The following is a 55119-nucleotide window of genomic DNA, read 5'->3' on the forward strand; positions in this document are numbered from 1 at the left end:
TCGCCTGGCGCGCCCACATAGCCGCGTAAAGGCCGTCTGCCCGGACCAGATCGCCATGCCGCCCGCGCTCGACCACGCGGCCCTTTTCCATGACGATGATCTCATCGGCATCGACCACGGTGGACAGGCGGTGCGCGACGATCAGCGTCGTGCGCTTGCGCGAAATGCTGCGCAGCACGTCCTGGATTTCCGTCTCGGTCCGGCTGTCGAGCGCACTGGTCGCCTCGTCCAGCACCAGCACAGGCGGGTCTTTCAGCAGCGTGCGGGCGATCGCGACCCTCTGCTTTTCACCGCCGGAGAGCTTCAGTCCCCGCTCGCCGACCCGCGTGGCATAACCCAGTGGCAGGCCCATGATGAAATCATGGATCGACGCCGCCCTCGCCGCCGCCTCGATCTCCTCCTGCGTCGCGCCCTCGCGCCCATAGCCGATATTATAGCCGACCGTGTCGTTGAACAGCACCATGTCCTGCGGCACGATGCCGATCGACGCGCGCAGCGACTGCTGCGTCACCGCCGCTATGTCCTGCCCGTCGATGCTGATCCGGCCGCCCTGAATGTCGTAGAAACGGAACAGCAGCCGCGCGATGGTCGATTTGCCCGCGCCGGACGGGCCAACAATGGCCAGCGTCCTGCCAGCCGGCACGGTGAAGCTCACGCCGTGCAATATCTCCCGTTCGGGATCATAGCCGAAATGCACATGGTCGAAGCGCACCTCGCCTGCCTCCACATGCAGCATCGGCGCGCCGGGCGCATCGCTGATCTCGGCCTGCGTGTCGATCAGCTTGTACATCGCCTCCATGTCGATCAGCCCCTGGCGGATCGTCCGGTAGACCATCCCCAGCAGGTCGAGCGGCCGGAAAAGCTGGCTCAGCAGCGTATTCACCAGCACCACGTCGCCGGTCGAGAACTGCCCATGGCTCCATCCCCAGACGGTATAGCCCATGGCCCCCGCCATCATCAGGTTGGTGATCAGCGACTGGCCGATATTGAGCCAGGCCAGGCTGTTCTCCGACTTTACCGCCGCTTCGGCGTAACGCCGCATCGCCTTGCCGTATCGGGTGGCTTCGCGCTCCTCGGCGCCGAAATATTTGACCGTCTCGAAATTGAGCAGGCTGTCCACGGCATGGGCCACCGCATTGGTGTCCATATCCACCATGTCGCGGCGAAGCTGGTTGCGCCATTCGGTGATCGTCCGGGTGAACCAGATATAGAGCGCCACCATCACCAGCGTCGCCGCGACCAGGCCGGCGCCGAATTTCACGAAGAAGATGACGCAGACCGCCGCCAGTTCCAGCACCGTCGGCGCGATGTTGAAGAGGAGGAAATACAGCATCGTGTCGATGCTTTTCGTGCCGCGTTCCACGATCTTGGTAACCGCGCCGGTCCGCCGGTCGAGATGGAAGCGCAGCGACAGGCGGTGCAGGTGGACGAACACATCGTCGGCCAGCCGCCGTCCTGCTTCCTGCCCGACCCGCTCGAAAATGGCGTTGCGCAGATTATCGAACAGCACGCTGCCGAAGCGCGCGCCCGCATAGGCGACGACCAGCGCGATGGCGAGGCCCGCGCCGGATTCCATGCCCGGCGCCATGCGGTCGACCGCGCCCTTGTAGGCGAAGGGCATGGCCAGGCTGACGACCTTCGCCACCAGCACCAGCAGCATGGCGATGGCGACGCGCCGCCGCAGCGCGGGGGCGTCGGCGGGCCAGAGATAGGGAAAGAAACGCCGCATCGTCGCCCATATGGGCGGGAGCGGGGAGTTATCGGGCGTCGAGGGCGGCATGACACTCATTTAGGAAGTCATGCCGCTTTGATCTAGAGACGTCGAAGGTGCGTCGCCATTTCGTTCACGCTTCGCAGGCCCGCATGGGCGGAATGGCGGCGTGCCTTCAATCGCGCAGCAGTTCGTTGATCCCGGTCTTCGACCGCGTCTGCGCGTCGACGCGCTTCACGATCACGGCGCAATAGAGGCTCGGCCCCGGCGTCCCGTCGGGCAGCGGCTTGCCGGGCAGGCTGCCGGGCACGACCACCGAATAGGGCGGCACTTCGCCGATGAACACTTCGCCCGTGGCGCGATCGATGATCTTGGTGGACATGCCGATGAACACGCCCATCGACAGCACCGATCCCTTGCCGATGCGCACGCCTTCCACGACTTCGGACCGCGCGCCGATGAAGCAGTCGTCCTCGATGATCACCGGATCGGCCTGCAACGGCTCCAGCACGCCGCCAATGCCCACGCCGCCGGAAAGGTGCACATTCTTGCCGATCTGCGCGCAGCTTCCCACCGTCACCCAGGTGTCGACCATCGTGCCTTCATCGACGAAGGCGCCGATATTGACGAAGCTTGGCATCAGGATGACGTTCCTGGCAATGTGCGAACCAGCGCGGGCAAAGCTGCCCGGCACGGCCCGGAAACCGGCGGCGCGGAAGGCCGCCTCGTCCCAGCCGGCAAATTTGCTCGGCACCTTGTCCCACCAATGGCCGGCGCCGGGCCCGTTGTCGATCATGACATTGTCGTTCAGGCGGAAGGAGAGCAGCACCGCCTTCTTCGCCCACTGGTTGACCTGCCATCCTTCCGCGGTCGGCTCCGCCACGCGCAGTGCGCCCTTGTCCAGCAGGGCCAGCGCCTTGTCGACCGCCTGGCGGACCTCGCCCTGCGTCTGGAGGTTGATGTTGGCCCGGTCCTCCCAGGCGGCGTCGATGATGGCGATCAGTTCGTTGCTCATGGCTTTTCCCCAAAAATATCCGCCAGGAACGGCGTCAGATGGTCGGTTTCGAAATCGATGAAGTCGGGATGATGGCCATGATCGCCGGCTTCGGAGCCGTTATTGACCCAGATGGTGGTCATGCCGATCGCCTTGGCCGGGCGCAGATTGCGCGCCATATCCTCGAAAAAGGCGGCGCGGGTCGGATCGACATTGTGAACACGGCACAATTCCGCATAGCCCGACGGATCGGGCTTGGGCACATATTGGCAGGCGTGGATGTCGTGGATCAGCTCGAACGCGCCGGAAAGGCCCAGCCGGTCCAGCACCCGCGTCGCATAGGCCCCATCGCCGTTGGTGAAGATCAGCCGCCGCCCCGGCAGCGCCGCGATATGGGCGTTCAGCGCCTCGTCCACCTCCAGCCGGTCCATGGAAATGTCGTGGACATAGTCCAGGAACGCCTGCGGCTCTATGCCATGATGGTGCATCAGGCCGGAGAGCGTCGTGCCATGTTCCAGGAAATAGCGCTTCTGCGTTTCCCTCGCCACGACCGGATCGCAGCCGAGCAGGCCCTGGATGAATTCGCCCATCTTGACGTCGATCAGGGCAAACAGGTCCGCCTTCGCCGGGTAGAGCGTATTGTCCAGATCGAAGATCCAGGTGTCGACATGGGCGAGGTCGGGACGCATGGCCGGGCCCTAGTCCCGTGCGGGGAAGAGGGCAAGGCGGAAGAGGGAGTCCATGCTCCTGCCTTCGCATGAGCATCAGGCGCGTTACCCGCAGTCCTGCGCTTCGCTGTCCTGATAGAAGCTCTGCACGGCGTGCCACGCTTCCTCCGCCGTCTCGACCCAGGTCAGCAGGTTGAGGTCCGAAGGCGAGATCACGCCTTCGTCGGCCAGCGCCTCGAAATCCACCACCCGCGTCCAGAACTCGCGCCCGAACAGCAGCACCGGGATCGGCTTCATCTTGCCGGTCTGGATCAGCGTCAGCAGTTCGAACATCTCGTCGAACGTGCCGAAGCCGCCGGGAAATACCGCCAGCGCCCGTGCCCGAAGCAGGAAATGCATCTTGCGCAGGGCAAAATAATGGAACTGGAAGCTCAATTCCGGCGTGACGAAGCGGTTGGGCGCCTGCTCATGGGGCAGCACGATGTTCATGCCGATGGTGGTGGCGCCCACATCGTCGGCGCCGCGATTGGCCGCCTCCATGATCGAGGGGCCGCCGCCCGAACAGACGACGAAATGGCGGCATCCCGCTTCGTTCACCGGATATTGCGCCGCGATCCGCGCCAGCTTGCGCGCCTCGTCATAATAGCGCGCCTTTCGACCCAGATTTTCAGCGATGCGCTTCTGTTCGGGCGTGGTCGCGGCGTCGATGCGCGCCCGCACCTGCTCCGGTTCGGGGATGCGCGCCGATCCGTAGAAGACGAAGGTCGATTCGATCTTCGCCTCGTCCATCAGCAGTTGCGGCTTCAGCAATTCGAGCTGGAACCGCACCGGCCGCAGGTCCTCCCGCAGCAGGAATTCGGTGTCCTGGAAGGCCAGGCGATAGGCGGCGCTGCTGGTCTGCGGTGTTTCCACCCCCTTGCGGGCGTCGGCGGCTTCCTGACGGGCGGGGCGGAATTTGCGTTCTTCGATTTCTTTTCTGGTCATTTTCACCAAGGTAGGCGGCCAAGGTGACAAAGCCAAGGCGGTTAAGATTAAATGCCGTTAAGTTCGGCCCGCTTCATGGGCTCGCCAAGCGGCAGGAGCCGCCATGTTCCTGTTTCCGCTCAGCGGCAAAAGCCGCCGCGTTCCCGTTTCCGCTCAGCGACAAAAGCCGCCGCGTTCCCGTTTCCGCTTAGCGGCAAAAGCCGCCGCGTTCCCGTTTCCGCTTAGCGGCAAAAGCCGCCGCGGCCGCCCATGTCGAAATGAAAATGATCGTGATGGGCGGCGTTGTAATCGGGGCTCAGCACGGTGCTGAACCGCTTGCAGGCGCTGGCGTGGATGATCTCCAGAAACTGCCTGACGCGCTTGTCGCCGTTCCAGTCCTTCTCGATGGTGATGTGTCGCCCGTCGCTCAGCACGAAGCCCGACACGTCGACCGCATTGCTGTGCGCATGTTCGCTCAGCTTCCCGCTTCCCGCGATCGGCCGGCAATTATAGGTGCCGAAGGTTTCGATCTTCTCGACCTCCGCCCCCAGGATCAACCGCGCGGCAGGCTGCACGCCGAAACGGGCCCAGGCCGCGAAATTGGCCGCGAGGTTGCAGGTCATCGCGCCCAGATTGGTCGCGGGCACGCCGATATCGAGCAGCTTGACGCTGCCATAAGCATTACACCCGCCCCCGAAATTCTGGTCGGGAAGGGGCGTGAACAGGACGGATTGCGATTGCAGCTTCGCCATGCATTGCCGGACCTCCATGGTTGGCGGAGCGGCCGGCCGGGTGGCCCTTGGCGGCTTTGCCGGGCGTTCCACCCGGCCGCGCGGGACCAGGTCGCCGCCGCAGCCTGCCAGCGTCAGCATGGCGGCCGCGACAGCCGCCAGTCCCAGGCCGCGAAAAATCGCTTTCCCCCTAACCCGCTCAATCATGACACAATCCTTTACCACGTCCCGCTGGCTGAGGGGTTAACGGCTGGCTCGGCTCATCGCGTCCAGACATTCAACTTGACTCTTTGGCCGGACACTTTAGGGCGGCCAGCGGGCCACGCGGTCCCAACGCCGCGCGTGCTCTCTGTAAGGAGAAGCATTACATGACTGATCTGACTGCCGTTGACGCCACCCTTGCGCCTGCTGAAAAGCCCGCCAACCGTCCGGCCCGCCCCTATTTCTCTTCCGGTCCCTGCGCCAAGCCTCCAGGCTGGAGCGCCGACAAGCTGAGCGCTGACTCCCTCGGCCGCTCGCATCGCGCCAAGATTGGCAAGACCCGCCTCGCTTATTGCATCGATCTGATGCGCGAACTGCTCAACCTGCCCGAAACCCATCGCATCGGCATCGTGCCGGGCTCCGACACGGGCGCCTTCGAAATGGCGATGTGGACCATGCTGGGCGCCCGCCCGGTGACGACGCTCGCCTGGGAAAGCTTCGGCGAAGGCTGGGTGACGGACGCCGCCAAGCAGTTGAAGCTCGACCCCACGATCATCCGCGCCGACTATGGCCAGTTGCCCGACCTGAACGGTGTGAACTTCGCCCATGACGTGCTGTTCACCTGGAACGGCACCACCTCGGGCGTGCGCGTGCCGAACGCCGACTGGATTCCGGCCGACCGCGAAGGCCTGACCTTCGCCGACGCGACCAGCGCCGTGTTCGCCTATGAGATCGACTGGACCAAGATCGACGTCGCCACCTTCTCCTGGCAGAAGGTGCTGGGCGGCGAGGGCGGCCATGGCGTGCTGATCCTCGGCCCCCGCGCCGTGGAGCGTCTGGAAACCCACACGCCGTCCTGGCCGCTGCCCAAGGTCTTCCGCCTGATGGCGAAGGGGAAGCTCGCCGAAGGCATCTTCAAGGGCGAGACGATCAACACCCCGTCCATGCTGGCGGTCGAGGATGCGATCTTCGCGCTGGAATGGGGCAAGTCCCTGGGCGGCCTTTCCGGTCTGATCGCGCGCAGCAACGCCAATGCGGCGGCGCTGAACAGGATCGTCGAGGAACGCGACTGGCTTGGTCATCTCGCCGCCGATCCGGCGACCCGTTCGACCACCAGCGTCTGCCTGACCGTCGAGGGTGCGGACGAAGCCTTCATCAAGAGCATGGCCGGCCTGCTCGAGAAGGAAGGTGCCGCCTATGACGTCGCGGGCTATCGCGACGCCCCGGCGGGCCTGCGCATCTGGTGCGGCGCTACGGTCGAGACCGCCGATATCGAGGCGCTGGGGCCGTGGCTCGACTGGGCCTATGCGACGGCCAAGGCTGCTTAACAAACCTCTCCCAAATCCCCGTCATCCGGCGAAGACCGGATCTCAGGCCTCCAGGTACGACTGCACCGCCTGAGATCCTGACTTTCGTCAGGATGATGAATTGAAAGGCAATTCGTCATGCCCAAGGTACTTATTTCCGACAAGATGGACCCCCGCGCCGCCGCGATCTTCCGTGAGCGCGGCGTCGAGGTCGACGAGATCACCGGCAAGACCCCGGATGAACTGAAGGCGATCATCGGCCAATATGATGGCCTCGCCATCCGCAGCTCGACCAAGGTCACCAAGGATATTCTCGACCACGCGACCAACCTGAAGGTTATCGGCCGCGCCGGCATCGGCGTGGACAATGTCGACATTCCGGCGGCGTCGGCCAAGGGCGTGATCGTCATGAACACGCCGTTCGGCAATTCGATCACCACCGCGGAACATGCCATCGCGCTCATGTTCGCGCTGGCCCGCCAGTTGCCGGAAGCCAACACCCAGACGCAGCAGGGCCTGTGGCCGAAGAACGGCTTCATGGGCGTGGAAGTCACCGGCAAGACGCTGGGCCTGATCGGCGCCGGCAATATCGGTTCGATCGTCGCCAGCCGCGCGCTGGGCCTCAAGATGAAGGTCGTCGCCTTCGACCCCTTCCTGACGCCCGAACGCGCCGTCGAAATGGGCGTGGAAAAGGCGGACCTTGACACGCTGCTGGCGAAGGCCGACTTCATCACGCTGCACACGCCGCTGACCGACCAGACGCGCAATATCCTGAGCAAGGAAAATCTGGCCAAGACGAAGAAGGGCGTGCGCATCATCAACTGCGCGCGCGGCGGGCTGATCGACGAGGCCGCGCTCAAGGAAGCGATGGATTCGGGCCATGTCGCGGGTGCCGCACTCGACGTGTTCGTGACCGAACCGGCCAAGGAATCGCCACTGTTCGGCACGCCCAACTTCATCTGCACGCCGCATCTGGGCGCATCGACCGACGAGGCGCAGGTCAATGTCGCGCTCCAGGTCGCGGAACAGCTCAGCGATTATCTGCTCGACGGCGGCATCACCAATGCCCTCAACGTGCCGTCGCTGTCGGCGGAGGAAGCCCCGAAGCTCAAGCCCTATATGGCGCTGGCGGAGGAGCTGGGCAGCCTGGTCGGCCAGCTTGAGGGCGACCGCATCCAGAGCGTCGCGGTGGAGGTCGAGGGCCATGCCGCCGAACTCAACCAGAAGCCGATCACGGCGGCGGTGCTGGCCGGCTTGATGCGCGTCTATTCGGACACGGTGAACATGGTCAACGCGCCCTTCCTGGCGAAGGAACGCGGCCTCGACGTCCGGGAAGTCCGGCATGACCGCGAGGGTGACTATCAGACGCTGGTCCGTGTGACCGTGAAGACGGAAAACGGCGACAAGTCCGTCGCGGGCACGCTGTTCGGCAATGCGCAGGCGCGCCTGGTCGAACTGTTCGGCATCAAGGTCGAGGCCGACCTTGCAGGACACATGCTCTACATCGTCAACCAGGACGCGCCGGGCTTCATCGGCCGCCTGGGTTCGACGCTGGGCGAAGCGAACGTCAATATCGGCACCTTCCACCTTGGCCGGCGCAACCAGGGCGGCGAAGCCGTGCTGCTGCTGTCGGTCGACGGCGTGGTCAACGAAACCGTCCTCAACGACATCTGCAAGCTGGCAGGCGTCAAGACGGTGAAGCTTCTCCGCTTCGTCTGATATGGTTCGGGCTGGCCTTGCGCGCATAATTCGCTAAAGGCCAGCCCCATGACCATGACGAGCGCCACGATCCCGCCCGGCCTCCTTCCCGAGGGACTTTCCGATCGCCTGCCGCCGCAGGCCGAGGCGTCGGCGCGCCTTGCGCGCCGCGTGCTCGATACCGCCTCCGCCCATGGCTATGAGCGGGTGATGCCGCCGATCGCGGAGTTCGAGGATTCGCTGGTCGGTCGCCTTAAATCCATGCGCGCGCAGGATCTCGTCCGCGCCATCGACCCGGTTTCGCAGCGCAGCCTGGCCCTGCGGCCGGACATGACCGCGCAGGTCGGCCGCATCGCCGCCACGCGCCTGGCTTCCGCCCCGCGTCCGCTCCGCCTGTCCTATGCAGGCCCGGTCATCCGTCTGCGCGCGAATCAGCTCCGCCCCGAGCGGGAGCGCTTCCAGGTCGGCGCCGAGCTGATCGGCAGCGACAGCGTCGCGGCAGCCGTGGAGATCGTGAACGTCGCTATAGAGGCGCTGCAGGCGGCCGGGGTCACAGGCATAACGATCGACTTCACCCTGCCGGATCTGATCGACATGCTCGCCGCCGGCCCTCTGCCGCTTGCGCCGGAAGAGATCGAAGCCGTGCGCGCCGAACTCGACGCCAAGGATGCGGGCGCGCTCGCGGCGATCAGCCCGGCCGCTGCCGCCTATCTGCCGTTGATCGAGGGCACCGGCCCGTTCCACGCGGCGATGGAGCGGCTGGAAGCGCTGAATGCCGAACTGGGCGGCGCCATCGACAGCCGGATCGCGGGCCTGCGCGCCATCGCCAGGCCGATCGGCTGGGACATCACGCTGACGCTCGATCCCACCGAACGGCACGGCTTCGAATATCAGAACTGGTTCGGCTTCTCGATCTTCGCGGAAGGGTTCACCGGAGAGATCGGCCGGGGCGGCAGCTATGCGATCATGCGCGCCGACGGCTCGGATGAACCGGCGATGGGCTTTTCCCTCTATCCCGATCCGTTGATCGATGCGGGCTTTGGCGGCGAAGCGCCCAGGCGGCTGTTCCTGCCGCTGCGCCATGACACGGCACGCGCCGCGCAATTGCGGGGTGAGGGCTGGCAGACCATCGCCGCGTTGACGGGGGAGGAGGATGGCAAGGCGCTGCGCTGCTCCCACTGGCTCGACGGCGACGAACCGCGCGCCTACTGACCGAAGATGCGGCGTAGATAATGATCGACGATGGCGGTCCCCGGATAATCGGGATCGCCCATGGAACGGTTGACTTGCATATGCCCGCGAAGGCCCTGGCCCTCCAGCGCCGCGATCTCCACCGGCGTTCCCGCCTGGCGCAGCGCCGCCGCCAGCGCCTCGGACTGCGCCGCGCCGTCCGCGCGGTCGACATGCAGGATCAGAAAGCTTGGCGCATCGGGTTTTTCGGCATGAAATGTTGGTGACAGCGCCCTCTGTCGCGCCGGATCGGTACCGAATGCCTGCGCATAGGTGCCGGCCATGAAGCGCCCGCCCTCTGCCATCTGGCGACCGACATCATAGGCTGCGCCATCCAGCAGGATCACCCCACGCACGGCATCGGGCGTCAACCCCGCCTGGGCCAAATAGCGCATGTCGGTGCCCACCAGCGCCACCAGATGCGCGCCTGCGCTATGTCCCATCAGCGCGATCCGGCTGGACTCGAAACCCAGGTCTTGCGCCTTGCTCCGCAGAAAGGCCAGAGCGTCCGCGACATCCTGCGCCTGCTGCTCCACCGTCGCATCAGGCACCAGCCGATAATTGACGGAGGCGAAGGCATAGCCGAGTTCGTGATAATGCCTGACCTTGGTGACCCCGGTGGCGTTGTCCTTGCTTCCCCGTTTCCATCCACCGCCATGGACGAAGACGACCAGCGGCGCCTTTTTCGATTCGGCCGGCCAATAGTCCAGCACCTGCAGGCCATCCTTGCCATAGGCCATGGTCTGACCGCCGGGCGCGCTTTGCTGCCCCTCCGTCATCCGCGTTCGCCAGCGTTCGCGCAGGCCCTGCGCCTCGCTGCCCGATGCGACCAGCGTCAGGGCCAGCCCCAGCCCGAGCAATGCTCCCTTCATGAATCGCCGCATGGGCTCGTCCTTTCTTATCCGGACCGGGAGCTTGCCGAACCGGCCGGTCGCGTAAAGCCCTCCCGCTGTATCAAAGTGTAACGCCTTCGCCTTGACGCGTCCGCCATGCCCGGCTAACGCGCGCCCCGCAGGATGCCCCGGCATCCACCCTATCCCACCGGCATGCCGAGTCCCGTCGAAGGGCATGGCCGGTCCGCGCGGCGGGCGGAGGACTGTATCTGTGGCAAATGTGACCGTGATCGGCGCCCAGTGGGGCGACGAAGGCAAGGGCAAGATCGTCGACTGGCTGTCGGAACGCGCCGACGTCGTCGCCCGCTTCCAGGGCGGCCATAATGCCGGTCACACGCTGGTCGTGGGCGAGAAGGTCTACAAGCTCTCCCTGCTCCCGTCGGGCATCGTGCGCGGTACGTTGTCGGTGATCGGCAATGGCGTGGTGCTGGATCCCTGGCACTTCCGCGATGAAGTCGCGAAGCTGAAGGGGCAGGGAGTGGAGATCACCCCGGACAATCTCCAGATCGCCGAAACCTGCCCGCTGATCCTGCCCTTCCACCGCGATCTCGACGGTTTGCGGGAAGATGCGAGCGGCGCGGGCAAGATCGGCACCACCCGCCGCGGCATTGGGCCGGCCTATGAGGACAAGGTCGGTCGCCGCGCCATCCGCGTCTGCGACCTTGCCCATCTCGACGATCTCGGTCCGCAACTCGACCGGCTGACCGCGCATCATGACGCGCTGCGCGTCGGGTTCAACGAGGCGCCGATCGACCGCGACGCGCTGATGGCCGAACTGCGCGACATCGCCGGCTTCATCCTGCCTTTCGTCAAGCCTGTCTGGCTGACGCTCAACAAGGCCAAGGCCGAAGGCAGGCGCATCCTGTTCGAAGGCGCGCAGGGTACGTTGCTCGACATCGATCATGGCACCTATCCCTTCGTCACCTCCTCCAACACGGTGGCGGGCACGGCGGCGAGCGGCACGGGCCTTGGTCCCAATGGCGCCGGCTTCGTGCTGGGCATCGTCAAGGCCTACACCACCCGCGTCGGCTCCGGCCCTTTCCCGACCGAGCAGGAGAATGAGGTCGGCCAGCGCCTGGGCGAACGTGGCCATGAATTCGGCACCGTCACCGGGCGCAAGCGCCGCTGCGGCTGGTTCGACGCCGTGCTGGTGCGCCAGTCGGTCGCCGTGTCGGGCGTCACCGGAATCGCGCTTACCAAGCTTGACGTGCTGGATGGTTTCGACACGCTCAAGATCTGCGTCGGCTACCGGATTGGCGACCAGACTTATGATTATCTCCCCGCCCATGCTCAGGATCAGGCCAAGGCCGAGCCGATCTACGAGGATATCGAAGGCTGGCAGGATACGACGGCGGGTGCCCGCAGCTGGGCGGATCTTCCGGCGCAGGCGGTCAAATATATCCGCCGGATCGAGGAACTGATCGGTTGCCCGGTCACCCTCGTCTCCACCAGCCCCGAGCGCGAGGACACCATCCTCGTGCGCGATCCCTTCGCGGATTGATAGAGATGGCAGGCGAACGCTTCGAGCGCCACAAGCAGCCCTGGACGGCGGATGAGCTGCAAAAGCTCCACACGCTGGCCAGGAAGGGCATGGCGCTCAAGGCGATCGCCAAGGCCCTTACGCGCAGCGAGGAATCGGTAAAGGCTCGTGCCAAGCAGGACGGGCTCAACATTGCCAAATTGCGCTGATTTCGGCGCAACGGATGTACAGGACCGGGCCGGCCGCATGACGTCTGGACGACATCTGTCGCCGGTGCGACACTTCCCCTGAACCACCAAGGGAGTCTTTCATGGCGCTCGACATCCTCGTCCTTTACGGCTCCTACCGTCGGGGCCGGCTGGGCATACGCCTTGCCGATTATCTGATCCACGGCTTCCAGGCGCTCGGTCACAAGGCGGAACTGGTCGATGCGATGGCGGTCGGCCTGCCCATGCTCGATATGCGCTACAGCGACTATCCGCCGGGCGAGGCACCCCCCGCCATGGAGGCCCTGGCGCAACGCCTTGCCGCCGCCGATGCCTTCGTCTTCGTCGCAGGCGAATATAATCGCGGCGTGCAGCCGGGTCTCAAGAACCTCACGGACCATTTCCTCAAGGAATTCGACCGCCGCCCTGCCGGCATCGCCAGCTATTCAATGGGGCGCTATGCCGGGGTCAACAGCCACGCCGCCTGGACGGTAACGCTGAACGCCATGGGCATGGCGGTGCTTCCGGAGCGCCTCAGCGTCGGCCAGATCGGGGATACGCTGGATGCCGAGGGCCGTCCGCATGGTGAAAGCGGCGCCGCGCTGGAGCGCGGCTTCGCAGGCTTTGCGCGCAGCCTGGCCTATTGGGCTGCGGCGGCGAAGAAGGATTAGCAGCGACTGAAGTGCGTTGCGTTAAATCCGAGTCATGCAGCGCGCTCTATGCTTTTGATGTCGCATTGTTCTTGCGCAAAACCGGTTCCCATTTTTGCGCACGACGCTCCAGCGATCTGGACGCGCCCTAACGCCCCTTTTCCTCGTTCATCATGTCGGGGGCCAGCTCCAGCCCGGCGCGGCCGTGCGCTGCGCCATGCGCCGGTGCCTTGGGATGGGGCACATATTCCGGTTCCTCGACCTCCAGCATGCCCTCCCATTTGGTGATGACGCTGGTGGCGATCGCATTGCCCAGCACGTTGGTCGCGGTACGGCCCATGTCCATGAAATGGTCCACCGCCAGGATGAAGGCGACACCCTCCACTGGCAGGTCGAACTGGCCCAGCGTCGCCGCGACCACCACCAGTGATGCCCGCGGGACGGCGGCGATGCCCTTGCTGGTTACCATCAGCACCAGCAATATGGTGATCTGCGTCGCGATCGGCAGGTCGATGCCATAGGCCTGGGCGATGAAGATGGTGGCGAAGGTCGAATACATCATCGACCCGTCCAGGTTGAAGCTGTAGCCCAGCGGCAGCACGAAGCTGTAGATGCGGCGCGGCACGCCGAAGCGGTCGAGCTGCTCCAGCATCTTGGGATAGGCGGCTTCGGACGAGGCCGTCGAGAAGGCGATCAATATCGGTTCGCGCACATAGCGGATCAGCTTCACCATCCGCTTGCCCAGGAAGATGGATCCCGCCGCGAACAACAGCGTCCAGAGCGCGATCAGCGACAGGTAGAATTCGCCCACCAGTTCGCCAAAGGTCTTGAGCACGCCCAGTCCCTCGGTCGTCACGACCGACGCCAGCGCGCCGAATACGGCGAAGGGGGCGACGCGCATCACATAGCCTGTCACCTGCAGCATCAGTTCGACCATCGCCTCGATCACGGTGACGATCGGCTTGCCCTTGTCGCCGATGGCGGTCAGCGCCACGCCCACGAACAGCGAGAAGACGACGATCTGCAGGATCGAATTTTCCGCCATCGCCCCGATCATGGAGGTGGGGAAGACATGCAGGATGAAGTCGCGGAAGTTGAGCGCTTCGGTACTGACGCCGGAATCCGCACCGGAACGGACGAGATTCAGCCCCTCGCCCGGCGCGAAGAAATTGACGAAGATGAGGCCCAGCGTCAGCGAGATCAGGCTGGCGATGATGAACCAGGCGAGCGCCCTCCCGCCGATCCGCCCCAGCGCCGCGCTGTCGCCCATATGCGCGATGCCCGCCACCAGAGTGGAGAAGACCAGGGGCGCAATGATCATCTTGATCAGATGCAGGAAGATGTCGGCCAGCAGATGGTAATAGCCCGCCACATCCTTCGCCAGCGTCTTGTCGCCACCCACCCAGATATTGGTGGCAAAGCCCACGATCACCCCCAGAACCATGCCTGTCAGGATGAACGCCGTCAGTCGATTTCGCATCTTTTTCCTTTAACCGGCGCGTGGGCGCACCGCATGCATGGTCTTTCCTGATGGTGGCCATCTCTAACAGCCACCCGCAACGCCCGCAATCGAAGGCAGATCTCTGCCGTCATCGCATTAGACGAATGAGGAGCCATATTCCGCGCCTCGCCCGACGCGGCAAATCCGTGGCATCAGGGATAGAGCAGTCCTTCGCGCCAGCCCTCCGCGGACCGTTCGAACAGGCGGCGCTCATGCAGGCGATGTTCGCGATCCTGCCAGAATTCGATGCGTTCGGCCACGACGCGAAAGCCCGACCAGTGCGGCGGACGCGGCACCGGCCCGCCATCGAAGCGCAGGCTGACTTCCTCATAGCGGGCCATGAACAGGTCGCGCGACTCCAGCGGGCGCGACTGGTCGGAGGCCCATGCCCCCAACTGGCTGTCGCGGCTGCGCGACGCGAAATAGGCGTCGGCCATGGCGTCGTCGACCGGGCTCACCGGCCCTTCGATGCGGATCTGCCGCCGCAGCGACTTCCAGTGGAACAGCAGCGCAGCGTGCGGATTGGCCAGCAGTTCTCCCGCCTTGCGTCCCTCGAAATTGGTGTAGAACAGGAAACCGTCCGGCCCATGCCCCTTCAGCAGCACCATCCGCACCGCAGGCCGTCCACGCGCGTCGGCGGTGGCGAGGGCCATGGCGTTGCTGTCGTTGATCTCGGTTTCGCGCGCCTCGGCATACCAGGCATCGAACAGGACGAAGGGGTCGGTCATGCGCGGTGATGTACGCCCCTGCCAAAGCCATGTCGATAAGGCTTTCCCACGCTTGAACGATCCCGCGGCTTTCGCCACATAGGGCGCAGACGGTTTTCATGCAGAAGGATATGTTAGCGGCAATGGCTGATCCCTACTCCACTCTGGGCGTCGCGCGCGGCGCGAGCGAGGCAGAGATCAAGTCGGCTTATCGAAAGCTCGCCAAGGAACTGCATCCTGACCGGAACAAGGACAATCCGAACGCAGCGGAGAAGTTTTCCGCCGTCACCAGTGCCTATGACCTGCTGTCGGACAAGGACAAGCGTGCCCGTTTCGACCGGGGCGAAATCGATGGCGAAGGCAATCCGACTTCGCCCTTCGGTTTCGGCGGGGCCGGGGCCGGGGGCGGGGGCTTCCGTGGCCGACCGGGACCAAATGGCGGGTTCGAGTTTCAGGAGGGCGGCGCCGATTTCGGCGACATATTCGAAGGGCTTTTCGGCGGTGGCGCAGGGCGGCGCGGCGGCGCGGGCGGAGGCTTTGGCGGTTTCGGCCGGGGCGCACCGCCGCAAAAGGGCGCGAACGTCACCTATCGCCTGGCGGTCCAGTTCGTCGACGCCGCGACGCTCGCGCCCCAGCGGATCACGCTTCAGGACGGCAAGACCATCGACCTCAAGCTGCCTGCGGGCGTCGAGACGGGCACGCAGATGCGGCTTTCCGGCAAGGGGCAGCAGGGCCCCGGCGGCGCGGGCGACGCCATCGTCACCATAGAGGTGAAGCCGCACCCCTTCTTCACCCGCGACGGCGACAATGTGCTGCTTGACCTGCCCATCACCCTGGACGAGGCGGTGCAGGGCGCGAAGGTCAAGGTGCCCACGGTCGACGGCCCGGTCATGCTCGGCGTGCCGGCGGGCGCCTCCTCCGGCAAGACGCTGCGCCTGCGCGGCAAGGGCTTCACGGGCAAGGATGGCCAGCGCGGCGATCAGCTCGTCACCCTGCTGATCGACGTGCCAGCCGACGATCCAGCGATCAGGGCGCTGGTCGAAGGGTGGCGCGACAGCCGCGCCGTGCGGACCCATCTGGGCGTTTGAAGGGTTAGGGGGGAATGCCGCAACCGTCCCCCTATTCCCCCGAATCCCGCCGCCAGCGGCTCGCCGAAGAAGCCCGCACCAAGTTCAACCGCCACATCGCGCGCGTGCGGCCCGGCAGCCATGCCTTCGAAATAGCCAAGCGGGTGGTGGTCGGCACCTATAGCGACGGTTTCATCCATGCCGGGAACCTTGCCTATCTCTCTTTGATGACGCTGTTTCCCTTTTTCATCGTAGCGGCAGCGGTGGCCAGCATCTTCGGCCGCTCGCAGGACGGGCTGTCAGCGGTCAGCGCCTTTCTGGAAACGGTGCCGCCCGGCGTGGCGGAGGTGGTGCGCCAGCCGATCGTCGACGTGCTCAATGCCCGCACGGGGCCGCTGCTCTGGCTGGGCGGGCTGGTCGGGCTGTGGACCGTAGGCAGCCTCATAGAGACGATCCGTGACATATTGCGCCGCGCCTATGGGACCAAGAGTACGCGCCCCTTCTGGCATTATCGCCTGACCGCCATCGGCATCACGCTGATCAGCGTCTTTGCGGTGATGTTCGCCTTTTCCATGCAGGTCATCATCACCGGCATCGACCAGTTCCTGCACCAGATCCTGCCCTTTGCCGACCAGGCGATCCGGATCGTCGCCGTGACCAAGCTGGCCCCGATGGCGATCCTGTGCGTCGCGCTCTATTATCTCTACGTCTCCCTGACCCCCAGCCTGTACAAGGATTCCTGCTTTCCCAAATTGCCCGGCGCCATTGCCACGGCGCTGTGGTGGTATGGCGTGACCCTGCTGCTGCCGGTCACGCTTTCGCTGTTGGGCGGTTATGACCGGACCTATGGCAGCCTGGCCGGGGTGATGATCACGCTCATTTTCTTCTTCCTTGTCGGGCTTGGCGTGGTAATTGGCGCGGAATTGAATGCGGCGCTGGCGGAGTTCCCGGAAGAGGAAGCCGCCGCCGCCGCGCAGGTCGACAAAGGGAATGGAACAAGATGACAGGCTTGATGGCGGGAAAACGCGGTCTGATCATGGGACTGGCGAATGACAAGTCGCTCGCCTGGGGCATATCGAAGGCGCTGCACGCCCAGGGCGCGGAACTGGCCTTTTCCTACCAGGGCGACGCGCTGGCCAAGCGGGTGAGGCCGCTGGCGGAGGAACTGGGTTCCGACTTCCTGATCGATTGCGACGTGTCTGACATGGAAAAGCTCGACACCGCCTTTGACGAGGTCAAGGCGCGCTGGGGCAAGCTGGATTTCGTGGTCCATGCCATCGGCTTTTCCGACAAGAACGAACTGCGCGGCAAATATGTAGACACCAGCCTGGAAAACTTCCTGCTGACGATGAATATCTCCGCCTACAGCTTCGTGGCGGTGGCCCGGCGCGCGCGGGTGCTGATGGCGGAGGGCGGAAGCCTGCTGACGCTCAGCTACTATGGCGCGGAAAAGGTCATCCCCCATTACAATGTGATGGGCGTGGCCAAGGCGGCGCTGGAAACCAGCGTCAAATATCTGGCGATGGACCTGGGCCCGGAGAATATCCGCGTCAATGCCATCTCCGCCGGCCCGATCAAGACGCTGGCGGCGAGCGGCATCGGCGATTTCCGTTACATCATGAAGTGGAACGAGCTGAACAGCCCACTCCGCCGCAATGTGACGATCGAGGATGTGGGCGGCGCCGGCCTCTATCTCCTCTCCGATCTGGCGGCGGGCGTGACCGGTGAAATCCACCATGTCGACGCGGGCTACAACGTCATTGGCATGAAGGCCGAAGACGCGCCCGACATCGCGCTGGACAAATAGGCTATAACCCCCTCTCCCTTCATGGAGGGGGAGGGGCCTGCCGCGAAGCGGCGGGAGGGCGAGGGTGAAAAGGCCCTCCCCCAAGGAAAGGCAAGCATGAGCTTCAACACCTTCGGCCGCGTCTTCCGCTTCTCGACCTGGGGCGAATCCCATGGCCCCGCCATCGGTGCGGTGGTCGACGGCTGCCCTCCGGGCCTGCCGTTGAGCGAAGGCGACATCCAGCCCTATCTCGACAAGCGCAAGCCCGGCACGTCGAAATTCACCACCCAGCGCCGCGAAGCGGACGAGGTGCGCATCCTTTCCGGCGTGTTCGAGGGCAAGACCACCGGCACCCCGATCAGCCTGATGATCGAGAATACCGACCAGCGCTCCAAGGATTATTCGGAAGTCGCCAAGGCCTATCGCCCCGGCCATGCCGACTATGCCTATGACGCCAAATATGGTTTTCGCGACTATCGCGGCGGCGGCCGATCGTCGGCCCGCGAAACCGCAAGCCGCGTGGCGGCGGGCGCGGTAGCGCGGCTTGTCATCCCTGATGTCGACATCTTCGCCTATGTCAGCGAAATCGGCGGCGACGCCATCGACCATGCCCGCTTCGACGCGAGCGAGATCGACAATAATCCCTTTTTCTGTCCCGATCGGGAAGCGGCGAAGCGCTGGGAAAAGCTGGTGGACGAGGCACGGCTGGACGGCTCGTCGCTCGGGGCGGTCGTGGAATGTATCGCCAGTGGCGTTCCAGCGGGGTGGGGCGCGCCCCTCTATGCCAAGCTGGACAGTGAACTGGCCGCCGCGATGATGAGCATCAATGCGGTGAAGGGGGTAGAGATCGGCGACGGTTTCGCGGCCGCGCGCCTGCGCGGCGAGCAGAATGCCGATCCGATGCGGCCGGGCAATGACGGTAATCCCGTCTTCCTTGCCAACCATTCGGGGGGAATTGCGGGGGGCATCGCAACCGGCCAGCCGATCAAGGTTCGCATCGCCTTCAAGCCGACCAGCTCGATTCTGATTCCGGTCGAAACCGTCACCCGCGAAGGCGCGGCGTCGGACATCATCACCAAGGGCCGCCATGACCCCTGCGTCGGCATTCGCGGCGTGCCCGTGGTGGAGGCGATGATGGCGCTGGTGCTGGCCGACCAGAAACTACTCCATCGCGCGCAGTGCGGAGAGGGCTGATCCAGGGTTGTGCCGCGTCCCTGCCTGCGGAGGAGCAGGCCTGATGCAGGGCAGGAGACCTCCATCCTGCCTCACAACGCGCCGAATCGACGTATTCTTTCGATAAAGGCATGATTCGCGCGAGACGACTCAGCCAATCTGCGGTAACATCATCGTCATAGATCGCCCGCGGGAGGGCGAGCGGCAGTGCGTAAGCCTGGGGAGCGTCACCATGGTTTCCATGGACTGACGGTCAAAACGTCCCCTTCAGCCGCGAACACGGGCCAGCCATGCAACCATGGCTGGCCCATTTCGTTGATGCAGCGCGCGAAAACGCGATCCGGGGCACAAGACGCATGCATTTCATCACCGCGCTGATCGGCGTCTATCGCGCGGAGATCGGGCTTGTCATCCTTGCGCTGATGTTCGTCGCCTTTGTGCGCGAACGCTATTCCCCCACCGTCGTTTCGGTGGTCGGCGCCTGCGCCTTCGCGCTGCTGGGCATGCTCGACGAAAAGGACCTGTTCTCCGTCTTCTCCAATAGTGCGCCGCTGACGGTGGGGGCGATGTTCGTGCTTTCCGGCGCGCTGATCCGCACCGGAACGATCAACCGCGTCGCCGACCTGGTCATGGCCCGTGCCCAGCGCCACCCGCGGCTGGTGCTGGCCGAAGTCACGCTCGGCACCGTCGTCCTTTCGGCCTTTCTCAACAACACGCCCGTCGTGGTCCTGCTGATCCCGATCATGTTCAAGCTGGCGCAGGCGACCGGCTATCCGGTCAAGAAGCTGCTGATCCCGATGAACGCCATCGCCGTGCTGGGCGGCTGCATGACGCTGATCGGCACATCGACCAACCTGATCGTCGCGGGCATCGCCGCTGACCAGGGTATGGCGCCCTTCGGCATATTCGACATCACACCCTATGGGCTGGCAGGGGTGGGCGCCGGCGTCGCTGCACTGGCCGGGCTGTCCTTCCTGCTGCCCAGCGACCCGCCCTCCATCGCGGGCGAGAATGGCGGCAATGTGCAGGATTATCTGACCGAACTCATCGTCTCGCGGGACAGCGACCTGATCGGCCGCACTATCGGCTCCCTGTCGATCTTCGGCCGTTCCGCCAGCCTTCTTGGCCTCAAGAGGGCGGGGGAGATACGGCGCCGGGGAATAGAGGCGGAACAACTGCACGCCGGCGATCGCCTGCTGGTCCATGCGGACGGCGCGATGATCATGACCCTGCGCGATTCCGGTGACTTCGACATCGGCCTGGCCGCCGCGTCCGAGACGCCCGCCGGCGGCACGGTCATCGAAGCGATGATCGCCCCCAGCCATCCGTCCATCGGGGAACGGCTGATCGACATTTCCTTCCTCCATGCGCTGCGCGTGCGGATCATCGGCATTCACCGGGCGCGCCACTTGCCGGGCCCCGACCTTGGCGAAACCCGTGTGCGGGGCGCCGATCGCCTGTTGATCGCGGGCAGCGACGACAGCATCCGCTCGCTCAAGGACAATGCCCATCTGATCGGCGTCGACATCAGCCGCACGCGCGCCTTCCGTCCGCGCAAGGCATGGATCGCGATCCTTGCCCTGACCGCGGTTGTGCTGCTGTCGGCCATCAACCTCGTCGGCATCGGCCTCGCCGCCTTCCTCGCGGTGGGCGTGATTCTCGTCACCCGGTGCATCGACCCGGAGGAAGCCTGGGCCGCGATCGACGGCGACGTGCTGATCCTGATCTTCGCGATGCTGGCGGTCGGGCTGGCGCTCGAACAGGCGGGCAGCGTCGCACTGATGGTCGGATGGATCAAGCCGGTGCTCGCCGCCGCGCCGGCATGGTCGCTGGTGTTCCTCATCTATTTCTTCGCGCTGCTGCTGTCCGAACTGCTCAGCAACAATGCGGTCGCGGCGCTGCTCACGCCGCTGACGATCGCGCTGGCCCACCAGCTGGGCACTGATCCGCGCCCTCTGGTGATCGCGCTGATGATCGGCGCGTCGGCCTGTTTCGCCACGCCGATCGGCTATCAGACCAACGCGCTGGTCTACGCAGCGGGCGATTATCGCTTTTCCGATTTCGTGCGGATCGGGATTCCGCTCAATCTCATCGTCGGGCTGGCGGTGTGCACCACGCTCGTCCTGCTGGCGTGAGGCACCAGGCCGCGCCAAGCCATTTTCGCCGGATCGGCCCTATGCCGACGCCGGACGCACGGTCATGATGGGCGTCGGAACAAAGGATTACCCGTGACCAGCCTGCCCATCATTCAGGTCGACGCCTTCGCCGACGCGCCCTTTACCGGCAATCCGGCTGCGGTCATGCCGCTCGGCCGGTGGCTGGAGGATGCGACGCTCCAGGCGATAGCGGCGGAAAACAACCTGTCGGAGACGGCCTTCACCGTACCCACGCCCGATGATCCAGAGGCGGATTATGCGCTGCGCTGGTTCACGCCGGCGGTGGAGGTGAAGCTCTGTGGCCATGCCACGCTGGCCAGCGGCCATGTGCTGATGGCCGGACGCACCGCCATCCGCTTCCGAACGCGACAGGCGGGCGTCCTCAGCGTATCGCGTGATCGGGACGGCTATGCCCTCTCTCTTCCCGCCTGGCCCACCGAGCCCAAACCGCTGCCGGAACTGGCGGCAGCCATGGGCGGGGAGGTTCTGGAAAGCCATTGGCGCGAAGGGGGCTATGCGATCTTCGTCTATCGCGATGCCGCGGCGATCCATGCGCTGGAACCGGATTTCGCGACGCTGAAGAAGGCCGGGCCCATCCTGCTGATTGCCACGGCCCCTGGGGAGGACAGCGACATCGTCAGCCGCGTCTTCGTCCCCGGCGCCGGCATAGACGAGGATCCCGTCACCGGCTCGGCCCATTGCCTGCTCACGCCCTATTGGGCCAGGCGGCTCGACCGGGTCCGGCTCACCGCTTTCCAGGCCTCGCGGCGCGGCGGGCGATTGCTCTGCCAGCTTTCAGGGGACCGGGTGATCCTGACCGGCGCTTGCCGGACGGTGATCGAAGGGAATTTCCTGCTTTAGAGCGATTTCCAGGCGATCGGAACCGATCGCTGGTCAAGAAAACGCGGCAAACAAGGAATCCAGAGCGGCGAGCTGATTCAATCAGATCAAAACCCGCTCTATAGTATCGTGCGCAAAAACGATGCGACATCAAAACCATAGAGCGCGCTGCATGACTCGAATCTAACGCAATGCGCTCTGGAGAGGTATGGATCGACTGCGGCTGAACCTGTTTCTGTCCAGGCTGGGACATTCCCCCGTCACCGCGAATAAAGCCCGACGAGCTTCGCCAGCCCCGCCTTGAGCGCGTCGCGCTCCTCTTTGTCGGGCGACATGCCCAGCCGCACGATCGTCAGGCGCTGGGATGGGGAAACAAGTATATACTGCCCCCCATGCCCGACGCAGCCAAACAGGCTGCGCGGGGCCCGGCCGGGCATCAGCGCGCTTTCCTCGCTGTCGCGGTTCAGCCAAAGATGCGCCCCATAGGCGGCATTGCGCGGCGATGGCGTCCGCATATGGTCGACCCATTTTTCCGGCACGATCTGATGGCCCGCCACGCCGCGTCCCTGATTGCGCAACAATTCCCCGAATCGGGCATAGTCGCGCGCCGTCATATGCATGAAGCTGCCGCCGATCATCGTCCCGGCCGCATCATATTCCACCGTCAGGCTGTTGAGGCGCGCCGGTACTTTCAGCCGCCCGTCGATGAACATCTGCATCGCCCGCCGCCGCACCCCGGGATCGGTGCTGTTGGTCAGCATGCGTGCCATCAGGTCGGCCAGGATGATGCTGTTGCCCGTCGAGTAGGAAAAGCTGGTACCGGGCGCATGGGCGAGCGGCTTCGCCTCCGCAAAGGCGCCCATGTCCTGCGCACCGTCGGTGAACAGCATCCTTATCGTGTCGGCCTCCGCCAGCGGTTCCCTGTCCTCGACATGATCGAGGCCGGACGTCATCGCCAGCAACTGCCGCAGGGTGATGCGGCCCCTTGGATCCCCCGGCTGGTCCCAGGCGGCGACAGGCACGGGAGCGTCAAGCGCCAGCCGTCCGTCCGACACCATCAGCCCGATCAGAACCGCCGTCACGCTCTTGGCCAGGGACCAGGACGGCAGCTTCGTCTGCGGCGCATAGCCGGGCGCATAGCGCTCCGCCACGATCTCGCCGTCGTGCATGACGACCAGCGCCCGTGTTTCGCCCACCGCATCCTCGAACAGCGGGTCGATGGCGGCGCGCAGGGCCGCGGCATCGGCATCCGAATCGCCGGTGACATGATAGACCGGCTCCGGCCCCGCTGCGGCGCGTACCGTCCACAGCCCGGCCATGGCAAGAATCGCCAAAATGCCGCCCCATGCGCCAAGGCGCTTTACGCTTTTCCGCTCAAGCCTCATAAGCCGCGCCCTAGAGCATTTCCGGGCCCGGCGAAATGGTCCGCCGGCCTGGGATGGAGTATCGAACACAGCGCGGGAAGCGGGGAAGGGGTGCATGTCCGGTCGCCCGAAATGGATTTACCTGGCCTTGGCGGCGGCGGCATTGCCGCTCGTGCTGCTGGCGTGGAACTGGAGCGTGTTGCGCGCCAGGGCGCAGGTCGGCGCAGGATTTGGCGCGCGCGTCACCTGCTCCTGCCGCTATGTCGAGGGCCGCTCCATGGAAAGCTGCAAGGGGGACAAGGAACCGGGCATGTGGGCCGTATCGCTGAAGGACCTGCCCGAAACGCGATCGGTCAGCGCGGCGGTGCCTTTGCTCGCGTCCCGCACCGCGCGCTACCAGCCCGGCTGGGGATGCCTGCTGGAACCCTAAGGCTGGCCCTCCACCCGTTGAGCCGTTAGAGCCGTCCGCCATGCGGCCCGACATCCCGACCCTCCTCCACGATATTTTCGGTTTTCCCGGTTTCCGGGGCGTGCAGGAACAGGTGGTGGGGCGCATCATGGCGGGCCAGCCGACGCTGGCGATCATGCCGACCGGCGCGGGCAAATCGCTCTGCTACCAGCTTCCCGCAGTTGCGCTGGATGGTTGCTGCGTGGTCGTGTCGCCGCTGATCGCGCTGATGCACGACCAGCTTCGCGCCGCGCAGGCGGTCGGCATCCGCGCCGCCAGCCTGACGAGCGTCGATACCGACTGGCGCGAAACGCAGGACCGGCTGCGCAATGGCGATCTCGACCTGCTCTACGTTGCGCCCGAACGCGCGAGCGGAGAGGGGTTCCGCAACCTGCTGCGCACCGCGAAGATCGCGCTCTTCGCCATTGACGAGGCCCATTGCGTATCCGAATGGGGCCATGATTTCCGTCCGGACTATCGCCTGCTGCGCCCGCTGCTGGACGAATTTCCCGATGTTCCTCGCCTCGCGCTGACCGCCACGGCCGATCATCACACCCGCGACGATATTCTCGTCCAGCTCGGCATTCCCGGTGACGGCCTGATCATCGCGGGCTTTGACCGGCCCAACATCCGCTATGCCGTCCATCCAAGGGATGGTCTGCCGCGCCAGCTTTCCGAACTGATCGCCAGCCAGGCCGGCCCCGGCATCGTCTATGCTCCAACGCGCGCCGCCGCCGAGAAACTGGCCGAGACGCTCGGCAGGGCAGGCCGCCCGACCCGTGCCTATCATGCCGGTCTCGACCCGCAGGTCCGCGCCGCCAACCAGGCTGCCTTCATCGCCAGCGAGGATATGGTGATGGTAGCCACCATCGCCTTTGGCATGGGGATCGACAAGCCTGACGTCCGTTTCGTCGCCCATGCGGCGCTGCCCAAGTCGATCGAGGGATATTATCAGGAATCCGGCCGCGCAGGCCGCGATGGTGAACCGGCGCAAGCGCATCTCTTCTGGGGCGCCGACGATTTCGCCCGCGCCCGCCAACGAATCGGCGAACTCGACCCGCTGCGCCAGCAGGGCGAACGCGCCCGGATCACCGCGCTGGGCGGGCTGGTCGAGACCGGCACCTGCCGCCGGGCCATATTGCTCCGTCATTTTGGAGAAAATCCGCCGCCTGTCTGCGGCAATTGCGACAATTGCCTGAACCCGCCGCCCAGCATCGACGCGACGCAGACGGCGCGCAAATTCCTGTCCGCTGTTTATCGCACCGGCCAGAGCTTTGGCGTCAGCCATATCGAGCAGGTGCTGACCGGCGCCGTCAGCGACAGGATCCGTGAGCGGGGCCATGACAAGATATCGGTCTACGGTATTGTCGAAGGGGAGGAGATGGCGCTGTTGCGTCCCGTCTCCCGCGCCCTGCTGGTCCGGGACGCGCTCCAGACCAACGAGCATGGCGGGCTGGAATTCGGCCCCAACGCCCGCCCGATCCTGCGTGGGGAGGAGGAGGTCAGCCTGATCCTGCCGCCCCGCAAGGAGCGCCGCCGCAAGAGCGCCCGCAACGGCAGTGCCGAAAATCCGGTGGGCGATCCGCTGTTCGACGCGCTGCGGGCCTGCCGCCGCGCACTGGCGCAGGAAGCGGGCGTGCCGCCCTATGTCATCTTCCACGATTCAACCCTGCGCGAAATGGCGGAGCAACGCCCGACGAACCTGGCCGAACTGGGGCACATCAGCGGGATAGGCCAGCGCAAGCTCGACGCCTATGGCGACGCCTTCCTCGCGGCGATCCGGCCTTATCTTTGATCGAACAAGATAAGGATTAACTGCCGTACTCCTGCGAAGGCGGGAGCCCAGTCCTGCCGTCTGAACTAGAGTGATTTCCGGGCGATCGGAATCGATCGCTGGTTAAGAAATCGCGGCAAACAAGGAAACCAGAGCGGCGATCTGATTCAATCAGATTGAAACCCGCTCCGCGCTCCCGCCTTCGCGCCGAGCACGGTGCTCCTTAGCGCATACCCCCTTGAATCCCGTAGCCCACAAGCGCAAGGAGACCCGCAAAGGAGTTCCGCCCATGTTCCGCCAGCTTACCAAAAGCCTCTATGTCTCTCCACAGATCAGCGTCGATCAGGTGGCGGAGGCCAAGGCGCTGGGCGTGACGGTGATCATCAACAATCGCCCCGACGACGAGGAACCGGGCCAGACCAACGGCGCGGAGATCGAGGCTGCGGCCAAGGCCGCGGGTATCGCCTATGCTGCCGTCCCGGTGGCCCATGGCGGCTTCGCCCCGTGGCAGCTCGACGGCATGGCCGCTGCGCTGGAACAGGCGGGGGAGGGCAAGATACTGGCCTATTGCCGCTCTGGCACCCGCAGCACCCTGCTCTGGGCGCTGACCCGCGCCCGCGCCGGCGACCATCCCGCCGCCCTTGCCGAACAGGCCGCGTCGGCCGGCTATGATGTCGCCCCGGTCCGCCAGATCATGGACGCGCTCGCCGCCGGTTGATGGCGCCCGCAGCGGAAACCTATGACGCCATCGTGCTTGGCGCTGGCGGCGCCGGCTTGCTGTGCGCGGCCGTGGCGGGGCAGAGGGGCAGGCGCATCCTCGTCATCGACCATGCCGACCAGCCGGGAAAGAAGATCCTGATTTCCGGCGGCGGCCGCTGCAATTTCACCAATATCCACACCGCGCCTGACCGCTATCTGTCGGCCAACCCCCATTTCGCCAAGTCGGCGCTGCGCCGCTACACGCCGCAGGACTTCCTCGGACTTGTCGAGCGCCATGGGATCGCCTGGCATGAAAAGACGCTGGGGCAGCTTTTCTGTGACCAGAGTGCTCGCCAGATCGTCGCCATGCTGCTGGCCGAATGCGAAGCGGGCGGCGTCACCATGCGGCTGGGCCACGCCATCGCCGCCGTTAGCCACGCGGACGGCCGGTACAGCGTCACCCATGGCGGCAGGACCGCCACCGCCCCCGCGCTGGTGATTGCCACGGGCGGTCCCTCCATCCCGAAAATCGGCGCGACGGCTTTCGCCTATGACCTCGCCCGCCAATTCGGTCTCAAGGTGGTGGAGCCCCGCCCGGCGCTTGTTCCCCTCACCCTGGGCGGTGAAGAACTGCTGTTCCGTTCCCTTTCGGGTGTCTCGACCGAAGTCGTGGCGCGCTACGGTAAGGCCGCCTTCCGCGAAGCCGCTCTGCTTACCCATCGCGGTCTGTCCGGCCCGGCCATATTGCAGATTTCCTCCTATTGGCGGCATGGGGAGGCGATCATCCTCGATTTCCTGCCCGATCAATCGCCAGGCTGGCTGACGGAGGTGAAGCGGAGCAGGCCGCGCGTCACGCTGGCGCAAAGCCTGCGCGCCTGCCTGCCCGACCGTCTGGCAGATACACTTGCGGAGCGGCTGGCACTCGCCGGCGACCTCGGCAATGTTCCCGACCGCAAGCTCCAGGACATCGAACGCCGCATCTCCGCTTGGTCCTTCACGCCCAACGGCACGGAAGGCTTCGCCAAGGCGGAAGTCACTGTTGGCGGCATCTCTACCGCCGGCCTGTCGTCACAGACGATGGAGGCGCGCCATCTCCCCGGCCTCTACGCCATAGGCGAGGCGGTCGACGTCACCGGATGGCTGGGTGGCTATAATTTCCAATGGGCCTGGGCCAGCGGCTGGGTGGCCGCCCAATATCTCTGAAGCGGTTTTCCATTCGAGCGAAGCAAAAGCGGCCCCGGCGCAAGGGACGCCGGGGCCGCAAAGAGGGGGGGTGTCCCGGCGGGAGGGGGGAGAAAGCCGGGACAGCGCAGAAATAGGAGGGTCCATTTAAGTTTCAAGATGCTACGGAGAATTTTCTTCGGACGGGTTCGCCTGCTCCGCGGCTTCGATGGCCTCCTCTGCCTTTCGGCTCAGACTGCAATTCGCGGAGAGAGGTTCGGAGGCGATCCTATCCGCACTCGACCGTCACATGCTCCATGCGCGGCAAGGCACGGACCTGACGGCGCACGGCCGCGACATCCGCGCCGGGGGCAAGGCTGACGATCGCGGCATGGGCATGCGGCCCGATGCGCCAGACATGCAGATCGCGGATGGTCGCGCCTTCCGCTTCCGCCAATGCCTTGATCCGCTCCATCAGCGCCGGTTCGGCGGTGTCGAGCAGGATTGCGGCGGTATCTTTCATCAACCCCCAGGCCCATCGCGCGATCACCACCGCACCCAGCAGGCCTACGGCAGGGTCGAGCCACCACCAGCCCATATAGCGCCCGGCCAGCAGCGCCCCGATCGCCAGCACCGACGTCAATGCGTCGGTCAGCACATGCACATAGGCGGCGCGCAGATTATTGTCGGCATGCTTGCCGCCATGATCATGGTCATGCCCATGCCCCTCATGCCCATGATCATGCCGATGATCATGGCTGTGGTCGTGGCCCAGCAGCAGGGCGCTGATCAGGTTGATGACCAGGCCGATCACCGCGACCAGCGTCGCTTCGCCGAACGCGACCTTCACCGGCTCGAAGAAACGCATTGCCGATTCGACCGCGATGAACAGCGCCGTGAATGCCAGGATCAGCGCGGAGGCGAAGCCGGACAGGTCGCCCACCTTGCCGGTACCAAAGGTATAGCGGGGATTGCGCGCATGCCGCCGGGCATAGCCATAGGCCGCCGCCGCCACCGCCAGCGCGCCCGCATGCGTCGCCATGTGGAAGCCGTCGGCCAGCAACGCCATCGACCCTGTCAGCCAGCCGAAGATGATCTCGACCACCATGGTCGCCGCTGTCAGCCACACCACCCAGATCGTCTTGCGGGCATTCTCGTCATGTCCGCGGGTCAGGTAGATATGGTCGAAATAGTGGCTTTGCTCGCCATCGTCCGTCGCGCCGGACGGATAGCCATGGTCGGGATTGTGAGGATGGTGGTGGTGGCCATGGCCCCCATGATCGTCATGCATGCTCATTTCCCGTAACGCCGGATCAGCGCCAGCATTTCCTCCGCCGCGGCCTGTCGCGCTTCGTCGCTGATGCCGGGCCGGGCGACATGTTCCAGCATATGCTGCTCGATCAGTTCTTCCATCAGGCTGCCGACAGCGCCCCGGACGGAGGCGACGAGCTGCAATGTTTCCGAACAACCCGCATCGCCCGACAATTGCCGTTCGACCGCGCCGATCTGCCCGGCGATGCGGCGCACCCGCGCCAAAAGCTTGTCCCGATCCGCCACGATATGCATAGGATACCCCCCTATACTATATTGCGCCGGAAATCAATCCGTGCATTTCCCCGCCCAGCCCCTAACAAGGGTGCGATGACGACCGGGGTGGAATATGATCTGGCGATAGTGGGCGGCGGCCTTGCGGGCAGCCTGACCGCGCTTGCCTTCGCCGCGCGTCACCCGGATGTTTCGCTGTGCCTTCTGGAAAGCGACGACAGGCTGGGCGGCAATCATATCTGGTCCTTTTTCGACAGCGATGTGGACAGCCGGGATCGCTGGCTGGTCGAACCGCTGATCGCCCATCGCTGGGCGGAGGGCTATGAGGTCCGCTTTCCCGGCCACTGTCGCGGGCTTGCCGTGCCTTATAACAGCATCACCTCGGCACGGCTGGACAGCCATGTCCGCCGGACGCTCGGCAATGCCGTGCTGACCGGTGCCGAGGCAGCCGAACTGACGCCGGTCAGCGTCACTCTGGCCGATGGCCGCGTGATCCGCGCAAAAGCGGTGCTGGATGCGCGGGGAGGTGGGGATCTTTCGGCGCTGCGCTGCGGCTGGCAGAAATTCATCGGCCAGACCCTGCGTCTGCAAGTCCCCCACGGGCTTGCCCGCCCGGTCATCATGGACGCGACCGTCGATCAGCTGGACGGCTATCGCTTCGTCTATCTGCTGCCCCGGGACGACAGGACGGTCTTTGTCGAGGATACTTATTACAGCGACGCGCCCGACCTCGACCTGCCCGTGCTCCAGGCGCGGATCGCCACCTATGCGCGTGCACAGGGCTGGCAGGTGGAGGCGGTCGTCCACAGCGAGAGCGGCGTCCTTCCCGTCGTCCATGGCGGCGATTTTGATCGCTTCTGGCCGCAGGAGGACCCGGTCGCGCGGCTGGGCGCGCGGGCGGCGCTGTTCCAGCCAATGACCGGCTATTCCCTGCCCGATGCGGTGCGTTTCGCGCTGCGGCTGGTCGATGAATGGCCGCTGGAGGGCGCGCTTCTGGCCCAGGCCACACGCGGCTGGGCGCAGGACCATTGGCGACAGGGCCTCTATTATCGCCTGCTTGGCCGTATGCTGTTCGGTGCTGCCCGGCCGACGGAACGCCGGCGCATATTCGAGCGCTTCTATCGCCTCGATCCGGCGTTGATCGGCCGCTTCTATGCGGGCCGCTCGACGCTGCGGGACCGTATCCGCATCTTGTGCGGGCGGCCCCCCGTGCCCATAAGGAACGCCATGCGCGCATTGCTGAGCCCTCCCGCCCGATGAACCCACCCCGATGAACCGGAAAGCAATCGTCATCGGTGCTGGCTTTGGCGGCCTTGCACTGGCCATCCGCCTGCAGTCCGCGGGAATCGACACGGTACTCGTCGAGGCGCGGGACCGGCCGGGCGGCCGCGCCTATATGTGGGAAAAGGACGGCTTCGTCTTCGACGCGGGCCCGACCGTCATCACCGATCCCGACTGTCTGGGCGAGTTGTGGCGCCTGTCCGGCCACGACATGGCAGAGGATGTCGATCTGGTTCCCGTCACGCCCTTCTATCGCCTCAACTGGCGCGACGGGACGAATTTCGACTATTCCAATGACGAGACTGCGCTCCGCGCCCAGATCGCCCGGCTGAACCCGGAGGATGTCGCGGGCTATGAGAGCTTCCTCGACTATGCCGACGGCGTTTATCAGGAGGGATATCGCAAGCTCGGCTCCGTCGCCTTTCTCGATTTCGCATCCATGGTCCGCGCCGCGCCCGCGCTGGCGAAGCATCAGGCCTGGCGCTCGGTCTATTCGGTCGTCTCCTCCCATGTGAAGAATGAGAAGCTGCGTCAGGCGCTGTCCTTCCACACGCTGCTGGTCGGCGGCAATCCGTTGCGGACCAGTTCGATCTATGCCCTGATCCACAAGCTGGAAAAGGATGGCGGCGTCTGGTTCGCGAAGGGCGGTACCAACCGCCTGGTCCAGGCGATGGCGACGCATTTCGAGCGGCTGGGCGGCACGCTGCGTCTGGCCGATCCGGTGGTGCAGATCGAAACCTATGGCGATCGCGCGGTTGCCGTGCGCACCGCTTCGGGCTGGCGCGGGGAGGCGGATGCCGTCGCCTCCAACGCGGATCTGATGCACAGCTATCGGGACCTGGTCGGCCATCATCCCCGGGGCGAGAAGCAGGCAGAGAAACTCGCCCGCAAACGCTGGTCGCCCAGCCTGTTCGTGCTGCATTTCGGCATCAGGGGGAGCTGGCCGGGCATACCGCACCATATGATCCTGTTCGGCCCCCGCTATGAGGGGCTGTTGACCGATATCTACGACCATGGCGTCCTGCCGCAGGATTTCTCTCTCTACCTGCATCATCCGACCGTCACTGATCCCGGCATGGCGCCGGAGGGTCATTCGACCTTCTATGCGCTCGCCCCGGTGCCGCATATGGGCAAGCTGCCGATCGATTGGGATCGGTTCGCGCCGGTCTATGCCGAACGCATATTGGACGAAATCCAGCATCGCCTGATTCCCGACATCCGTTCGCGCATCGTCACGCAGTTCCACTATGCCCCGCCTGATTTCCGCCGCGACCTGTCGGCGCATCTGGGCAGTGCGTTCAGCCTGGAGCCGCTGCTCACGCAAAGCGCCTGGTTCCGCGCGCATAATCGCGACGACGTCATTCCCAACCTCTATCTGGTCGGGGCGGGAACGCATCCGGGCGCGGGCATCCCCGGCGTCGTCGGCAGCGCCAAGGCGACCGCCGCGCTGATGCTGGAAGACCTGGCCTGAGGGGTGAAGGACTGATGAAGAGACTGGCTGTCTATTGCGGCTCGGCCACGCCGGTGGACCCGGCCCATGTCGATGCGGCCCGCCATGTGGGACGCGCTCTGGCCCAACGGGGCATAGGCGTCATTTATGGCGGCGGCCGGCTTGGGCTGATGGGGGCGGTCGCCGATGCGGCACTGGAAGCCGGCGGTGAAGTGATCGGCGTGATTCCCGAGGCGCTGGTCGGCGCCGAAGTCGCCCATCGCGGCTGCACGGAACTGCATGTCGTGCAGACCATGCACCAGCGCAAGCAGCTTTTCACCGACCTGTCGGACGGCTTCGTGACGTTGCCCGGCGGCGTCGGCACGATGGATGAATTGTGGGAGGCGATCAGCTGGGCCCAGCTCGGCTATCACCGGAAGCCTGTGGGCCTGCTCAATGTCGCGGGCTTTTACGACCAGCTCATAGCCTTCAACCAGCATATGGTGGAGGCGGGCTTCATCCGCGCGCAGCACGCCAATATACTGATCCATGCCAATGCGATCGAGGCGTTGCTCGACAGGATGGCCGCCTATCAGCCGCATGAAACCATCTTTGCGATGAAGGCTGATCGGCTGTGAACTCCTAGAGCGATTTCCAGGCGATCGGACCCGATCGCTGGTCAGGAAATCGCGCGAAACAAGGAATCCAGAGCGGCGAGCTGATTCAATCAGATCAAAACCCGCTCTAATGCCCTTCCGACTTGCGTCACGACGGGGCAAGTGACTCGACGCGGGCGCTGGGGCAGGGCATGTCCGAAACCATGGACCCAAGCCCTCCGCCCACCCCTTCCGCAGGCAGCATGGCAGCTCTCGACCGCGCCGCCCTGATCGTCCAGGCCCGCGAGAGCATCGCCCGAGGCTCCAAATCCTTCGCCCTCGCCTCTCGGCTGTTCGACCGTCGAACCCGGGAAAGGGCCTGGCTGCTCTATGCCTGGTGCCGCAAATGCGACGATATTGCGGACGGACAGGATCATGGCGGCACGATGCGCGGCGTCGCCGACGGCGCGGCACGCCTTGCCAGCATGCGCGCGCTCACCGGCTCGGCGCTTCGGGGCCAACCGACGGGCGATCCGGCCTTCGACGGCTTCGGCCTGGTCATGCGGGAATGCGCGATTCCGGAGCGCTACGCCCATGACCTGATCGAAGGCTTCGCCCTGGACGCCCGCGAATGGCGCCCCCGCAGCGAAGCGGACATGCTGCGCTATTGCTATCATGTCGCGGGCGCGGTGGGTTGCATGATGGCGATCCTGATGGGCGTCGATCCTGGTGATGAGGCGACGCTCGACCGCGCCTGCGATCTGGGCCTGGCCTTCCAGCTTGCCAATATCGCCCGCGACATCAGCGAAGATGAGGCCGCCGATCGCTGCTATTTGCCGGAAGAATGGCTCGTCGAAATGGACATTCCGCCCGGCGAGCACATGAAACCCTGGGCCCGTCCACGCCTTGCCGTCCTGGCCCGCCGGCTGGCCGACATGGCCGCCGTTCATGAGGAAAGCGCCCGCCATGGCACGGGGGCATTGCCGCCACGCTCCGCCTGGGCGGTGCTTGCCGCCGCTGGCATCTATGGGGACATCGCCCGCGAAGTGGCCCGCCGCGGCGAGCATGCCTGGGACCATCGCGTCACCACGCCCAAGGGCGACAAGCTGGGCTGGGTCTTCCGCGCCGGGCTCCAGGTGCCGGGCCGTGCCCGCCGCTGGTCCGCAACGCAGGAGCGTCCGGCATCCTTGTGGACCCGGCCCCGGAACTGACAGGCAAAAGAAGCTGACGGGCAAAAAAAGGGACCGATACTTGCGCATCGGTCCCCAGGGATGTTCGCAGGAGGAACAAGGTGAGGCGGGCGGGCCTTTCGCGTGTCGGCCCGCCCTGCCAATCTCAGTAGTTGTAGGCCCGCTCGCCGTGGCTGGAGAGGTCGAGACCTTCCATTTCGGCTTCCTGGCTCGGACGCAGACCCATCGTCTTGTCGATGATGAAGTAGAGGATCGCGCTGCCGATGCCCGAGAAGAGCAGGGTGAAGACGACCGCCTTGACCTGGATCCAGACCTGGGCCGGGATGCTGTAGGCCTCCGGATGGAAGGCCGCCGGGAAGACGGTGTAGTCGAACACGCCCTGGCCGCCCAGCGAGGGAGCCGCGACGATGCCGGTGCCGATGGCGCCGACGATCCCGCCGATGCAGTGCACGCCGAACACGTCCAGGCTGTCGTCATAGCCGACCTTGCCCTTCACGAACGCCACGAAGATGTAGCAGATCGGCGACACGACGAAGCCGAGCACGATCGAGGTCATCGGGGCCGCGTAGCCAGCCGCAGGGGTGATGGCGACGAGTCCTGCCACCGCACCCGTGACGGCGCCCAGCAGGGAGGCCTTGCCATGGTGGACCTGCTCGACCAGCGACCAGCTCACCGCCGCCGCGCAGGTGGCGACCATGGTGTTGATGAAGGCAACGCCGGTGACGGCATTGGCTTCCAGGTTGGAGCCGGCATTGAAGCCGAACCAGCCGACCCACAGCAGGCTGGCGCCGATCATCGTCATGGTCAGCGAGTGCGGCGGCATCGGTTCCTTGGGGAAGCCGACACGCTTGCCGATCATGAGCGCGCCGACCAGGCCGGCGATACCGGCGTTGATGTGCACCACGGTGCCGCCCGCGAAGTCGAGTGCGCCCCAGCTCCAGAGCAGGCCGGCATCAGTCGGCGTATCAACCAGGAAGTCCGGGCCGGCCCAGTACCAGACCATGTGGGCCATCGGGAAGTAGATGAAGGTCAGCCACAGCACGACGAACACGATCAGCGAGGAGAACTTAACGCGCTCCGCGAAGGCGCCGACGATCAGCGCCGGGGTGATCATGGCGAAGGTCATCTGGAAGACCACGAACACGAATTCAGGCAGATAGACGTTGTTGCTGAACGTCGCGCCATAGGTCGTGCCGTCGACACCCATCAGGAAGGCCTTGGACAGCCCGCCGAAGAAATGATTGTCGCCGCCGGAGGTGAAGGCGATGGAATAGCCCCAGCAGCACCAGACCAGGCCGGCGACGGAGACGATCATGAACACCTGCATCAAGACGCTCAGCATGTTCTTGGTGCGGACCAGGCCGCCGTAGAACAGGGCCAGGCCCGGAACCGACATCATCAGCACCAGTGCGGCAGAAACCAGCATCCAGGCGACGTCGCCCTTGTTGACCATGCCGGCCATGGCGGCGGCGTCTGGCGCCTTGATCGGCGCGGCGAGCGCCGGTGCGGCTGCGAGCAGGGACAGGCCGACCGCCCCCATCACGCCGCAGAGCTTTTTGGAAAAGGTCATTAAGTCCCCCTTCTTACAGTGCGGTTTCGCCGGTTTCGCCGGTACGGATGCGCACCGCCTGCTCGACATCGAGTACGAAGATCTTGCCGTCGCCGATGGCGCCGGAATTCGCGGCGGCCTGAACGGCCTCGATCACGCGCGGTGCGAGGTCGTCGTCGCAGACCACCTCGACCTTGATCTTCGGAACCATGTTGGTCGAATATTCAGCGCCGCGATAGATTTCGGTCTGCCCCTTCTGGCGGCCGAAGCCCTTCACTTCGCTGACCGTCATGCCGGCGATGCCGAGCGAGGAAAGTGCCTCGCGGACATCGTCAAGCTTGAACGGCTTGATAATTGCCATGACCAGTTTCATGTCGCCCCCCTGTTATTGGTGTGCGGCGACATCCTCAGCAAGGGCCGTGCCAATTCGCGAAGGTCGGGTTAATGCGGGCTTTTGCGGAAGTGCGGCAATATGGGGCGCTGAAAAAATGGGCAGCATTGCAGCCCTGCTTAAATTTTAGGCACAGGGGTCATCGGCGTCGGGCCGCCGTCGCGACCGGCCGATGGTGGGTCAGAGGCATGCGCCTTACCAGGCGCCGCCCTCCCGGATCGCTTCCTGTTCGCCGGGCGCATCCACGCGGCCCAGCGCCGCATTGCGGTGGGGAAAGCGACCGAAGCGCTCTATCATGGTGTAATGCTGCTGCGCGAAAGCCAGGGATTTTTCATCCCCCGCTCCCTCGAACAGGCTGAGCGACAATATCTGGTCGTCCAAAGCCTCGCTGTGCTGGAACGGCATGTAGAAAAACAGCCGCCCCGCTCCGCCAATCTGGATGTCGTATCCATGGGCGATGGCACCACGCGCCACCGCCCGCGCGAGTGCATCGGTCGAAAAGGCGGCCGCTGATCCCCTGAACATGTTGCGCGGCAACTGGTCGAACAACAGCACTGCCGCCAACGCATCGTCGGCCCGTTCCAGAAATTCCTCCGCGGGCACGTGACGCTTTTCTTCCCACAGTGCGTGGAACCGCATCTTGCAGCTTCGATCCAGCGCTGGATCATGGTTCCACCAGCCCTGCTCGCCGATCTGGTTGAACCAGAAATCCAGCAAAGCAGCCGCCCAGTCCGCGGTCACGGCATCATGGCTGTCGGTCAGCATGTTCATCATGAAAATAAAGACCGACCCCGCCAAGGGTTCCTCCGCCCATGGCGTTAGCGGCTCAGGTCGCCGTGCCGCCGACGGTCAGTCCCTCCATCAGCAGCGTCGGCTGGCCGACGCCGGCCGGGACGCTTTGCCCCGCCTTGCCGCACATGCCGATCCCCTCGTCCAGTGCCCAGTCATGGCCGACGCCAACCACCTTTGTCAGCGCGGTCGGCCCATCGCCGATCAGTGTCGCGCCCTTGATCGGATCGCCCAGCTTGCCGTTCTCGACCTTGTAGGCCTCGGTGCAGGAGAAGACGAACTTGCCCGATACGATGTCGACCTGCCCACCGCCGAAGCTCTTGGCGAAGATGCCCGACTTCATACGGCTCAGCAGTTCCTCCGGATCGTCATTCCCGCCCTTGATGAACGTGTTGGTCATGCGTGGCATCGGTGCATGGGCATAGCTTTCGCGGCGACCGTTTCCGGTCGGTTCCACGCCCATCAGCCGGGCGTTCAGCCGGTCCTGCATATAGCCCTTGAGGATGCCATCCTCGATCAGCACATTTTCCCGCGTCGGCGTGCCCTCATCGTCAATGGAAAGCGAGCCGCGCCGGCTCATGATTGAGCCGTCATCGACAACGGTAACGCCCGGAGCCGCAACCCGCTGACCCACCCGGCCGGAAAAGGCGCTGGTGCCCTTGCGGTTGAAATCGCCCTCCAGCCCATGCCCGATCGCTTCATGCACCAGAACGCCCGGCCATCCCGGCCCCAGCAGCACGGTCATCTCACCCGCGGGAGCAGCGACGGAGCGCAGGTTGACGCGAGCCTGCGCCAGCGCTTCGTCAATCGCCCGGTTCCAGATTGCGGGGGCCATCACTTCGTCATAGAGATAACGGCCACCAATGCCGAACACCCCCGTCTCGCGGCGGCCATTCTCCTCCAGGATCACGGACACGTTGAGCCGCACCAGCGGGCGGATGTCCGTCGCGGTGAAGCCGTCGGCGCGCACGATCTCGACCACCGACCAGCTTCCCGCCAGGCTGACCGAGACCTGCGCGACGCGGGGATCGCGGGCGCGCGCGGCAGCGTCGATGGCGGCACAGAGCGTCACCTTCTCGGCAAAGGGCACGATCTCCAACGGATTGACGTCGGTATAGAGGTGGCGGTTGGTGCGCTGCGGTGGGGGGGCCGGCTGGCCGCTGGCGGGATCGAGCAGCGTCAGCGTCTCGGCCGCCCGGCGGATCGCCGCTTCGCTGATGTCGTTGGCATGGGCGAAGCCGGTCATCTCCCCGGAAACGCCGCGCAGGCCAAAGCCCGCATCGGTGGAATAATCAGCTGTCTTCAGCCGACCGTCATCGAAACCGAAGCTCTCGCTCGCCCGATATTGTAGGTAAAGCTCGCCATCGTCGCAGCCCTTCAGCGCTTCTGCGGTCAGGCGGCGCGCGCCGTCGGGATCAAGCAGGCCAGGGCGATAAAGCAGGCCGCGGGCATCGGTAAACTGGGGAACAGCATCGGTCATGCTGTCCGATATAGGGGCGGCAAGTCGCAAGCCCAACCGATTTGTTGGCGCTCACGACAGAGATCCGGCTATGGCTTGCTCCTGCCTTTGCAGGAGCGCGCCTGCCAGGATTAAAGGCTGGCGCCCGATGGAATATCCGGCAAACCGGCGATTTCCGGCGTGTCCGCCGCGCTGCCTACGAGCACGAAGCGACGGTCGCAATAGCCGCAATCGATATAGCCATGCTCGTCGATTTCAAGGAACACGCGCGGATGGCCCAGCGCGGCGGGAATATCTCCCGAACCGTCGCAGGAGACACGGGGCTTGGTGACGCGGATGATTTCAGGCGGCTGGATCATGGCGCCACCAATTAGCAGCGCTCGCGTTGCGCCGCAATATCCGTGGCGCACGGGCTTTTCACATCAAGGGCAGCCGGGGCCTCTTTTTCGGGCAGGGCTTTTCCATCGCAATGTCCACCGCCTTTGCCAGTGCGTCCCAATTCACGCAATCGCGCGCTTTAGACAGTGAAACGGGCGAGAGGATCAGCAGCAAAGGCGCTATCGTACCGCTGAAGACAAGCGTGAGAGACATGAGTCAGTTGCCCTACCCAAGCATTCCTTAAGTGCCTGATCCTACGTCATTGTTGCTCGGACGGGAACAGATATTTCAAATGGAAGAAAATGGTGGGCGATGACGGGCTCGAACCGCCGACATTCTCGGTGTAAACGAGACGCTCTACCAACTGAGCTAATCGCCCCCGAAGGGAATTCCGGCGCTTCTAGGCGATTTTGCGGGACGGTCAAGCGCACATTTGCGGAACGTAATGGCAACGAACGGAACAGCGCGGACCTGAGAGTCCCGAACTATTCCCGAAGCGACAAACCGCGAGCGAAGCCGTGGACTTGCCCCAGATGTCTTCCGTGGGCGGCGCGCATGGCTTCCTCTCTGCTGCCATAAAAAAGAAGAGGGTCGACCCTCGCAGCCTGGAAGACCGCTTCAGGCACAACGTTGTCGTTCATCAGGTTCATGATCGCCTTCACCCGCTTCTGAAATGCGGCATTCACAATTTCGCGGGCAACAGGGACCAGGGTGGTCAATCGATTGATCATGTTCCGATCCACCTGGACCCGATTGGTGTAGCCAAGAGGCACCCACCCATCGTCGAATTTTTGAACTAGCAGATGATCACGGTGCCAAATTCTCTCCCCGATAGCTTCTTCGGAATAAACGTGGGCAATTGCCCTATTGCGCGCTCCGACGACAATATCATGGTCGATTTGAGCAAGGGGCGACAGTTTGCCCCTAACTTGGATCGCTCCTCTTTCCCCATGCTTCGCAGCAGTCGCAGTGGCGCGTGTATAGAGCGAGATAGCGTTGAATTGCAGCGCGCATTCCGTAGTTGATCGAACTGTGCTGCCTTTCTTTCGGGGGCTTTTTAGCAGCTCTTCCAGCGCCTCAATCGTGTGGGCCGCTTCAGCCAAATCACTATGGCAGGACTGAGCGACCGATGCGCTTCGGATCATTGCATTCAGTTTTTCAAACCGGGCATCACCGTCAAGGGATGCTGCTACCAGCTTCAAATCTGCAAGCGGCGGAATTTCTGCTTCGTTCAAGATGGGAACTTCCATTCTCAGCGACGGTCGCCGGTATCATGAGGCGGGTATCGGAAAAAATGCAACATCTGCAACATCGGCGGATTTCTGTGGTTTTTGGCGCAATCTTCAATGCAACATTGACGCAACCAGATTACATTTTGAAAATGCAACATTTGGTCTCTGAAAAAGCTAGGTTTCCTGCGGCTGTTGCGTTTCTCGCGGGGCAAGGTGAAGGCTGGTTGCACCTTGGGTGCAACCAAGAAAATAAAGCATTATCAGTGTGTTGCAATTTATATGGACGGGATGGTGACGCATGTTGCGCTCTCCCGCCCCCACCCTCCGTGGCTGGTGCCGATCTGCGCGAATTTCTTGTTTCCGTAGCCGGCTCGAAAAGGCCGCCAGCTGCATCAAAACGCATCATTCAATTGCCCATCTCGACCTGCATTCCGCCCAGCATCTAGGCCGCCGGCAAGGGTGTCGTGTGACTGCATCAAAAGGGACATGAAAAGTGCGCGGGCGAGGTGGGGGGAAAAGCGCGATTTTCGGGGCTGCAGCGCGGCGAGTGATTTCGAGCCGATACTTTATCCATTCATCTCAAGGATATCGGCGGAGTGTACAACATCTGTTAGTCGCGCTGAATTTTAAAGAGAGGCATTCGGTAGAGATGGATCCTGTCCGCAAGAACCTGGAAGCGCTGATCGCTGCGCGCGGAGAAAGCTACTCGGGTCTGTCTGAGCTCATTGGCCGGAATTCTGCCTACATCCACCAATTCATACGGCGGGGCACGCCTCGGAAGCTTAGCGAGAATGACCGCCGCATCCTTGCCAAATATTTCGGTATTTCTGAAGAGTTGCTCGGCGGGCCAGCGCCCTGTGCCTCAGTCGAGAGGCGGCCACAAAGAATGTGTTCCGTGCCTGTTTTGCCATTGGGCGCATCAGCCGGTGCCGGGGCGATTGATCCAGTCGAGCAGCCAAGTTCCAGTATCAGCTTTGATGATCGATGGTTGCGACAGCTCGGCGTCAGGCCTGGCCGCGTGTCGATCATTCGCGTTGAAGGCGATTCAATGACTCCCACCCTTTGCGACGGTGATGAGATCATGATCGACCATGACGATGGTGCTGAAAGGTTACGAGAAGGGCTTTATGTCTTTCGCATGGATGGGGTGCTGATGGTAAAACGGCTCACTCTTGGGCCGCGTCGCGGTCAGCTTTGCGTCAGCAGCGATAATCCCACTTATCCCCGCTGGCCTGACGTTGCCCTGGACCAAATGATCATCGTTGGCCGCGTAGTCTGGTTCGCCCGCCAGCTTCGGCGCCGCTGACCGATGCGGTAAAAATCCACAGCAGAATGTCAATTTTGTATAGGATTTTCCTATACCTTTTCACATATGACTCCTTGGCATTAACTATCTTAGATAGGCTAGGGGGAACTAAGTGGGTCGTGCTCGTCCGATGTTTGATATGGGCGACAGCCTGGCTGCCGCTCAGAGCTTTAGAATGGCTCAAGAGTTTGTAGAGCGCGCAAAGGCATTGGATACCCTTCAGGATCTCGCCGGCCTTCTTGAGGCGACAGCGAAGGATATGAGCTTCGACTATTACGCCTTGATTCATCATGTAGATCACAGGCTCAGCGTCAACGGTGCCGCTTCTGTGAGGTTGGAAAATTACCCTCGGCCTTGGGTTGAGAGGTTTCTCGCCCAGCAACTCTATTCATGGGATCCCATCCATATCGCGAGCTATGCGACCAATCTGGCCTTTGCCTGGTCTGACGTCCCAGAGATGATCAACCTGAGCAGAAAACATAAAGCAGTGCTGGCCAGCGCCGCGGATGAGGGGCTGGGAGATGGTATCACTGTCCCCGCCAATCTGCCGGGAGAGGCCAATGGTTCCTGCAGCTTTGCTGTACGCACAGGAAAATCGCTACCGCGTGAACATATGGGAACGGTACAGTTGATCGGCGCCTTCGCCTTCCAGATGGCCCGAAACCTAGCTCTTGAGGCAACGCGGTCCATTAAGACTCATGAGCGCATCAGCCTGAGCCCCCGGCAACTCGACTGCATCCTTCTGGCGGGAAGAGGCAAGTCCGATTGGGAGATAGCGACCATCCTGGGCATTAAAGAGGATACCGTCACTGAGCATATGAACACTGCCAGAGAACGGTACGGCGTTGCGCGTCGAATGCAGTTGGTCCTTCGCGTAGTGCATGACGGGCAAATAGCATTGTCGGATCTGCTTTGATCTTCCCCTCCCCCCTTTAGGGGGGTTTTTATAATTCTCCATTTTGGAAATAAAGAGCCTCCATTGCGGAGGAATTAATGTTAAATGTAGTCAAAATTGATAATAAATCTCATTTTCCGGACGAAATATTTTCAATGTTTCGCGACAGAAAGCGGGTTTTCGTTGACATACTAAAATGGGATATTCCTTACAACGATCTTATAGAGCAAGATCAATTTGATGATGATTATGCAGAATATTTTATTGTTTCTGATCCTCAAACAAAAGAACATCTCGGGTCCGTTCGATTATTGAGAACCGACCGTCCCCACATTCTCGGCGACATCTTTCCGGAACTGTGTGACGTTCCCGTGCCCCGGGGGCCTTCAATCAGAGAGATTACCCGGCTGTGTCTTTCCCCCAAACTTCGTGCCGGCGGCCGTCGCGAGGTTCGCAACCGCTTGGCAACCGCACTTGTGGAATATGGGCTGCTGACGGGCATCACGAGTTACACTGGCGTCGCCGAAATGGGCTGGCTGACACAAATCCTTGCGCTCGGCTGGCACTGTTCTCCCCTGGGTCTTCCAAGGTCCATGGGCAAATCGCAACTCGGTTCGCTCCAAATCCACATTGCGCCTGAAACGATCAATCTACTGCGCCGTGCAGGCACCTATGCCACATCCGGCCTGAAGCTCGGCCTTTAAACGCAGGCCGCGAAACCTCACCCAAAAGGAAGAAGTTATGTACTCACCGACTAGCATCGGTGCGGCCGATGGCGCGCGCCTCGACGAACTGACTTCGGTCTATTCTCAAAGCCTAAGGGCAAACGGCTACGTCGTCGTTCCGGATCTGATTGATGCGCGAACCATGGCGGATCTGAACCTTCAGCTGCGACGGCGCTTCGATGATACGCCTTTCTGTGACGGACCTTTTTACGGAACTACCACGAAAAGATTCGGCCGCCTGCTCATTCGCTCTCCCCACGTGGCCAAGCTGGTGCAGCAAGAGCTCATCATGGCGATCGTGCAGGAAATTCTTCAGCCATATTGCGACGTCATCCAACTCAATCTTACTCAGGCCATAGAGGTGCATCCCAACTCACCGGTGCAGGTGCCGCATCGTGATCAGGACATGTGGCAGGGTCCGAAGGGCGAAATCGAATATCTCGTCAATGTGATGTGGCCGACCACCAACTACACAAGAGAAAATGGCGCAACGGTCATATGGCCTGACAGCCACAAAAAGCAGGGAGAGATGATTTTAGCCGATGATGAGGCGATCCAGCCGGAAATCACTCCCGGTTCCGCTCTTATCTTCCTTGGGTCGACATTGCATGGGGCTGGAGGAAACCAGAGTGACCAAATCCGACGGGGGCTGATCGTCAGCTACAGCCTTGGATGGCTGAAGCCCTATGAAAACCAGTGGCTCACTTATCCGCCGGAGGTAGCGCGCGATTTTTCACCCGACCTCGCCGCATTGGTCGGATACCAGCAGCATAGGCCGAACCTCGGTAACTATGAAGGGCGATGTCCGTCTATCCTGTTGCACGACGATGTGCCGGATCATCTGCAGCCCGTCGATGCGCTCCGTCCCGACCAGATCGAACTTATCTCTGAGTACAGGGCGCAGCAAAGGAACACTCGGGCGCCGTATCCGACGGGAGGGCGTTGATGGGCCAGGAACTGCCCTTGCACTGGAGCGGCACGAAAAGCGACCTGGAGAAATTGGCCGACGAATTCGTTGCAAAGCTGAAGTCGCGGGTCGGAGAGGGACGATCGCTTTCCACGGAGAGCGTCGATGGCCGTCCTATGAATAGCATGATGCTTGCGCAAACGATCATCAAACGACGCCGCGAACGGGAGAGGTTGCTTGGCGCTGACCTCTTCAGCGACCCGGTCTGGGATATGATGCTCGACCTGTTTGTGAACGCCAGGATCCCTAAACGAGTGAGCGTTTCAAGCCTTTGTATCGCTGCTACGGTTCCTGCCACCACCGCCCTCCGTCATTTGAAAGTGATGGAATCGCGTGGCATCGTCATTCGGACGAAGGACCATTTGGATCAGCGGCGATTATACATCAGCCTGACGGCAGAATGGGACGAAAAGATCGATCAACTGCTGGGGTTATGGTCCCATTCGGGAAGGGGAGCCGAATGTCCCGGCAATGCTGCAACCGCCATACTGAGATAAGCGCTGGCTTGCCACATTCCCAACTGATCGAGGCGAACAAGATTCGCCTCGATCTCCTTGGCGATTACCGCCAGCTCTGCATCCTTATCCAACACCTTGACGTCGAACATAGCGGGCCTCGGTCGATCGCTGCCCGGCGCACTTAACCTATGCCAATTTTGGTTAAAAGAAAAAATACTCAGATTCGTCTAGCGGTGAGTTTTGGTTACGATTAGGGCGACAGGCATGCGTTATCGATGGAGAGACCGCCGCGCCGATCTGGAACGACCATCCAGTCCCTGGCCTTACAGGATCGAAGCTGCTCTGATCGGTTTTTTGATGGCACTCGCGGCAGGCACCTTCATCTATGAACGGCTTCGTTAGCGGGAAGTCACATCGTAGATTGGCTCCGCGCTCCAAATCGCACCGCCTCGACGCCGATCATGTCGTTCAATTCCAGGAAGACCGACTGCAAGGGCTGGATTTCCAGTTCAAAGAAGGCGTCGGTCGCCTTCGTCACGTCGCCAAAGCCGCCGGCGTTCGCGGGCACGATGCCCAGCAGCTGGGGCGGGACGCGGTGCGCGGCCAGGATGTCGTCGCGCGTCGTGTTCTTGATCCCCAGAAATTCGTCCTTCGCGCCGGCTTCCGCGATCGGTAGCAACTTGACGCCGTTCTCTTTGCCGGCGGGGGCATGCAGCAGCAGATTGCGGAAATTGCCCGGTCCCTTCGACCGCTGCAAAGCCTCGCGCATGCCGTTCACGTCGCCATCGGCAAATTGCCCCATCAGATAGAGGATGTAGCCGGCATGGCTCCCATTCTCGTAATAGCGGCGGCGGAACAGCGTGGCGTTTTCGTTCAGCAGCGCCGACTGGATCGCCGGCACATATTCGGGGACGCCATAGATCTCCTGATTGACGTCCTCGCTCATCAGCTGGTGGACGGTCCCCGGCGCGAACTCGGTTTCCGGCTTGTCGCCAGGCACCCAGAAGAAGCGACCTTCCTCGATCCCGCGCCGCGTATATTTCGCCAGGCAATGGTCGAGGCGCATCGTGCGACCCAGGCGGTTCGGGATTTCCTGCACATAGGCGTTGCCCAGGACAAGATAGTCCTGCACCAGCGCGCGGAAATCCCGGCGCGACAGGAACGGCGTCGGCACGAAGCTGGCCGCCAGCATGTTTTTTTTCAGCATGATGGCGCTGCTATGATGCGGCGATGCCCGAAGCGTCCGCGACAGCCCTTGCAGCGAAATCGGCGGCTCATACCAGCGTCCATTGTGCCAGCATTCCAGCAGATCGAGCAGGGTCGCTCGGTTGACCGGCTCCGGCTCCCCAAAGGTGAAGGCGTCGATCGTCGGGCTGTTGTCATTGGTCGCGACGATCGAGCCCTTCGACGCCTCGGCCACTTCCCTATGGTTCATGCGGCGCGCGCGCTTCGTCATTCGAATATCTCCAATGTGGCCGTCGGCGCTTCCTTGCCGTCCAGCGGTTCGTTCATGAGGATGTGCATGGTCGCCCAGGCAAGATCGGCGTGGCCATCCTGGCCGCCGCGCCCCGCCTTGAAGGTGATGTTGCGCCCGCTGGTCGTCAGGGTCTTCTTGATCGAGACGAACGCGGACACGATGTCGAGCATGCCGGCGTCGAATGCGATGCGGCCACGGCGCACGACATTCTGCGCCTTCATGATCATGTGCTGTTTCAGTTCCAGCGAATATTCGATCTTGGCAACGACACCGCCAGGCAGCGCGCCAGGCTTCGCCATGATCTGATAGACGCCGGCGCCGACGCCCCGCGCGTCGATGCCCAGATAGGTGCAATTGTAGCGCTTCAGCATCGCCTTGATGAATTCGGCCTGCTGCTCGAAATCGAGGCCGCGCAGCTGGTGCCGCTCCAGGATGCGGAACGTCCCGCCCTCGGCCGCCGGCGGCGCCGCGATGACCAGGGCGGCATTGTCGCCGTCCTCGCTCTCCTGCGGATCATAGCCGGCCCAGACAGGGCGGTTGCCGAACGGGCGCGCGCTTTCCGGGTTGAAGTCGGTCCAGTCGACCAGGCTATCGCAGCCGCAGCGGATCAGGTCATTGAATTTGAAGGCCGACTGGCTGTCGTCCACGAAATCGCACATGAACAGGTTGGCGAATTCGTCGGGCGCATATTCGTCTTCCAGCTCCTCGATATCGAAGAGGTCGCAGCCGCCCGCCTGCGCGTCGCGGACGTTGACGATGTTCCGCCAGATGCGATCCGGCCCGACGCTGCCCAGCGCCAGAGCGGCATGGCTGACGTCGATCTTGATCTGCTCGGACTTCTTGCGTCGGCGGTTGCGCCTGTCGCCGGTCCAATAGGGATGCGCCGGATGCGCGACGCTGGACGGCGTCGAAAAATAGGTTTTCCGCCACTTCTTATGGGTCGCCATGCCCGAAGCGACCTTGTTCAATTCCTCGAACGAATGGACCCAGAAGAATTCGTCAAAATAGAAATTGCCGTGCCGGCCCTGGGCGGTGCGGAAATTGGTCCCCAGGAAGTGCAGTTCGGCCGCCGCTTCCTCCGCTGGGCGCAGGTCCGACGTGATCAGCATCGGATCGCCGGTCAGCGCCACGCCGACCAGCTTCGCGAAACTGACGATGTAGGATCGGAACTGGTGCGCCTGGGCCTTCGATGCCGATAGGAATATCTGGTTCCGGCCCGTCTCGATCGCGTCGATCAGCGCTTCGAAGGCAAAGTAATAGGTCGCGCCGATCTGGCGCGACTTCAGGATCATGCGGGTGCGCTGGTCCTTCGCCTGCCACCAGCGATGCTGATAATCATAGAGGCCGTCGAGGAAGATGCGCTTGAGTTCAGCTGCCTGGTCGGCGGTAAAATGGTTCTTCTTCGGCTTCTTGCGCGGCCCCGCATTGCGGTTGCCGACCTTGGCGTTCAGATCGCCCTCATGGCCGCCCGGTGCCTCATAGCGGCGGACCCGCGCCAGCGCTTCCAGCTGGCGGGTCAGGGCATCCATTTCGACCAGGTCGCCGGGGGTCTTCTTCTCCTTCGAAATCAGCGTCATCAGCCGGATTTCGAGGCAGTCTTCTATCTTGCGGATCGACGGTGCATCATCCCAGCGCTGGCGCTGTTTCCAGCTTTCCACCGTGGCGCGCGGGATCGGCTTGCCCTTGTGGACGATGCCATGCAGCGCGAATTCCTCCGCGATCTGCGTCACGCCCCACCCACGCCAATACAGGCTGCGCGCATGCCGCTCTGGATCGAACTGCCAGAAGGCAGACGGCGCGCCGGGTTGAGGGGAATTCGTGGTCATCGCGGCGGACCATGCCGCGCCGCTAACCCACTGATCATGCCCGTCCATTTGTAGAGGCGGCCTCTACAAATGCGCAGGGTTGAGGATCGGCCCGCTCAGCGCCCTTTCTGCACCGGTCAAACGCACGATCGCGCCGCCACGCAACCAAGGAACCGGAACCGACCATGGCAAAGAGCAAATTCTTCCGCGTCTTCGTCGAAGGCTTCACCGCCAGCGATGGCCGCAAGATCGAGGCCGCATGGATTGACGATATCGTCGCCACCTTCAACGCCGCCACCTACACGCCGCGCATCAATTGCGAGCATATCAAGGGCTTCAGCCCTGAACCGCCCTTCAACGCCTATGGCAGCGTGACGGCGGTCAAAGCCCAGACCGACGAACTGGAAATCGACGGGCAGAAGGTCCGTTGCCGCGCCCTCTATGCGCAGGTCGAGCCGAACGACCAGCTGCTGACGATCAACAAGGCCGGCCAGAAAATCTTCACGTCGGTCGAAATCAGCCCCGATTTCGCCGGCACCGGCAAGGTCGGCCTGGTCGGCCTGGCAGTCACGGACAATCCCGCTTCGCTCGGCACCGAAGCACTGTCCTTCTCTGGGCTGAAGCCGATGTTCGACGCCCGCAAGCTGCATCCCGACAATCTTTTCTCCGCCTCGATCGAGACGACGATCGTCATGGAGCCGGAGGGCGCCGACAATGGCAGTGTGGCCGATGCCATCAAGGCCGGCTTCGCCAGCCTCGCCACCATGTTCAGTCGCACGGAAACGGAAAAGCCGAAGGACGAAGCCAAGCCCAAGCCCGCCAACGACAATGGGTTCGACGTCGCTGCCTTCAGCGCCGCCCTGGGCGAGCAGGTCGCCGCCGCCGTCAAGCCTGCACTGGACGCCGCGAACGCCGCCAACACCGCCGTCGCGGAACTCACTGCCAAGCTGGAAAGCACGCAGCAGCAGGGCTTTTCGCGTCAGCCCGCTTCGGGCGGCGGCGGCAACAGCGCCTATCTGACCGACTGCTGATCCTCCCTTCCGCGCCCTCCCTCGGAGATACCCGATATGCTGACCTCTACCCGTCTGCTCCTTCATGCCTTCGTCGCCCAGGTGGCGAAGCTGAACGGGCTCCCCGCCGGCCTCACGGCGACCCCCGGCCAGCTGGCCGAATTCAACGTCTCGCCGGTCATCGAACAGAAGCTCCAGGCCAAGCTGCGCGAGGTCAGCGACTTCATGTCGCGCGTCAACGTCGTGCCTGTCGTCAACCAGCAGGGCGGCCGCGTCGGCGTTGGCGTCAACCGCTCGCTGGCGAGCCGAACCAATCGCTCCCTTGGCCACAAGCGCAGCCCCCAGGACGTCACCGGCTCCGACCAGATCGACCAGTATCTCTGCAAGAAGACCGACTATGACTATGCCTGGTCGTATGAACTGCTCGATGCCTGGTCGCATCAGCCGGAATTCCAGCAGCTGATGCGCGACGCCGTGCTGGCGCAGAAGGCCGAAGACGTCATGTGCATCGGCTTCAACGGCGTGGACGCGGCGGTGGAGACCGACCGCGAGCTGTTCCCGCTGTTGCAGGACGTCAACTATGGCTGGCTGCACAAAATCCGCACCTATGCGCCGGCGCGCGTCATGGCGCATGGCACCAAGGACGCCCTGAAAATCTACGTCTCCGAAACCGGAACGGCGGATTATGTCAATCTCGACGCCCTGGTCTTCGACGCGATCCAGAACCTGATCCACGAACGCTATCGCACCGCGACCGACCTGGTCGTCATGGTCGGCAGCGACCTGGTCCATGAGAAATATTTCAAGATCGTCTCGGAGGCCGGCGACAAGGCGACCGAACAGGTCGCGCGCGACGTCCTCCTGTCGAGCCGCCAGCTGGGCGGGAAGCCCACCGTCCAGGTGCCCTTCTTCCCGGCGGGCAGCATCCTCGTCACCAGCTTCAAGAATCTGTCCTATTACTGGCAGATCGGCACGGCCCGTCGCGCCATCCAGGACAATCCGTCGCTGGATCAGATCGATAATTTCGAAAGCATCAACGACGCTTTCATGGTCGAAGAGTATGGCAAGGCCGCCCTGCTCGAAAACATCCAGCTTGGGCCGAAGGTTTAATCCTTCGGCTCCCGCCCGCCACCATCGAGCAGGAACGACATCATGACACCAGCACGTGCCCATCGGGAACGCATGGCCGCTCTCGCCGCCCAGAGCGTTGACCCGAAACCCGTTGTCTCCTCCGATGGGGGCGGGCAACCCGCTCCCGCGATCATTGATCGCACCCCGGCGATGATCCACCGCGAGCAGGTCGCTGCGACGGCGATCGTCACCGCGCCCGAAACAGCGACGTCGGCCGAAGACCGCATCACCGCCCAGATCGTGCTGCGCCTGACCCATGACCTGCGCGACCTGAAGGAAATCAAGGGCGTCGATGCCAAGGTGGCGGCAAAGCGCCGGATGCTGCCCGAATATCAGGCGTGGATCGACGCCATCGTGGCGGCCGACGCCGGCGCGGGCGACGGCCTGATTGGCGAAGTCGTGCCGACCTGCATGGTCTGGCTGATCGACACCGGCGATTTCGCCGCCGCGCTCGACCTGGTGCCTTTCCTGCTCAAGCATAAGGTCGCCATGCCGTCCCGCTACAAGCGCGACGTGGCGACCGTCGTAGTCGATGAAATCACGGCCGCCGCCCAGAGCGTCCAGGCGCTGGGCGAAACTTTCCCGGCCGATATCCTCGCCCGCGTCGCGGACCTGGTCGACGGCATCGACATGCACAATGAGGTCCGCGCCAAGCTGCTGAAGGCCATCGGCGTCGAGCAGCTTGGCGCGGCGGAGGACATGGACGCCAAGGAAAGCCGCGCGCCGCTCGAAACGGCGCTGGCGACCCTGAAGGAAGCCCATCGCCTGTGGAACCGCGTCGGCGTGCTCGATCGCGTCAAGCGGGCGGAGAAGCTGCTGAAGGCGCTCCCGCCCATCCCCGACCAGAACAACGAACAGGGCGGCCAGCAGGCCGCCTGACAGGCTCGCCCCCGGCGCTCGGGGGCGGATCGCGCGAGGCGGGAGGTTTTCGAACCATAGGGCCGCCCTCTGCCCCGATCCCCACCCCCGTATGCCGGCGGGCCGGAAATCGGACGTAGACGCATGAGTTTCATCTCCCGCCCACCCGCATCGGAAATCGAGCAGCCGCCGGCGCCGGAAGCGGTCGTCGTGAATGATGGCTTCTTTCCCGACGTCGATCCGGCGTCGGTGCGGGACGTCGCGCGCATCCCGACCAGCATCACGCCCGCCCGCCTGCGCGCCGCGATCCTGGGCGGCATCATGTCGGCCGAAATCGACCTGCGCCAATTCGCCGCGGATTGTCATGCCGGCGGCTATACGAAGCTGGCGGACGTCCCGGCGGACCAGCTGGACGGCCAGAGCGTGCAGCTGATCCGCTACCAGCGCGCCATCGCCCTGTTCGCCAAGGCCGAACTGATCGAGCGCCACCGCGATTTCGATACGACCTCCGCCGGCGGCAACCAGGCCGACGAACTCTCCCCGTCGATCGATGAACTGCGCCGCGATGCGATCCACGCGATCCGCGACATGCTGGGCAAGTCGCGAACCGGCGTCTGGCTGATCTGATGGCCGCCACGCTGCGCCCAAATTCCCGAAAACTCGTGGCCCGCCAGGGCGACAAGCTGGACCAGCTGCTGTTCCGCGACGCGGGCCTTGGCCCGAACGAACTGACCCGCGTTCTCGACGCCAATCCCGGCCTGGCCGACCTCGGCTCCATCCTTCCCCTCGGCACGGTCGTCATCGTGCCGGCGACCGCCGCCACAGAAGCCAGCGCGACCCGCGTGCGGCCCCTCATTCAACTCTGGGACTGATCCATGGACCTGCGCACCCTTCTTCAATCGGCCCCTGATTTCATCGGCTCGCTGGCACCCTCGCTGATCGGATCGGGCGTTGCCCAGGTCTGGAAACCGGGCCTGTCCTGGCGCCAGCGCTTCGTCCAGTGGATCGTCGGTTCCACGGTCAGCTTCTACGCGACCCAGGCCATCATCGAATTCACCGGCTGGAATGAATTCATCGCTCAGTCGATCGGCTTCGGCATCGCCCTGATCGCCTTCGACGCCACCCCCCGCCTGATCGGCGCGACGTCCGACGCGCTCGCCCGCATCCCCGCCGATCTGGCTGACCGCTTCACCAAAAAGAGGCCCTAAGACCCATGCGCATCATCAACCGCATCAACATCCATTGCACCGCGACCCGCGTCGGCCGCGCCTATACGGTCGAGGATATCGACCGCGACCACAAGGCGCGCGGCTTCGGCGCCGGCGCGTCGCGCCCCTGCGGCTATCATTATGTCATCTATGCTGATGGCACCGTGCATAAGGGCCGTCGCGAAGACGAGGTCGGCGCCAATGCCGCCGGCTATAACGGCAACTCGGTCGGCATCGTCTATGTCGGCGGCCTCGACGCCGCTGGCAAGCCGCAGGACACCCGCACCCCGGCGCAGAAAGCCGCCCTGGCCGCGCTGGTTCGCGATGTCGCTGGCCGGCATAAAGTGCCGCCCTCGCGCATCCTCGGCCACCGCGACCTGTCGCCCGACAAGAATGGCAATGGCAGGGTCGATCCGTTCGAATGGACCAAGCAATGCCCCTGTTTCGACGTCCAGCCCGAAGTCGCGGGCTGGCTTGCTGGAGGCTGATCCATGACCAAGCTGATCGCGATTGCAAAAACCGCATGGGGGCTGCTGACCGGCTCCCGCGAAACCGTCCTGCTGATCGCCATCGCGGGCGCGGCGGCGGCGCTCTATGCCTGGGGCGCCACCGCGCGCAAGGATCGCGATCAGCTTCAGGCCTGGGCGGAAAAGGTCTGTCTCTCCGCCGGCGCCCAATTCCCCGGCGCCGGCAAGAAGGTCGATGCCTGCGCCCAGCGCATTGTCGACCTGGTCGCCTATGAGCGCCAATCGCAGGCCGCGACCAACACCATCCTTGCGAGGGCGGTTCAGCGCCAGGCCACGAAATCGGCCGCCGACACCGCCCTTGCCAAAACCCAAGCCGCTCGCCGCACCGATGCCGCCGCGCAGATGGAGAAAGCCGATGCCCAGATTGCCCCGGATAATCGCGTTGGGCCTGATTGGTTCGATAGCGTCAATCGCGTTGCAGGGCTGCGCGCACCAGGTAGTTGACCGGCCCGCTCCGCCCGTCGTCGCGATCGAGGTCAGGGACACGCCGCCGGCGGACCTACTGACCTGCCCCGCCGCGCCCGCTGGCTTCGCCGCCGACGCACAAGCGGAAATCCCGCCCGCTGTCCGCTCCGCCATCGTCCGCATCGCCACGGCGCTCGCCGCCACGCGCGACCAGCTGGTGCGCCTGGTGCGCTGGCATAGCCCCGGCGCCTGTGAGGATGCCGGCTGATGCGCAAGGCCGATAGCCTGCGGCGCTGGCTGACCGCGTTCCTGCCCGAACTGGCAACCCATGCCGACCGTCTTCAGATCTATGTCGAGGGCGGCAATATCATGACGCGCAAGTCCGCGACGCTGTCCTTCGTCTATGGCTACACGCTGAAGGCCCTCTTCACCGATTTCGCCGGCGACAGCGACCGCTTGATGGTGCCGGTGCTGGCATGGATCGAAAAGGAACAGCCCCAGCTGCTCGCCCGCACCGACAGCCAGCCCTTTTCCTTCGAAGCCGAACTGCTCGATGGCGATCTGTCGGACGTTGTGCTGTCGATCGACCTGACCGAAACCGTCCTGGTCATCCCCCGCGCCGATGGCAGCGGCTATGACGTCTCGCACCCCGAAGAACCGATTTACGACCAGTTTGCCGGCGTGACGGCTTCCTTCCTCCAGGGCTTCGGTAACATCGAACTGATGGTGGAAACCGCCGATCCCGACGCCGTGCTGACCCCGGCGGTGCCGCCGGCAGCATGAGCGACGACCTGGCCGAAATCGAACGGATCGCGGGAAGCCTGCTGCGCGGCCTGTCGTCGGGCCGGCGCCGCGTCCTGATGCGCCGCATGGCCCGCGAACTGGCGATCAGCCAGCGCGAGCGCATCGCCGCCCAGCGACAGCCCGACGGATCGGCCTTTGAAGCGCGCAAGAAGAAGGAACCGCCGGTGTCGGGTCGGGGCGCGGCCTGTTTCCTTTATCCCGCCGGCGGGGGCGGGCCGCCGCGCCGCGTCATCATGAAAAGTTTCACCTGGGGCGGGTCATCTGGGGGCGGGGGCCAGATGATGACCGGCTTCGATATCGAGGCCGGCGCGATCCGATCCTTCGAATTCGGCAAGGTCGTTCAATGGCTCCCGGTGCCGGAAGAATATCGCAACGCCGGCGGCGGCAAGCTGCGCCGGCGCGGCGGCCTGCGGCGAAAGGCCATGTTCCGCCGCCTCGCCAGTTCGCGGTTCATGAAGACCGGCACGGATGACCAGGGCTTCTGGATCGGCTTTTCCGGCAAGGTGTCGCAGATCGCCGGCGTCCACCAATACGGCCTGCGCGACAAGCCATCGCTACGCGCGAAGGCCGTTCGCTATCCCCAGCGCGAATTGCTGGGTGCGACGCCGGCGGACCGGGAACGGTTACTGGACGTGCTATACACGCATATCAATGTGGCCTAGAGCATTTGCAAGTGCTGCACCCATGCGTTGAGATGGCCGGCGGCTTCCTCAAGATGCTTAAGGAATTCGCTGATTTCGGGGGAGTAATGTGCCGCTACCATTCCTCCGACTGCTGTCAACGCGCCCTTAGCCAGAGCGGATGCGACGTTGATCCCGGCCTTAACTGCAAGGTGACGGATTTTCGCCGCTAGTTTCTGAAACCTACTTTCTGCTCGCGCGATGACTTCCGCATCGGCTGTTTCAGCGGGGGCGGTTTTGGCTAATTCTCCCCTGATTTCCGCAATGCTATGCTCTGCTTCAACTAGGTCTTGGTCATCTGGCGCAATTCTAAATTCGTCGGGAGCGCCATTGTGCCCCATTCCCGCTGGACGGCTGCGCCAATATTCAACATGCTGCTCGATCCGATCCAACTGGCCGCCCAAAGCAGCAAGCCGATCTTCGATAGTTGCGCGCGGTGCATCCTCTGCAAAATAGCCGGGATCAGCGTAGTCCTGTTGGACATAAGCATTTCCGACGCTGTCATATTCGAATTCATCTGGCCGAATGCGGCCTCGGTGTGGCGCCCAATCAAATAGACCTTCCGATTGGACTTCGTCAGCCGCCTCGGCGATTTCATCTTCGGCGGCATCGGGGAACTCGGTGTAAAGTTCGTCCATCGCGTCATAAGGGCCACCCCAGATATATTGATAGCCACCCTCGGCCGACTCGAAGGGGGTTTCCATCGCGGGGTCTTCAAAATTTTCGTGAAACCAGTCGACCATCACCTGGACACGTTCGGCGCGCGACAAGCCATCAAGTGATGGCGCATCTGAAGTCGGTTGCAAATCCAAGCCTGGCGACATTCTTCCTCCCACGCATTTGCGCCATATCGGCGCATCAATGATCGGATAGATAGTGAGCTAAATCGCATTTGTAGAGGCGGCCTCTACAAATGCAGGCGGTAGCGCGGCCCATGACCCCCGCCCGACATGGGCGCCATGGCCGATGCAACCTATACCGCCGTTGATCTGTCGCGCCTTCCCGCGCCGGACATTATCGAGGCTTTGGATTTCGAAACGATCCAGGCCGACGCCGTCGCGCGCATGCTCGAACTCATGCCCGACTTCGAAAACCGCGACAGCGATCCGGTCACGAAGCTGTTGCAGGTCGTTTCCTACATCGTCCAGCTGGTGCGCCAGCGCGTCAACGATGCCGCCCGCGCCGTCATGCCCGCTTATGCCGTAGGTGCCGACCTCGACAATATCGGCGCGCTGTTCGGCATCACCCGCCTGACGATCACGCCGGCGGATATCGTGCTGGGCATCCCGGCGGTGATGGAAAGCGACGCCGATTTCCGCCGGCGCATGGTGCTGGCGCCCGAAGGCTATTCGGTCGCGGGACCGGAAGGCGCCTATATCTTTCACGCGCTGTCCGCCGATGGCGACGTGCTGGATGCCAGCGCGACCAGCCCCGACCCCGGCGAAGTCCTGGTTTCGATCCTATCCCGCACCGGCTCCGGTGCCGCTTCCCCGGAACTGATCGCGACGATCGCCGCCTATGTGTCGGACGAAACGCGCCGCCCGTTGACCGACTTCGTCACCGTTCAGTCCGCTGAAATCGTGAACTATGCAGTCGTCGCCACGCTGACGACCTTC

At 63.7% G+C, this 55119-nt stretch carries 57 protein-coding genes and 1 tRNA gene (2 of these 58 cut by a window edge); 37 read left to right on the plus strand and 21 right to left on the minus strand.

Features of this window, described 5'->3' with window-relative positions; all coding sequences use genetic code 11:
- From MRBLMC3_RS06240 to MRBLMC3_RS06260, 5 genes are all read right to left on the minus strand, one after another.
- A protein-coding gene (locus tag MRBLMC3_RS06240) for an ABCB family ABC transporter ATP-binding protein/permease (RefSeq protein WP_363827015.1) crosses the window boundary here: on the minus strand, positions 1–1780 show its 5' portion. Its footprint begins 80 nt before the window's first position; only the first 1780 of its 1860 coding nucleotides appear in the window; the start codon lies at positions 1778–1780; its stop codon lies beyond the left edge, outside the window.
- Between the two features lie 106 nt (positions 1781–1886).
- Positions 1887–2726, minus strand: coding sequence for a 2,3,4,5-tetrahydropyridine-2,6-dicarboxylate N-succinyltransferase (gene dapD, locus MRBLMC3_RS06245; RefSeq protein ID WP_363826764.1), 840 nt, complete (start codon positions 2724–2726; stop codon positions 1887–1889).
- A complete protein-coding gene (locus MRBLMC3_RS06250) occupies positions 2723–3394 on the minus strand; it encodes a pyrimidine 5'-nucleotidase (protein WP_133653094.1) in 672 nt (223 codons plus the stop codon). The genes dapD and MRBLMC3_RS06250 overlap by 4 nt, the downstream gene beginning before the upstream one ends.
- Before the next feature lie 84 nt (positions 3395–3478).
- Positions 3479–4357: an LOG family protein gene (locus tag MRBLMC3_RS06255; RefSeq protein WP_363826767.1), complete on the minus strand. Its 879-nt coding sequence runs from the start codon at positions 4355–4357 to the stop codon at positions 3479–3481.
- Between the two features lie 221 nt (positions 4358–4578).
- A complete protein-coding gene (locus tag MRBLMC3_RS06260) occupies positions 4579–5274 on the minus strand; it encodes an extensin family protein (protein WP_363735743.1) in 696 nt (231 codons plus the stop codon).
- Positions 5275–5435: 161 nt separating this feature from the next.
- Between MRBLMC3_RS06260 and MRBLMC3_RS06265 the strand changes: the two genes are divergently transcribed.
- The 3 genes from MRBLMC3_RS06265 (at position 5436) to MRBLMC3_RS06275 (ending at position 9485) form a co-directional block, all read left to right on the plus strand.
- Complete coding sequence (locus MRBLMC3_RS06265) at positions 5436–6596, plus strand: phosphoserine transaminase (RefSeq protein WP_363735744.1); 1161 nt, start codon at positions 5436–5438, stop codon at positions 6594–6596.
- A gap of 117 nt (positions 6597–6713) precedes the next feature.
- On the plus strand, positions 6714–8294 hold the full coding sequence (serA, locus tag MRBLMC3_RS06270; protein ID WP_363826770.1) for a phosphoglycerate dehydrogenase: 1581 nt from the start codon (positions 6714–6716) through the stop codon (positions 8292–8294).
- A 54-nt stretch (positions 8295–8348) separates the two neighbouring features.
- The gene (locus tag MRBLMC3_RS06275) at positions 8349–9485 is read left to right on the plus strand and encodes an ATP phosphoribosyltransferase regulatory subunit (protein WP_414714629.1); all 1137 of its coding nucleotides are present in this window, start codon (positions 8349–8351) and stop codon (positions 9483–9485) included.
- Here MRBLMC3_RS06275 and MRBLMC3_RS06280 read toward each other — a convergent pair.
- The gene (locus MRBLMC3_RS06280) at positions 9479–10282 is read right to left on the minus strand and encodes an alpha/beta fold hydrolase (RefSeq protein ID WP_414714630.1); all 804 of its coding nucleotides are present in this window, start codon (positions 10280–10282) and stop codon (positions 9479–9481) included. The two genes, MRBLMC3_RS06275 and MRBLMC3_RS06280, sit on opposite strands and share 7 nt — an antisense overlap.
- A gap of 325 nt (positions 10283–10607) precedes the next feature.
- On the opposite strand from MRBLMC3_RS06280, the gene MRBLMC3_RS06285 reads away from it, so the two are divergent.
- The 3 genes from MRBLMC3_RS06285 to MRBLMC3_RS06295 all read left to right on the plus strand — a co-directional run bounded on the left by MRBLMC3_RS06285 (position 10608) and on the right by MRBLMC3_RS06295 (position 12753).
- A complete protein-coding gene (locus tag MRBLMC3_RS06285; RefSeq protein ID WP_363735747.1) occupies positions 10608–11897 on the plus strand; it encodes an adenylosuccinate synthase in 1290 nt (429 codons plus the stop codon).
- Between the two features lie 5 nt (positions 11898–11902).
- Positions 11903–12085, plus strand: coding sequence for a hypothetical protein (locus MRBLMC3_RS06290; RefSeq protein WP_363735748.1), 183 nt, complete (start codon positions 11903–11905; stop codon positions 12083–12085).
- A 101-nt stretch (positions 12086–12186) separates the two neighbouring features.
- The gene (locus tag MRBLMC3_RS06295) at positions 12187–12753 is read left to right on the plus strand and encodes an NADPH-dependent FMN reductase (RefSeq protein WP_363735749.1); all 567 of its coding nucleotides are present in this window, start codon (positions 12187–12189) and stop codon (positions 12751–12753) included.
- 127 nt (positions 12754–12880) lie between these two features.
- Here the strand turns inward: MRBLMC3_RS06295 and MRBLMC3_RS06300 are convergent, their stop codons facing one another.
- On the minus strand, positions 12881–14212 hold the full coding sequence (locus MRBLMC3_RS06300; RefSeq protein ID WP_363826774.1) for a dicarboxylate/amino acid:cation symporter: 1332 nt from the start codon (positions 14210–14212) through the stop codon (positions 12881–12883).
- A 173-nt stretch (positions 14213–14385) separates the two neighbouring features.
- Positions 14386–14961 (minus strand): pyridoxamine 5'-phosphate oxidase, encoded by a 576-nt coding sequence (gene pdxH / locus MRBLMC3_RS06305; protein WP_363738266.1) that lies wholly within the window; start codon positions 14959–14961, stop codon positions 14386–14388.
- 122 nt (positions 14962–15083) lie between these two features.
- Between pdxH and MRBLMC3_RS06310 the strand changes: the two genes are divergently transcribed.
- The 6 genes from MRBLMC3_RS06310 to MRBLMC3_RS06335 all read left to right on the plus strand — a co-directional run bounded on the left by MRBLMC3_RS06310 (position 15084) and on the right by MRBLMC3_RS06335 (position 21983).
- On the plus strand, positions 15084–16028 hold the full coding sequence (locus MRBLMC3_RS06310) for a J domain-containing protein (protein ID WP_363826776.1): 945 nt from the start codon (positions 15084–15086) through the stop codon (positions 16026–16028).
- 14 nt (positions 16029–16042) lie between these two features.
- On the plus strand, positions 16043–17011 hold the full coding sequence (locus MRBLMC3_RS06315; protein WP_363738270.1) for a YihY/virulence factor BrkB family protein: 969 nt from the start codon (positions 16043–16045) through the stop codon (positions 17009–17011).
- Complete coding sequence (gene fabI, locus MRBLMC3_RS06320) at positions 17008–17814, plus strand: enoyl-ACP reductase FabI (RefSeq protein WP_363826779.1); 807 nt, start codon at positions 17008–17010, stop codon at positions 17812–17814. The genes MRBLMC3_RS06315 and fabI overlap by 4 nt, the downstream gene beginning before the upstream one ends.
- A 96-nt stretch (positions 17815–17910) precedes the next feature.
- Positions 17911–18987 carry a chorismate synthase gene (gene aroC, locus MRBLMC3_RS06325; RefSeq protein ID WP_363826782.1) on the plus strand — a complete coding sequence of 359 codons (1077 nt, stop codon included), beginning with the start codon at positions 17911–17913 and terminating at the stop codon, positions 18985–18987.
- 335 nt (positions 18988–19322) lie between these two features.
- Positions 19323–21101 carry an SLC13 family permease gene (locus MRBLMC3_RS06330; protein WP_363738275.1) on the plus strand — a complete coding sequence of 593 codons (1779 nt, stop codon included), beginning with the start codon at positions 19323–19325 and terminating at the stop codon, positions 21099–21101.
- Between the two features lie 93 nt (positions 21102–21194).
- Positions 21195–21983, plus strand: coding sequence for a PhzF family phenazine biosynthesis protein (locus tag MRBLMC3_RS06335; RefSeq protein WP_363738277.1), 789 nt, complete (start codon positions 21195–21197; stop codon positions 21981–21983).
- A gap of 239 nt (positions 21984–22222) precedes the next feature.
- Here the strand turns inward: MRBLMC3_RS06335 and MRBLMC3_RS06340 are convergent, their stop codons facing one another.
- A complete protein-coding gene (locus MRBLMC3_RS06340; RefSeq protein WP_363826785.1) occupies positions 22223–23347 on the minus strand; it encodes a serine hydrolase domain-containing protein in 1125 nt (374 codons plus the stop codon).
- A gap of 94 nt (positions 23348–23441) precedes the next feature.
- Between MRBLMC3_RS06340 and MRBLMC3_RS06345 the strand changes: the two genes are divergently transcribed.
- From MRBLMC3_RS06345 to MRBLMC3_RS06360, 4 genes are all read left to right on the plus strand, one after another.
- A complete protein-coding gene (locus tag MRBLMC3_RS06345; protein WP_166666358.1) occupies positions 23442–23756 on the plus strand; it encodes a hypothetical protein in 315 nt (104 codons plus the stop codon).
- Positions 23757–23796: 40 nt separating this feature from the next.
- Positions 23797–25569 (plus strand): DNA helicase RecQ, encoded by a 1773-nt coding sequence (gene recQ, locus MRBLMC3_RS06350; RefSeq protein ID WP_363826788.1) that lies wholly within the window; start codon positions 23797–23799, stop codon positions 25567–25569.
- A 268-nt stretch (positions 25570–25837) separates the two neighbouring features.
- Positions 25838–26266 carry a TIGR01244 family sulfur transferase gene (locus MRBLMC3_RS06355; protein WP_020820263.1) on the plus strand — a complete coding sequence of 143 codons (429 nt, stop codon included), beginning with the start codon at positions 25838–25840 and terminating at the stop codon, positions 26264–26266.
- Positions 26266–27450 carry an NAD(P)/FAD-dependent oxidoreductase gene (locus tag MRBLMC3_RS06360; RefSeq protein ID WP_363826790.1) on the plus strand — a complete coding sequence of 395 codons (1185 nt, stop codon included), beginning with the start codon at positions 26266–26268 and terminating at the stop codon, positions 27448–27450. The genes MRBLMC3_RS06355 and MRBLMC3_RS06360 overlap by 1 nt, the downstream gene beginning before the upstream one ends.
- Positions 27451–27697: 247 nt before the next feature.
- Here MRBLMC3_RS06360 and dmeF read toward each other — a convergent pair whose 3' ends face one another.
- Entirely contained in the window at positions 27698–28705 is a 1008-nt protein-coding gene (gene dmeF, locus MRBLMC3_RS06365) for a CDF family Co(II)/Ni(II) efflux transporter DmeF (protein ID WP_363738283.1), read from the minus strand.
- Positions 28702–28974: a metal/formaldehyde-sensitive transcriptional repressor gene (locus MRBLMC3_RS06370; protein WP_363738285.1), complete on the minus strand. Its 273-nt coding sequence runs from the start codon at positions 28972–28974 to the stop codon at positions 28702–28704. Before MRBLMC3_RS06370 ends, dmeF begins: the two co-directional genes overlap by 4 nt.
- 75 nt (positions 28975–29049) lie before the next feature.
- Between MRBLMC3_RS06370 and crtY the strand changes: the two genes are divergently transcribed.
- From crtY to MRBLMC3_RS06390, 4 genes are all read left to right on the plus strand, one after another.
- On the plus strand, positions 29050–30213 hold the full coding sequence (crtY, locus tag MRBLMC3_RS06375; protein WP_363826793.1) for a lycopene beta-cyclase CrtY: 1164 nt from the start codon (positions 29050–29052) through the stop codon (positions 30211–30213).
- 10 nt (positions 30214–30223) lie between these two features.
- The gene (locus MRBLMC3_RS06380; RefSeq protein ID WP_363738289.1) at positions 30224–31705 is read left to right on the plus strand and encodes a phytoene desaturase; all 1482 of its coding nucleotides are present in this window, start codon (positions 30224–30226) and stop codon (positions 31703–31705) included.
- Between the two features lie 14 nt (positions 31706–31719).
- The gene (locus MRBLMC3_RS06385) at positions 31720–32301 is read left to right on the plus strand and encodes a TIGR00730 family Rossman fold protein (protein WP_363826796.1); all 582 of its coding nucleotides are present in this window, start codon (positions 31720–31722) and stop codon (positions 32299–32301) included.
- A 221-nt stretch (positions 32302–32522) separates the two neighbouring features.
- Complete coding sequence (locus tag MRBLMC3_RS06390) at positions 32523–33470, plus strand: phytoene/squalene synthase family protein (RefSeq protein ID WP_363826799.1); 948 nt, start codon at positions 32523–32525, stop codon at positions 33468–33470.
- A 124-nt stretch (positions 33471–33594) separates the two neighbouring features.
- Here MRBLMC3_RS06390 and MRBLMC3_RS06395 read toward each other — a convergent pair whose 3' ends face one another.
- The 7 genes from MRBLMC3_RS06395 to MRBLMC3_RS06425 all read right to left on the minus strand — a co-directional run bounded on the left by MRBLMC3_RS06395 (position 33595) and on the right by MRBLMC3_RS06425 (position 39250).
- On the minus strand, positions 33595–35019 hold the full coding sequence (locus MRBLMC3_RS06395) for an ammonium transporter (protein WP_363826802.1): 1425 nt from the start codon (positions 35017–35019) through the stop codon (positions 33595–33597).
- Between the two features lie 13 nt (positions 35020–35032).
- A complete protein-coding gene (locus tag MRBLMC3_RS06400; protein WP_133653121.1) occupies positions 35033–35371 on the minus strand; it encodes a P-II family nitrogen regulator in 339 nt (112 codons plus the stop codon).
- A gap of 213 nt (positions 35372–35584) precedes the next feature.
- Positions 35585–36160 carry a DUF924 family protein gene (locus MRBLMC3_RS06405; protein ID WP_363827020.1) on the minus strand — a complete coding sequence of 192 codons (576 nt, stop codon included), beginning with the start codon at positions 36158–36160 and terminating at the stop codon, positions 35585–35587.
- Positions 36161–36215: 55 nt separating this feature from the next.
- A complete protein-coding gene (gene tldD, locus MRBLMC3_RS06410) occupies positions 36216–37658 on the minus strand; it encodes a metalloprotease TldD (protein ID WP_363826804.1) in 1443 nt (480 codons plus the stop codon).
- Positions 37659–37768: 110 nt separating this feature from the next.
- A complete protein-coding gene (locus MRBLMC3_RS06415; protein ID WP_133653123.1) occupies positions 37769–37996 on the minus strand; it encodes a zinc-finger domain-containing protein in 228 nt (75 codons plus the stop codon).
- A 322-nt stretch (positions 37997–38318) separates the two neighbouring features.
- Positions 38319–38394, minus strand: a tRNA-Val gene (locus tag MRBLMC3_RS06420).
- A gap of 106 nt (positions 38395–38500) precedes the next feature.
- On the minus strand, positions 38501–39250 hold the full coding sequence (locus MRBLMC3_RS06425) for a hypothetical protein (RefSeq protein ID WP_363826807.1): 750 nt from the start codon (positions 39248–39250) through the stop codon (positions 38501–38503).
- A 646-nt stretch (positions 39251–39896) separates the two neighbouring features.
- Between MRBLMC3_RS06425 and MRBLMC3_RS06430 the strand changes: the two genes are divergently transcribed.
- The 5 genes from MRBLMC3_RS06430 to MRBLMC3_RS06450 all read left to right on the plus strand — a co-directional run bounded on the left by MRBLMC3_RS06430 (position 39897) and on the right by MRBLMC3_RS06450 (position 43637).
- The gene (locus tag MRBLMC3_RS06430) at positions 39897–40553 is read left to right on the plus strand and encodes a S24 family peptidase (protein ID WP_363826810.1); all 657 of its coding nucleotides are present in this window, start codon (positions 39897–39899) and stop codon (positions 40551–40553) included.
- Positions 40554–40665: 112 nt separating this feature from the next.
- The gene (locus MRBLMC3_RS06435) at positions 40666–41469 is read left to right on the plus strand and encodes a LuxR family transcriptional regulator (RefSeq protein ID WP_363826813.1); all 804 of its coding nucleotides are present in this window, start codon (positions 40666–40668) and stop codon (positions 41467–41469) included.
- A gap of 77 nt (positions 41470–41546) precedes the next feature.
- Positions 41547–42152, plus strand: coding sequence for an acyl-homoserine-lactone synthase (locus tag MRBLMC3_RS06440; protein WP_363826815.1), 606 nt, complete (start codon positions 41547–41549; stop codon positions 42150–42152).
- A 37-nt stretch (positions 42153–42189) separates the two neighbouring features.
- Positions 42190–43119, plus strand: a complete 930-nt coding sequence (locus tag MRBLMC3_RS06445; RefSeq protein ID WP_363826818.1) for a phytanoyl-CoA dioxygenase family protein — start codon at positions 42190–42192, stop codon at positions 43117–43119.
- Positions 43119–43637, plus strand: a complete 519-nt coding sequence (locus tag MRBLMC3_RS06450) for a hypothetical protein (protein ID WP_363826820.1) — start codon at positions 43119–43121, stop codon at positions 43635–43637. Before MRBLMC3_RS06445 ends, MRBLMC3_RS06450 begins: the two co-directional genes overlap by 1 nt.
- 370 nt (positions 43638–44007) lie before the next feature.
- On the opposite strand, the gene MRBLMC3_RS06455 is transcribed toward MRBLMC3_RS06450, so the two are convergent.
- Together MRBLMC3_RS06455 and MRBLMC3_RS06460 are read right to left on the minus strand one after the other, a co-directional pair.
- Complete coding sequence (locus MRBLMC3_RS06455; RefSeq protein WP_363826822.1) at positions 44008–45054, minus strand: phage portal protein; 1047 nt, start codon at positions 45052–45054, stop codon at positions 44008–44010.
- On the minus strand, positions 45051–46901 hold the full coding sequence (locus tag MRBLMC3_RS06460) for a terminase large subunit domain-containing protein (protein ID WP_363826823.1): 1851 nt from the start codon (positions 46899–46901) through the stop codon (positions 45051–45053). Before MRBLMC3_RS06460 ends, MRBLMC3_RS06455 begins: the two co-directional genes overlap by 4 nt.
- A 164-nt stretch (positions 46902–47065) precedes the next feature.
- Here MRBLMC3_RS06460 and MRBLMC3_RS06465 point away from each other — a divergent pair, with 164 nt between their 5' ends.
- The 11 genes from MRBLMC3_RS06465 (at position 47066) to MRBLMC3_RS06515 (ending at position 53485) form a co-directional block, all read left to right on the plus strand.
- The gene (locus MRBLMC3_RS06465; protein ID WP_363826826.1) at positions 47066–47911 is read left to right on the plus strand and encodes a GPO family capsid scaffolding protein; all 846 of its coding nucleotides are present in this window, start codon (positions 47066–47068) and stop codon (positions 47909–47911) included.
- 36 nt (positions 47912–47947) lie between these two features.
- Positions 47948–49000 (plus strand): phage major capsid protein, P2 family, encoded by a 1053-nt coding sequence (locus MRBLMC3_RS06470; RefSeq protein ID WP_363826828.1) that lies wholly within the window; start codon positions 47948–47950, stop codon positions 48998–49000.
- Between the two features lie 42 nt (positions 49001–49042).
- Positions 49043–49900, plus strand: coding sequence for a phage terminase small subunit (gpM, locus tag MRBLMC3_RS06475; protein WP_363826831.1), 858 nt, complete (start codon positions 49043–49045; stop codon positions 49898–49900).
- Between the two features lie 123 nt (positions 49901–50023).
- Positions 50024–50506 carry a head completion/stabilization protein gene (locus tag MRBLMC3_RS06480; protein ID WP_363826834.1) on the plus strand — a complete coding sequence of 161 codons (483 nt, stop codon included), beginning with the start codon at positions 50024–50026 and terminating at the stop codon, positions 50504–50506.
- Complete coding sequence (locus MRBLMC3_RS06485; RefSeq protein ID WP_363826836.1) at positions 50506–50751, plus strand: tail protein X; 246 nt, start codon at positions 50506–50508, stop codon at positions 50749–50751. Before MRBLMC3_RS06480 ends, MRBLMC3_RS06485 begins: the two co-directional genes overlap by 1 nt.
- A gap of 3 nt (positions 50752–50754) precedes the next feature.
- The gene (locus MRBLMC3_RS06490) at positions 50755–51087 is read left to right on the plus strand and encodes a hypothetical protein (protein WP_192669162.1); all 333 of its coding nucleotides are present in this window, start codon (positions 50755–50757) and stop codon (positions 51085–51087) included.
- 5 nt (positions 51088–51092) lie between these two features.
- Complete coding sequence (locus MRBLMC3_RS06495; RefSeq protein ID WP_363826839.1) at positions 51093–51575, plus strand: N-acetylmuramoyl-L-alanine amidase; 483 nt, start codon at positions 51093–51095, stop codon at positions 51573–51575.
- 3 nt (positions 51576–51578) lie between these two features.
- Complete coding sequence (locus tag MRBLMC3_RS06500; protein WP_363826841.1) at positions 51579–52058, plus strand: hypothetical protein; 480 nt, start codon at positions 51579–51581, stop codon at positions 52056–52058.
- Entirely contained in the window at positions 52030–52287 is a 258-nt protein-coding gene (locus MRBLMC3_RS06505; protein WP_363826844.1) for a hypothetical protein, read from the plus strand. Before MRBLMC3_RS06500 ends, MRBLMC3_RS06505 begins: the two co-directional genes overlap by 29 nt.
- Positions 52287–52802 (plus strand): phage tail protein, encoded by a 516-nt coding sequence (locus tag MRBLMC3_RS06510; RefSeq protein ID WP_363826847.1) that lies wholly within the window; start codon positions 52287–52289, stop codon positions 52800–52802. Before MRBLMC3_RS06505 ends, MRBLMC3_RS06510 begins: the two co-directional genes overlap by 1 nt.
- Positions 52799–53485 carry a phage virion morphogenesis protein gene (locus MRBLMC3_RS06515; protein WP_363826850.1) on the plus strand — a complete coding sequence of 229 codons (687 nt, stop codon included), beginning with the start codon at positions 52799–52801 and terminating at the stop codon, positions 53483–53485. The genes MRBLMC3_RS06510 and MRBLMC3_RS06515 overlap by 4 nt, the downstream gene beginning before the upstream one ends.
- On the opposite strand, the gene MRBLMC3_RS06520 is transcribed toward MRBLMC3_RS06515, so the two are convergent.
- Complete coding sequence (locus tag MRBLMC3_RS06520; RefSeq protein ID WP_363826853.1) at positions 53482–54327, minus strand: hypothetical protein; 846 nt, start codon at positions 54325–54327, stop codon at positions 53482–53484. The genes MRBLMC3_RS06515 and MRBLMC3_RS06520 overlap by 4 nt on opposite strands.
- A gap of 135 nt (positions 54328–54462) precedes the next feature.
- Here MRBLMC3_RS06520 and MRBLMC3_RS06525 point away from each other — a divergent pair, with 135 nt between their 5' ends.
- Positions 54463–55119, plus strand: partial view of a baseplate assembly protein gene (locus tag MRBLMC3_RS06525; protein WP_363826856.1) — the 5' portion only. The gene runs 237 nt beyond the window's last position; 657 of the gene's 894 nt are visible here — the first part of the coding sequence; the start codon lies at positions 54463–54465; the stop codon falls past the right edge of the window.

It is taken from the genome of Sphingobium sp. LMC3-1-1.1, assembly GCF_040676285.1.
Taxonomy (GTDB): domain Bacteria; phylum Pseudomonadota; class Alphaproteobacteria; order Sphingomonadales; family Sphingomonadaceae; genus Sphingobium.

Excerpts from the sequence above, each read along its gene's own strand:
- dapD (WP_363826764.1), bottom strand. The coding sequence starts at position 2,726 with ATGAGCAACGAACTGATCGCCATCATCGACGCCGCCTGGGAGGACCGG.
- MRBLMC3_RS06250 (WP_133653094.1), bottom strand. The coding sequence starts at position 3,394 with ATGCGTCCCGACCTCGCCCATGTCGACACCTGGATCTTCGATCTGGAC.
- MRBLMC3_RS06255 (WP_363826767.1), bottom strand. The coding sequence starts at position 4,357 with ATGACCAGAAAAGAAATCGAAGAACGCAAATTCCGCCCCGCCCGTCAG.
- MRBLMC3_RS06260 (WP_363735743.1), bottom strand. The coding sequence starts at position 5,274 with ATGATTGAGCGGGTTAGGGGGAAAGCGATTTTTCGCGGCCTGGGACTG.
- MRBLMC3_RS06265 (WP_363735744.1), top strand. The coding sequence starts at position 5,436 with ATGACTGATCTGACTGCCGTTGACGCCACCCTTGCGCCTGCTGAAAAG.
- serA (WP_363826770.1), top strand. The coding sequence starts at position 6,714 with ATGCCCAAGGTACTTATTTCCGACAAGATGGACCCCCGCGCCGCCGCG.
- MRBLMC3_RS06275 (WP_414714629.1), top strand. The coding sequence starts at position 8,349 with ATGACGAGCGCCACGATCCCGCCCGGCCTCCTTCCCGAGGGACTTTCC.
- MRBLMC3_RS06280 (WP_414714630.1), bottom strand. The coding sequence starts at position 10,282 with ATGACGGAGGGGCAGCAAAGCGCGCCCGGCGGTCAGACCATGGCCTAT.
- MRBLMC3_RS06290 (WP_363735748.1), top strand. The coding sequence starts at position 11,903 with ATGGCAGGCGAACGCTTCGAGCGCCACAAGCAGCCCTGGACGGCGGAT.
- MRBLMC3_RS06295 (WP_363735749.1), top strand. The coding sequence starts at position 12,187 with ATGGCGCTCGACATCCTCGTCCTTTACGGCTCCTACCGTCGGGGCCGG.
- MRBLMC3_RS06300 (WP_363826774.1), bottom strand. The coding sequence starts at position 14,212 with ATGCGAAATCGACTGACGGCGTTCATCCTGACAGGCATGGTTCTGGGG.
- pdxH (WP_363738266.1), bottom strand. The coding sequence starts at position 14,961 with ATGACCGACCCCTTCGTCCTGTTCGATGCCTGGTATGCCGAGGCGCGC.
- MRBLMC3_RS06310 (WP_363826776.1), top strand. The coding sequence starts at position 15,084 with ATGGCTGATCCCTACTCCACTCTGGGCGTCGCGCGCGGCGCGAGCGAG.
- MRBLMC3_RS06315 (WP_363738270.1), top strand. The coding sequence starts at position 16,043 with ATGCCGCAACCGTCCCCCTATTCCCCCGAATCCCGCCGCCAGCGGCTC.
- fabI (WP_363826779.1), top strand. The coding sequence starts at position 17,008 with ATGACAGGCTTGATGGCGGGAAAACGCGGTCTGATCATGGGACTGGCG.
- aroC (WP_363826782.1), top strand. The coding sequence starts at position 17,911 with ATGAGCTTCAACACCTTCGGCCGCGTCTTCCGCTTCTCGACCTGGGGC.
- MRBLMC3_RS06330 (WP_363738275.1), top strand. The coding sequence starts at position 19,323 with ATGCATTTCATCACCGCGCTGATCGGCGTCTATCGCGCGGAGATCGGG.
- MRBLMC3_RS06340 (WP_363826785.1), bottom strand. The coding sequence starts at position 23,347 with ATGAGGCTTGAGCGGAAAAGCGTAAAGCGCCTTGGCGCATGGGGCGGC.
- MRBLMC3_RS06345 (WP_166666358.1), top strand. The coding sequence starts at position 23,442 with ATGTCCGGTCGCCCGAAATGGATTTACCTGGCCTTGGCGGCGGCGGCA.
- recQ (WP_363826788.1), top strand. The coding sequence starts at position 23,797 with ATGCGGCCCGACATCCCGACCCTCCTCCACGATATTTTCGGTTTTCCC.
- MRBLMC3_RS06355 (WP_020820263.1), top strand. The coding sequence starts at position 25,838 with ATGTTCCGCCAGCTTACCAAAAGCCTCTATGTCTCTCCACAGATCAGC.
- MRBLMC3_RS06360 (WP_363826790.1), top strand. The coding sequence starts at position 26,266 with ATGGCGCCCGCAGCGGAAACCTATGACGCCATCGTGCTTGGCGCTGGC.
- dmeF (WP_363738283.1), bottom strand. The coding sequence starts at position 28,705 with ATGAGCATGCATGACGATCATGGGGGCCATGGCCACCACCACCATCCT.
- MRBLMC3_RS06370 (WP_363738285.1), bottom strand. The coding sequence starts at position 28,974 with ATGCATATCGTGGCGGATCGGGACAAGCTTTTGGCGCGGGTGCGCCGC.
- crtY (WP_363826793.1), top strand. The coding sequence starts at position 29,050 with ATGACGACCGGGGTGGAATATGATCTGGCGATAGTGGGCGGCGGCCTT.
- MRBLMC3_RS06380 (WP_363738289.1), top strand. The coding sequence starts at position 30,224 with ATGAACCGGAAAGCAATCGTCATCGGTGCTGGCTTTGGCGGCCTTGCA.
- MRBLMC3_RS06385 (WP_363826796.1), top strand. The coding sequence starts at position 31,720 with ATGAAGAGACTGGCTGTCTATTGCGGCTCGGCCACGCCGGTGGACCCG.
- MRBLMC3_RS06390 (WP_363826799.1), top strand. The coding sequence starts at position 32,523 with ATGGCAGCTCTCGACCGCGCCGCCCTGATCGTCCAGGCCCGCGAGAGC.
- MRBLMC3_RS06395 (WP_363826802.1), bottom strand. The coding sequence starts at position 35,019 with ATGACCTTTTCCAAAAAGCTCTGCGGCGTGATGGGGGCGGTCGGCCTG.
- MRBLMC3_RS06400 (WP_133653121.1), bottom strand. The coding sequence starts at position 35,371 with ATGAAACTGGTCATGGCAATTATCAAGCCGTTCAAGCTTGACGATGTC.
- MRBLMC3_RS06405 (WP_363827020.1), bottom strand. The coding sequence starts at position 36,160 with ATGAACATGCTGACCGACAGCCATGATGCCGTGACCGCGGACTGGGCG.
- tldD (WP_363826804.1), bottom strand. The coding sequence starts at position 37,658 with ATGACCGATGCTGTTCCCCAGTTTACCGATGCCCGCGGCCTGCTTTAT.
- MRBLMC3_RS06415 (WP_133653123.1), bottom strand. The coding sequence starts at position 37,996 with ATGATCCAGCCGCCTGAAATCATCCGCGTCACCAAGCCCCGTGTCTCC.
- MRBLMC3_RS06430 (WP_363826810.1), top strand. The coding sequence starts at position 39,897 with ATGGATCCTGTCCGCAAGAACCTGGAAGCGCTGATCGCTGCGCGCGGA.
- MRBLMC3_RS06440 (WP_363826815.1), top strand. The coding sequence starts at position 41,547 with ATGTTAAATGTAGTCAAAATTGATAATAAATCTCATTTTCCGGACGAA.
- MRBLMC3_RS06445 (WP_363826818.1), top strand. The coding sequence starts at position 42,190 with ATGTACTCACCGACTAGCATCGGTGCGGCCGATGGCGCGCGCCTCGAC.
- MRBLMC3_RS06450 (WP_363826820.1), top strand. The coding sequence starts at position 43,119 with ATGGGCCAGGAACTGCCCTTGCACTGGAGCGGCACGAAAAGCGACCTG.
- MRBLMC3_RS06455 (WP_363826822.1), bottom strand. The coding sequence starts at position 45,054 with ATGACGAAGCGCGCGCGCCGCATGAACCATAGGGAAGTGGCCGAGGCG.
- MRBLMC3_RS06460 (WP_363826823.1), bottom strand. The coding sequence starts at position 46,901 with ATGACCACGAATTCCCCTCAACCCGGCGCGCCGTCTGCCTTCTGGCAG.
- MRBLMC3_RS06465 (WP_363826826.1), top strand. The coding sequence starts at position 47,066 with ATGGCAAAGAGCAAATTCTTCCGCGTCTTCGTCGAAGGCTTCACCGCC.
- MRBLMC3_RS06470 (WP_363826828.1), top strand. The coding sequence starts at position 47,948 with ATGCTGACCTCTACCCGTCTGCTCCTTCATGCCTTCGTCGCCCAGGTG.
- gpM (WP_363826831.1), top strand. The coding sequence starts at position 49,043 with ATGACACCAGCACGTGCCCATCGGGAACGCATGGCCGCTCTCGCCGCC.
- MRBLMC3_RS06480 (WP_363826834.1), top strand. The coding sequence starts at position 50,024 with ATGAGTTTCATCTCCCGCCCACCCGCATCGGAAATCGAGCAGCCGCCG.
- MRBLMC3_RS06485 (WP_363826836.1), top strand. The coding sequence starts at position 50,506 with ATGGCCGCCACGCTGCGCCCAAATTCCCGAAAACTCGTGGCCCGCCAG.
- MRBLMC3_RS06490 (WP_192669162.1), top strand. The coding sequence starts at position 50,755 with ATGGACCTGCGCACCCTTCTTCAATCGGCCCCTGATTTCATCGGCTCG.
- MRBLMC3_RS06495 (WP_363826839.1), top strand. The coding sequence starts at position 51,093 with ATGCGCATCATCAACCGCATCAACATCCATTGCACCGCGACCCGCGTC.
- MRBLMC3_RS06500 (WP_363826841.1), top strand. The coding sequence starts at position 51,579 with ATGACCAAGCTGATCGCGATTGCAAAAACCGCATGGGGGCTGCTGACC.
- MRBLMC3_RS06510 (WP_363826847.1), top strand. The coding sequence starts at position 52,287 with ATGCGCAAGGCCGATAGCCTGCGGCGCTGGCTGACCGCGTTCCTGCCC.
- MRBLMC3_RS06515 (WP_363826850.1), top strand. The coding sequence starts at position 52,799 with ATGAGCGACGACCTGGCCGAAATCGAACGGATCGCGGGAAGCCTGCTG.
- MRBLMC3_RS06520 (WP_363826853.1), bottom strand. The coding sequence starts at position 54,327 with ATGTCGCCAGGCTTGGATTTGCAACCGACTTCAGATGCGCCATCACTT.